The following is a 56326-nucleotide window of genomic DNA, read 5'->3' as shown; positions in this document are numbered from 1 at the left end:
ATGCCTAAGGATTGGTAATTATGAATCCATTGCCTAAAAGATTCATAGTTGATACCAATCATAGTTGCAGTATGTCTAAATAGAATCCTCGCCTTCTATACACCTGAGAACATATTTTAATTTATCCTCTGGCGAAAATTTACCTTTTCGTTCCATAAAAATATACTCCTCCTTATGGAAACAATTTTTATTTTTAAACTGTCTACCATAAGGGGAGCATATCATTAGAACGACTTGTCTTTTTAACTTTTTGTTTTTAATTGAAACTAATTAGGGCTTACTGAACAATTCATTTATTCTGTTTTCGGCTGCTTTCGCCGGATTACATCCGGTCTGAACAACCCTTTTTTTAATTTCCGGCTTGTTCAGCAGCTCCTAATTATTGCCGCAGCATTTTTTATATTTTTTCCCGCTTCCGCATGGACAAGGATCGTTTCGCCCGGGTATCTTATCCTTTACAACGGTTTTTGACTTTTTATGAGCTTTTATAATTTCCTGTCTTTGCTCTTCGGTCAGGATTTCCTCCCACTGGGGCAGGGTATATAAATAATCCGCTTTGGCTTCCAGCATATTGAAAAAGAGCTTTTCAAAATCAATTTCCATATTGATTTCTGATTCCTCATCAAAGGTTTCAAACTTCTGGCCCTCTATCAAGCTGGTATTGATGCCGTCAAGAAAACCCATAAAAATTACGGGATCGGCTTCATATTTTTCAGCCAGATCTTTAAAAGTACCGCTGACTTTCGCCTTCTTTTCCCCAAGAATGCCGCTGTAAATTCTGGTTTCCGTAGAACTGTACCTTTCCCAGAAGGCTTCAAAGGTTTCGTTTGTCTGATTGTCAATCAGGTGTTTCCATTGTTCATAAAGACTCATGTTAAAGAATTCCTCCTAATATAGTTAATTCAATGAAGATTACATAACTCTGATAATGCTCTTCACCTCACTGGCGTAGCCGCAGCTGCTGATTTTAGCCAGAGCTTCGTCCAGTCTTGACCTTGTTACTTCATGCAGAATGAATACAAGGGGAACTTCGCGTTTTGAATTGATATCCTTCGAAAGCTGCAATACGGAGTCGATGCCGATTCCATAGGCGCCGAAAGTGGTGGAGATGCTCCCTAATACGCCGGGTACATCTTTAACTGTTAAATTTACATAGTACTTGTTCTGTCCCTCTCCGACAAACTTCAGGGTTTTCACCGCTTTTGACTCGGGATAATGGTCAAAGGCAGCTCCCTTGGCAATGGCTCTGGATATTTCTATCACATCTCCCATAACGGCACTGCCTGTAGGAAGCGGGCCTGCGCCTTTGCCGTAGAACATCAGATCATCCACCGCATTTCCTTTGACAAAGATGGCATTGAATTCGTTGCTTACGGAAGCAAGAGGATGATTCAGAGGAACAAAGGCAGGCTGTACATGACACTCCAGCAGATTGTTAACCTTTTTGGCTGTCGCCAGCAATTTAATCTTATATCCAAATTGAGCGGCAAGATTGATGTCGTTCATTGATATCTTTGTAATACCTTCCGTTGGTATTTCATCCGGAGTCACGCGAACACCGAAAACAAGAGATATCAAAATAGATAGTTTATTTGCAACGTCAATACCTTCCACATCGGCAGTGGGGTCTGCCTCCGCAAATCCTTTTTCCTGGGCAGTTTTTAGTACATCGGCGTAATCCAGTCCATTTTCAGTCATTTGGGTCAGGATATAGTTTGTGGTGCCGTTCACGATGCCGAGGATTTCTTCATACTCATTGGCGAGAAGGGCAGTTGTCAAAGCATTGAGAATAGGGATGCCTCCGCCGACACTGGCTTCATAACGGAACATCACCTGATTTTCCTTCGCTGCTTCCATAAAGGCGTCATAATTAGCTGCCACCGCCGCTTTGTTTGCAGTTACCACATGTTTTTTATTCTGTAAAGCTTTCAGCATAAAGCTGCTGGCCGGTTCGATTCCGCCTAGAAGTTCGATTACTATATCAATGGAAGGATCCAGAAAAATATCGTCAGGGTTTTGAGTGAATTGTTCCGGCGATACTTTTATATCTCTTTTTCGATCCACATCTCTCTCTAATATTTTTGTAATTTCTATAGAAACACCTGTAGATGACTGGATTTGATTTTTGTTCATTTCTAAAGTTTTATAAGTTCCGGTCCCAATATTTCCGAGTCCTAAAAGACCGATCCTGATCGTTTTCATAAATAATACCTCCTTATCTTAGCCTGCACAATTTACGAAACAGATTGCCGGATACTTACGCAACGATGATTCGTTGATTTCTGCTGCTAATTTCTACGTATTTACGTATTATAATATATAATTACAAAATTGTCTTTAAAAAAATGTAAAAATTTATTATGATAGAGGTGAGGTGATTCATTTTGACCATTCATATCGTACTGGTGGAACCTGAAATTCCGCCTAACACAGGAAATATTGCAAGATCCTGTGCTGCAACGGGAGCGAAACTGCATCTGATTGAGCCCCTGGGTTTTTCTATTGATGATAAAACGGTAAAAAGAGCAGGTTTGGATTATTGGCCTTTTGTCAGTTTGGAAGTTCACAAAAGTTTGAATGAATTTATGGACAAGTATCAGGATGCTCCTATGTATTTGGCTACTACAAAAGGCGAACGGCGTTATACCGACGTTAAATACGAATCGGATGCCATGATCCTCTTCGGAAAAGAAACCGCAGGTCTTCCCAGGAGTTTTATCGAAGAGCATAAAGAAAAGACTATCCGCATACCTATGAGCAAGGATACGAGGCTGCGATCTCTGAACTTGTCTAATTCCGCCAATATCGTACTCTTTGAAGCACTAAGACAGCTTGGTTTTCCGGACTTGAAGTAATAAAATCAAGCATTCTGTAAAAAAATATAGTAAATTAAAAAAATCATTTTAAATAGCAAAAAGATTGTGATATAATAAACAAGTGAGCAAAATATAATAAACAAATGTGCAAAATTGTTTGTTCTATCTTAGACAACCTTTAGTAAAGAGGTGTTTTTTATGAGATTAGGATATGATCTAACAATTGAACAGTCCCAGAAGCTGGTGATGACACCTGAGCTGATTCAGGCGATTCAGATCCTTCAGTTCAATACACAGGAACTGGAAAGCTATGTTGAGGAACAGTTACTCACGAATCCAATTCTGGAGATGGCTCCGGCAGCGCCGCAAAGTACAGATTCAGAGCAGGAAAAACCTTCTGATGACTTTCGTTCCAAAGAAGAGCACGAAATTGACTGGGCCGAACATTTTAAAGAGAAAGAGTATGACGACATCAGTTATAAGCAATGGGAGTATAATACGGAAAAAAACGAGTATACATATGAACAATATGTATCTTCTGAAATAACGCTGACAGAACATCTGTTGTTTCAGCTTCAGTTTGCTCCATTAAAGAAAAGCTGCCGGCAGGCAGGAAGATATATCATTGAGTCATTAGACGAAAACGGATATATGACACTGACTTTAGATGAAATTTCAAGAGAGCTGAGTCTCTCCAAGGATAAGGTGGAGCTTGTTTTGTCTGCGATACAAAGCTTCGACCCTGCTGGAGTCGGCGCACGAAATTTAAAGGAATGTCTTCTGATACAGCTTGCCCATCAAGGCAATGAGGATCCTCTGATCACAGAGGTAATCAATCATTATCTGGAGGATATCGCCGGCAACAGACTGAATAATATCGCAAAAGCTTTAAACGTTACTGTCAGGGAAGTACAGGAAATCAGTGATATTATCAAAGGGCTTGAACCTAAGCCGGGCCGTCAGTTCGGTTCAAGCAGCGACACCAGGTATATCGTTCCCGATGTCATCGTTGAGAAAGTGGACGACGAATACATTGTTACAGTAAATGAGAGCAGTGCGCCAAAATTGACCATCAGCCCATATTATCAGAAGATGCTCATTGACTCCGATAAAGAATCCAACATTTCAAAATTCCTGACAGGCAGGCTGAACTCCGCTCTATGGCTGATCCGCAGCATTGAGCAGCGCAGACAGACCATCTACAATGTGGTCTGTGCCGTTGTAAAATATCAGATTGACTTCTTTGAAGAGGGGCCTAAGCATCTAAAAACACTGACTCTGAAACAGATTGCCGACGAAGTAGGCATTCATGAGTCTACTGTTAGCAGATCCATCAATGGAAAGTATATGCAGACTCCGAGAGGCGTTTTCGAAATTAAATATTTTTTCACCAGCGGTGTTTCGGGAAACAGCGGGGAGGGTATAGCTTCTGAGAGCATAAAAACGATTATTAAGGAAATAGTAGATAAGGAGGATCCTAAAGCTCCGCTCAGTGACCAGACTATGGTAGAGATGCTGGCGGAAAGAGGAATTGATATTTCCAGAAGGACTGTAGCGAAGTATAGAGATGAAATGAATCTGCCCTCATCCTCAAAACGTAAAAGATATTAATTTAATATAAAGTTAACAAAAATAAAAGTTATTATTTTAACAAACTGATTTATTTAACAAACGAATAAACGGACTAATTGCTTTGCAAATTGGGCGAGGCTAATTCGCAGTCAAAATCTACAAATTAAAAATTTGTGATTTTCTTGCATAAGTTCGCCATCAATTTGTTTCACAAATTGGGCGAGCTAATTCGCAGTCAAAATCTGCAAATTAAAAATTTGTGATTTTCTTGCATAAGTTCGCCATCAATTTGTTTCACAAATTGGGCGAGGCTAATTCGCAGTCAAAATCTACAAATTAAAAATTTGTGATTTTCTTGCATAAGTTCGCCATCAATTTGTTTCACAAATTGGGCGAGCTAATATTAAGAAGCTTTTTACAGTATCCACAATATTTAAATAAATACATTTAGGAGGAATGAAAAATGAAAACAAAAGTGGGAATCAATGGATTTGGAAGAATAGGAAGGAATGCATTTAAGGCTGCATTAGCTAAGAACGCAGATTTTGAAATAGTTGCAATCAATGATATCACCAATCCTGCTACATTAGCACACCTATTAAAGTATGACAGCTGCTTTGGAAAATTTGACGGCACAGTAGAAGCAAAATCCGATGCCATCGTAGTAAATGGAAAAGAAGTAAAAATTCTTGCCGTAAGAAATCCGGAAGAACTCCCTTGGAAGGAAATGGGTGTTGAAGTTGTTCTGGAATCAACCGGACTTTTCACAAAGAAAGCGGAAGCTGAAAAACATATTAAAGCAGGTGCTAAGAAAGTTATCATTTCTGCTCCAGCAACAGATGAAGATATTACAATCGTTATGGGTGTAAATGAAGACAAGTACGATGCAACGGCTCACCATGTTATTTCCAATGCATCCTGCACAACAAACTGCCTGGCTCCTTTTGCAAAGGTAATCGATGAAGTGTTCGGAATCGAAAGAGGACTGATGACAACTATTCACTCCTATACTAATGACCAGAAGATTCTGGATCTTCCGCACTCCGACCTCAGAAGAGCAAGAGCAGCTGCCGTATCCATTATCCCAACCACCACCGGAGCTGCAAAAGCCGTATCCCTTGTATTACCACAGTTAAAAGGAAAATTGAACGGCATGGCTATGCGTGTTCCAACACCTGCAGTATCCGTAGTTGACATCGTATTCGAATTAAAGAATAAAGCGACAAAAGAAGAAGTTAACGAAGCTTTAAAGAAGGCTGCTGAAGGCGAATTAAAAGGTATCTTAGGATACTGCGAAGAGCCGCTGGTATCCATCGACTTTAAAGAAGATGAAAGATCCTCCATCATTGATGCACTATCCACAATGGTAATCGAAGACAACATGGTTAAGGTTGTTTCCTGGTATGACAACGAATGGGGTTATTCCAACAGAGTTGTAGATCTTATGGAATATGTAATCAAGAAGGGTCTGTAAGATATGAAAAAAACAGTTAGAGACATAGATGTAAAAGGTAAAAAAGTGATTGTCCGCTGTGATTTCAACGTTCCCTTGAACGGCAGCGGAGAAATTACCGATGATATCCGAATTACAAGTGCTCTGCCGACAATCAATTATCTAATCGAACAAGGTGCCAAGGTGATACTCATGTCTCACCTTGGAAGACCTGACGGTGAAGCAAACATGAAATATACGCTGAAACCGGTGGCAGACAGATTATCGGAATTAACCGGAAAGAAGATCGTATTTATCAGCGTTCCCGAGGTTGTTAATGAAGAAGTTGCAAAAGCAGCTGACGCACTGCAGGATGGCGACGTAATGCTTCTTGAGAATGTCAGATTCCGCAAGGAAGAGACAAAGAACGGAGCCAACTTCTCAAAAGAGCTGGCTGATTTGGCGGAGATCTTTGTAAATGATGCCTTCGGAACCGCTCACAGAGCACACTCCTCCACCGCCGGAATTGCAGATCATCTGCCGGCCGTATCCGGTTTTCTGATTGAAAAGGAAGTAAAATTCCTGGGTAATGCCGTTGAAAATCCGGAAAGACCTTTTGTAGCCATTATGGGTGGTGCAAAGGTAAGTGACAAAATTCTGGTCATTGAAAGCTTGCTCTCCAAAGTGGATACTCTAATTGTAGGCGGCGGTATGATGTTTACTTTCCTGAAAGCCAAGGGCTTTGAAATCGGCAAATCCATTCTGGAAGCCGATAAAGTGGATCTTGCTGCCGATCTTTTGAAAAAGGCAGAGGAAAAGGGCGTAAAGCTTTTACTTCCTATCGATACGAAGGCTGCCAAGGAGTTCAATAATGATGCTGAAACAGCCGAATTTGACTGTGATCAGCTCCCTGCCGAATGGATGGGACTGGACATCGGCCCGAAAACCATCGCCTTGTTCCAGGATGAAATCAAAAAGGCTAAGACTGTTGTCTGGAACGGCCCAATGGGTGTATTTGAAATGTCAAACTTTGCAAAGGGAACCATCAGTATTGCCGAGGCTATGGCCGAAAGTGATGCGGTTACCGTAATCGGCGGCGGAGATTCTGCGGCTGCAGTTGAGCAGTTTGGCCTGGCTGATAAAATGACACATATTTCCACCGGCGGAGGAGCATCTCTGGAATTTCTTGAAGGAAAAGAACTGCCGGGAATCGCTGTATTAGAGAATAAATAGTTCGCCAACAACAACAATTTGTTTCACAAATTGGGCGAGCTAAGGAGGTAGTAAATGAGAAAACCGTTTATTGCAGGCAACTGGAAAATGTTTAAGACAACAAAAGAAGCCGTTGCTTTTGCAGATGAATTTAAAAAGTTATATGAGCAATCCGATGTTCTGGCTGGTATTTGCGCGCCATATACCCAGCTGGCTGCTTTGGTAGAAGCTTTTAAAGGTACCGGAATCAAGGTTGGCGCACAGAACATGCATTTTGAGGAAAACGGTGCATATACCGGAGAAGTGTCTGCGGATATGCTGAATGAAATCGGAGTAGAATACTGCGTTATCGGACATTCTGAAAGAAGGCAGTATTTTAATGAGACTGACGAAACCGTCAACAAGAAGCTGCACACAGCCTTTAAGCATAACATTCTCCCAATCGTATGCGTAGGTGAGGTTTTGGAAGAAAGAGATGCGGGTAAAGAATTTGATGTGGTAAAAACACAGATGGTCGGCGCGCTGAAAGATTTGACTGCAGATCAGGTTGCTTCGCTGGTGGTAGCCTATGAACCGGTATGGGCCATCGGTACCGGCAGAACTGCAACTCCGGAGCAGGCAAATGAAATGTGCGGCTATATCAGAAAAGTTATTGAAGACATCTATGGTGACGAAGTTTCTGAAAAAGTCATCATCCAGTACGGCGGCAGTGTAAAACCAAACAACGCGACTGAATTGATGAACATGGAAGAAATCGACGGAGCTTTGGTAGGAGGCGCTAGCCTTGTACCACAAGATTTTATTCAGATTGTAAACTTTTAATTGGAGGTGACAGTATGTCATATATTGAAGATGTAATTGCTCGTGAGGTGCTGGATTCCAGAGGAAATCCAACGGTAGAAGTAGAAATTTATCTGGAAGATGGGAGCATGGGAAGTGCCATCGTTCCTTCCGGAGCATCTACAGGAATCTTTGAAGCGGTAGAACTCAGAGATGGCGATAAGAGCAGATATCTGGGAAAAGGCGTTCAAAAAGCAGTAGATAACGTAAACGAAATCATAGCTGAGGAAATCATCGGTATGAATATCTTTGACCAGGTTGGACTTGATCGTACCCTGATTAAACTCGACGGAACCGACAATAAAGGAAAACTGGGCGCTAATGCAATTCTCGGCGTATCCCTTGCAGCTGCTCATGCTGCAGCTAACAGCCTGGGATTACCTCTTTTCCAGTATATCGGCGGTGTTAACGGCAAGACACTTCCTGTTCCTATGATGAATATTTTAAATGGGGGACAGCACGCTGACAATAATGTAGATATTCAGGAATTCATGGTAATGCCTGTTGGAGCTGAAAGCTTCAAAGAAGGTTTGAGAATGGGAGCAGAAATCTTCCACAGCCTTAAAGCAGTATTAAAGGGTAAAGGCATGAACACTGCCGTTGGAGATGAAGGCGGTTTTGCACCAAATCTTTCTTCCAATGAAGAGGCTATCGAAGTGATCGTAGAAGCCATAAAAAAAGCTGGCTATGAACCTGACAAAGATGTAAAAATTGCTTTGGATGTAGCTGCTTCCGGCATGTATGATGAAGAATCCAAAACCTATAATTTTGAAGGAGAGGGCGTAAAGAGAACCGTTGCGGAAATGGTAGATTATTACGAAATGCTCACTTCGAAATATCCTGTAATTTCTATCGAAGACGGACTTGCTGAAGACGACTGGGAAGGCTGGAAGCTTCTTACAGACAGACTTGGCAAAAAAGTTCAGCTTGTAGGAGATGACCTGTTTGTTACCAATACGGAAAGACTCTCCAAGGGTATTTCTCTGGGTGTTGCAAACTCCATCCTGATCAAGGTTAACCAGATCGGAACACTGACTGAAACACTGGATGCTATTGAGATGGCTAAAAAGGCAGGGTATACTGCAATCGTTTCCCATCGTTCCGGTGAATCAGAAGACGTAACCATTGCTGATATCGTTGTTGGAATTAATGCTGGCCAGATCAAAACCGGTGCACCCTCCCGTACCGACAGAGTGGCTAAGTACAACCAACTGTTGAGATTAGAAGAAATTTTGGATGATTCTGCTCAGTACGCAGGAATTGATGCCTTCTATAATTTGAAATAACGATGTTCCACGCCTTGTTTCCGTTTTGCCGCAGCTTCAGCTGTAATGGCAAAACGGACAGCGCAGCAAGCTTTTGCTTGCAAAGGAGTTTACGAAACGTTAAATGCACAGATTTAAAGAAAATTTTTCTGAATTTGAAAAATTTTCTACGGTTGCGTTATAAAACATTGATTTTTTATAACGGATATGATACCCTATAACCGTTAATCTTAGTAGGAGGTGCAAAATTGAAAATATTCCTGATGATATTACTTGCTATAGCGAGTCTGGTATTAATAGCCAGTATCCTGCTGCAGTCTGGTAATAGTGCTGGTCTATCCGGGTCCATCGGTGGAGGAGCAGAGCAGCTTTTCGGTAAAAAGAAAAGTAAAGGTTATGAAGCAATACTTAGTAAAGTAAGCACTGTAGGTGCAATCGTCTTCATATTATGTTCGTTAATACTAGTTGCGATTGAATAGCGAAAAATTGATTTTATTGTTAATTGAATAAACTATGTTTCATTTTAAGAGGTGTCGGACACCTCTTAATCTTGTTGTAGTGAAAGGGAGGAATTACAAGAATGAATGTATTAGCTATCTCCGCACCTGTTGCAGCCATCATTGCATTGATTTTTGCATATGGCTTATCTTCGTGGATCAATAAAGTGGACGAGGGTACGGATAGAATGAAAGAAATCGCAGGTTTTATACGGGAAGGTGCCATGGCATTTCTAAGGAGAGAGTATAAAACAATGGCAGTAGTAATACTGATCCTGTTTCTGATTCTCGGATTTGGAATTAGTTGGACAACCGCAGTACTTTATGTATTCGGTGCACTTTTCTCAGTACTTGCAGGTTATTTCGGAATGCGAGTTGCCACAAAGGGTAATGTGAGAACAGCAAATGCCGCTAAAATTGGTGGAATGAATCAGGCACTTAAGGTTGCCTTCAGAAGCGGCGCTGTTATGGGACTTTGTGTTGTAGGACTCGGTCTCCTGGGTGTGGGGGGAGTTTTTGTAATAATGGGTGTTGATTCGGCTTCTGTTATTACAGGATTTGGTCTTGGCGCTTCATCAATGGCTCTATTTGGTCGTGTAGGCGGCGGTATTTACACGAAAGCCGCAGACGTAGGTGCCGATTTGGTTGGAAAAGTTGAAGCAGGAATCCCTGAGGATGACCCTAGAAATCCGGCGGTTATCGCTGATAATGTAGGTGACAATGTAGGAGACGTTGCCGGAATGGGGTCCGATTTATTTGAATCTTATGTAGGTTCTATCATCTCTGCCATTACCTTGGCGGTGATCATACCTGTTATTAAGCCGGCTTTTGGCGGTGAATTTACTTTACCTCCATTGGAAGGCTCGGTCTTTCCTCTAGTTCTTTCCGCAATTGGAATCATCGCTTCCATAATCGGGATCATGTTTGTAAGAGGAAATGATAATACAAACCCGGCATCCGCTCTAAATGCCGGTACTTATATCAGCAGTGCTGTTGTAATCGTCTGTTCGTTTATCCTGAGCAAAAGCTTCTTCGGAAATTTCAACAGTGCCATTGCCATCGTAGCGGGGCTTCTGGTTGGTGTTTCAATAGGAAAAATAACAGAAATTTACACTTCCGGCGATTATAAATCCGTAAAGAAAATAGCCGAACAGTGTCAAACAGGCCCCGCAACTACTATTATCAGTGGTTTTGGTGTTGGAATGCTTTCCACAGTTTGGCCGATTATTATGATAGCGCTTGGAATCCTGATCGCAAATGCTTTTGCCGGTTTATACGGTATCGCTCTGGCCGCAGTTGGAATGCTTTCCACTACCGGTATGGTAGTTGCGGTAGACGCTTACGGACCGGTTTCTGATAATGCCGGAGGAATCGCAGAAATGTCTGAACTTCCTCACGAAGTGAGAACCATAACGGATAAGTTGGATTCTGTAGGAAACACAACTGCCGCTATCGGAAAAGGATTTGCCATTGGATCAGCTGCATTGACTGCATTAGCTTTATTTGCTTCTTATTCACAGGTTGCCGGACTTTCTGCAATCAGCTTGCTCAATCCGCTGGTAATCGCAGGTCTCTTTATCGGAGCGATGCTTCCGTTCCTGTTCTCTGCGCTGACTATGAATTCCGTAGGAAAAGCAGCTTATCAGATGATTGAAGAAGTAAGAAGACAATTCAGAGCTGATTCCGGTATTATGTCAGGAACATCCAGACCGGATTATGCAAGATGCGTAGATATCAGTACAAAGGCTGCCTTGAAAGAAATGATGGCACCAGGTTTGCTTGCAATCATAGCACCTCTTGCTGTAGGTTTCATTATGGGTACAGAAGCCCTTGGCGGAATGCTGGCTGGAGCGTTGGCATCCGGCGTATTGTTAGCTATTATGATGGCTAATGCCGGCGGAGCCTGGGATAATGCAAAAAAACATATCGAAGAAGGAAATTTTGGCGGCAAGGGCAGTGAGTCCCATAAAGCTGCTGTAGTAGGGGATACCGTAGGAGATCCGTTTAAGGATACTTCCGGTCCATCTATTAATATTTTAATTAAACTTATGACAATCGTAGCAGTAGTATTTGCCCCGGTGTTTCTTGCTGTGGGCGGCATAATGTAGAAAACAACAGATAACGAATTAAAAGGACAGCTTAATAACCCGCTATGCATAAACATTCAATTTGTATCAACCACACAAATTACGCCCCCGATTTTTCGGGGGCATTTGTTTTAATCACATAAAAAAATTATTTGTTTTGAGTACACAACAGAATATTATTAATCTTGTTGACAAGAACAGAAAAAGAGATTAATATTAAGAAACGTAAATAATATAAAGGGTGGTGTATTTTACAAAATGAAAAAAGTACTTATTTTATTGCTCGCACTAGTACTGGTTGTTGGTTCCTTTGCCGGCTGCGGCGGCGGAACTACCGACGAAGGAGATGCTGCGACAGAAGTAAAAATTGGTATAAACTATGAATTGTCAGGCGGGGTTGCTTCCTATGGTGAGGCTTCCGTTGACGGTATCATGATGGCCTTTGATGAAATCAATGAAGCCGGCGGTATCAACGGAATGAAGATCGTTCCTGTAAAGATCGACAATAAGTCCGATGCTGCTGAAGCAACTTCCGTAGCAACAAGACTGATGACTCAGGAAGGCGTAGTTGCTTGTCTGGGACCTGCTACTTCCGGAAACTTTATGGCTACGATTCCTGTGGCTATGGGCAATTCCATTCCTATCATCTCCGCATCTGCAACTGCTGATGAGGGCGTAACAACCGATGCAAAAGGAAATGTAAATGAATATGTTTTCCGTCTTTGCTTCAACGACTCCTTCCAGGGTGTTACCATGGCTAACTTTGCTTCTCAGAATCTGAGTGCGAAAAAAGCCGTTATCATTCAGGATAAATCCAGTGATTACGCGGAAGGCCTTGCCAAGAACTTCATCTCTACTTTCGAAGCTTCCGGCGGAACTATCGTAGCTAAAGAAGGCTATGTAACAAAGGATAAGGATTTTAACGCAATTCTGACAAAGATCAAGGGACAGGAATTCGATGTTATCTTCCTGCCTGGATATTATCAGGAAGCCGGTCTTGTTATCAAACAGGCTCGTGATCTTGGAATTACCGCTCCGATTCTTGGAGCTGACGGTTTTGACTCCCCAGTCCTGTTAGAACTGGCCGGAGCTGCCGCTCTGAACGATGTATATTTCTCCAACCATTATTCATCCCAGGATGAAGATCCAATGGTACAGGATTTTATCGCAGCTTATAAAGAAAAATATGGCTCCGAACCAAATGCCTTCCATGCACTTGGATATGACCTTGGAAAGTATATTGCAGACGCAATCCAGCGTGCCGGTTCAGCTGACCCAGCTGCTATTAAAGATGCTCTTGCCAATACTGAAAACTTTGCCGGAGTTACCGGAACCTTCAGCATGGGTAAGGACCACAATCCTGTAAAGTCCATCGTAGTAATTGGTTTAAAAGATGGCGTACAGGCAACAAGTGTTAAAGTAGACCCTAAATAGGCGCTGACAATTACGGCAGAGCGCTTGCCCTCAAAATTTGAAAGTACGTCGAGGTACCTGGTCATATTTTGGCTGATTTTGGCGGAAGGCGGTGCTTGTCATTAGCATTGACTATTTACAAAAAGAAAGATATAATAATTAAGTTAGGGCAAAACGCTCTAACTTAATTGTTTTGAACGGGAACTTTTTCACGTTTTCAATTAATATTTTATTTAATCTATTATGTGGAGGTGCAAAGCCTTGGACCAATTTATACAACAAATGGTAAATGGTATTTCTTTAGGCAGTATTTATGCTTTGATTGCACTTGGATATACCATGGTATACGGAATTATTAAACTTATCAATTTTGCCCACGGAGACGTGTATATGATAGGTGCTTACATAGGATTTGCGGCTACCACTTATGCGAATCTCGGCTTTTTTCCGGCGCTTATTATTTCCATGGTTTCCTGTGCTGTTTTAGGTGTGGTAGTTGAAAAGATTGCCTATAAACCGTTGCGTAATTCATCAAGAATTGCGGTACTGATCACTGCCATCGGTGTTTCTTTATTATTGGAATATGTTATGATGTTCTTTGTAGGAGCGGAAGTACGATCCTATCCTAAGCTGTTATCGGACAAAGTCATACTTCTGGGTGACGTAAGAATCAATATGCAGCAGGTGTATATAGTTGCAACTGCTATCGCACTGATGATCCTGCTTCAGTTTATTGTACATAAAACAAAAACCGGAAAAGCCATGCGTGCTGTTTCCATTGACAAAGATGCTGCCCAATTGATGGGTATCAAGGTTGACCAGACCATATCCTATACTTTTGCGATCGGCTCTGCCTTTGCCGGAGCGGCAGGTGTTTTAGTAGGAATATACTATAATTCCATTGACCCCCTCATGGGTATTATGCCAGGATTAAAGGCCTTTGTAGCCGCCGTATTCGGTGGTATCGGAAGCATTCCAGGAGCCATGATCGGCGGACTTTCCATCGGCATTATGGAGACTTTGGTTTCTGGTTACGGGAACTCCATGTACAGGGATGCTGCCGTATTTGCTTTCCTGATTCTCATACTGATTCTGAAGCCGGCTGGACTTCTCGGCAAGAACACAAGAGAGAAGGTGTAATAGATGAGAGCATTAACAAAAAAGAATTTATACATTCTGGGTTCAATTTTATTAACCTTTGCCGTTGTGCAGCTTTTGATCAATGCACGCATTATTAATAGTTTTTACGAAATCACCATTGCTATGATTTGCATCAACATTATCCTGGCAGTGAGTTTGAACCTGGTAACCGGATTTACCGGACAGTTTTCTCTGGGGCATGCAGGATTCATGTCTATCGGCGCCTATGTTTGCGCCATTATTACCATGGAGATGAATACAACTCTTGGTTTCCTTCTGGGAATTCTGGGTGGTGCTGTTGCAGCTACCATAGTGGGTATTCTGATCGGTATTCCAACCTTACGGCTTCGCGGAGATTATCTGGCCATCGCTACACTGGGAATGGCAGAAATCATTCGTGTTGTATTTCTAAATTTGGAAATTACCAATGGGGCAGCGGGATTGAATGGCATTCCCAGAAATACAAATTGGTTCTGGCTGTGCTTTTTCACCATCGCAACCATATTGCTGATCAATAACTTTATTAAATCCTCCCATGGGCGTGCTTGCATTTCTATCCGTGAAGATGAAATCGCAGCCGAATCCATGGGAATCAATACGACAAAATATAAAGTAATGGCTTTTGCCATCGGAGCATTTTTTGCAGGTGTTGCCGGTGCCCTCTATGCTTCTTACTTTTACTTTTTAAAACCGGATCTTTTTGGATTCTTAAAATCCATCGATATTTTAGTAATCGTTGTTCTAGGAGGAATGGGAAGCTTAACAGGATCCGTAATAGCCGCCATCGTATTGGCTGTATTGACTACATTCCTGCAATCCTTTACTGCAATTCGAATGATTCTTTATGCGGCATTACTGGTACTGATTATGATTTTCAGACCCCAGGGAATTATGGGTACGAAAGAAATAACGGATTTATTTAAATTTAGAAAAAAAGATGAGAGAATAGAGTAAAGGAGGGAACCTATCATGTCATTGCTTTCAGTTGACAAATTAACAAAGTCCTTCGGAGGACTTACAGCAGTGTCCAATGTAAGTATGCATATTGAAAAGGGAGAGCTTGTAGGACTGATTGGTCCCAACGGTGCTGGAAAAACCACTCTGTTCAATCTTTTAACAGGAGTATATGTTCCGACTTCGGGAAGTATAAAGCTTGACCGGGATGGAAAGATTAAAGAACTGGGAGGCTTGAAGCCTTATAACGTAACGAAGGAAGGCTTAGCCAGAACCTTTCAGAATATCCGGCTTTTCAAGGACCTTACCGTACTTGACAATGTAAGAATTGCCATGCATCAAAATGTCAGATATGGTTTATCGTCCGCTTTCTTGCATTTGGATAAATTTCATAATGAAGAAGATGAATTGAGAGCAGAAGCGGAAAGGCTTCTGGACATTTTTCATTTATCACATAAAAAAAATGAACTGGCAAAAAACCTGCCTTATGGAGAGCAGCGCCATTTGGAAATCGTTCGAGCCCTTGCAACAAAGCCGTCACTGCTTCTGCTTGATGAGCCTGCTGCAGGGATGAACCCCCAGGAAACAAAAGCTCTAACAGATATCATCGGATGGATCAGAAAAGAATTTGATCTCACTATCCTGCTGATTGAACATGATATGTCTCTTGTTATGAAAATTTGTGAGAGAATCTATGTATTGGATTACGGTATGCTCATTGCATCCGGCAGGCCTGAAGAAATCAGAGCAAATAAAAAGGTAATCGAGGCCTATTTGGGGGAGGATGTTAACAATGCTTGAAATAAAAAATCTTAATGTCCACTATGGAGTTATCCATGCTCTCAAAGATATATCACTGACAGTAAATGCCGGTGAAATTGTAACCTTGATCGGGGCAAACGGCGCCGGAAAAACCACGACTCTCAGAACCATCTCAGGGTTAAACAAAGCAACCAGCGGAGAAATCCTGCTGGAGGGCAAAAATATTACAGCTCTGTCGGCACCTCAGCGTGTTGAAATGGGGATCTCTCAGGTACCTGAGGGCAGACGTATTTTCCCAGCCATGAGTGTATTGGAAAATCTTGAACTGGGCGCCTTTTTAAGAAAAGACAAGTCAGAGATCAAGAAGGATATGGAAATGGTTTATGAACGGTTTCCTATCTTGGGAAATCGTAAAAAGCAGCTGGCCGGAACGCTGTCCGGCGGTGAACAGCAGATGCTGGCTATGGGCCGGGCCTTAATGTCAAGACCCAGAATTCTGCTGATGGATGAACCATCCATGGGACTTGCACCATTACTGGTAAGAGAAATATTTAAAATCATAAAAGATATTAATCAAACAGGTACAACAATTCTATTGGTGGAACAGAACGCCAGTATGGCCCTTTCCATCGCCCATAGAGCTTACGTTATCGAAACAGGTTCCATTGTAATCAGTGGAACCGGAGAAGAACTTGCAAGGAGTAATGAGATTCAGAAAGCTTATTTAGGAGGAGAATAGTATGTATGTGAAAAACAAAATGACTGCGAATCCCTACACCATAGCTTTTGACGCGCCGATCAACGAAGTAATTGAATTAATGCGGGAAAAAAACCTGAAAAGAGTTCCTGTTGTAGACGGTGAAAAGATTGTTGGAATTCTCACTCATGGAGATTTGGAAAAGGTTTCTCCAACCAAAGCAACTACGTTAAGCATTTATGAGTTAAATTATCTATTGTCGAAAATGAGAGTCAGTGATGCCATGACCAAAGATGTCATTGCCATCTCTCCTGACGCTTTACTGGAAGAAGCTGCCGTCATGATGCGCGAAAACAAGATCAGCACTCTGGCAGTTGTAAAAAACAATAAGCTGGTAGGCATTATTACGGAAAGTGATATCTTTGACGCCTTCATTGATCTTCTTGGTTTTCGGGACGCCGGAAGCCGCATAACGGTTCAGGCCGCGGATGTCCCGGGAGCCTTGGCGGATATCGCAGAAATTTTCCGCTCTTTTGATGCCAACATATCACATATTGCAGTCTATCGCGGAAGCGGCGGAAGCAGCGATGTGGTAATCAGAACCAATGCCATCAATACGGAAAGTATTGAGGAAAATCTGGAAGAACATGGTTATAAAATCGAAAATGTAATTAAAAATCTTGGATAATTTCTACATTAAAAATTATTCATAATAAAATTAAAAATTTTTTTAGGTATAAAAAAGGAAGGTTATAAAAGGACTTTCCTTTTTTTATATTGTGTAAAATTTTTAATTTGGCAAATAATAATCGTGGAAAGAGAGGAGATGAAAAAGTGAAAAATAAAAAAATTATTATTGCGCTTTTATTGATTTTAACGCTATTTATGTTTGCTGCTTGCGCTAACGATGATGACATCATAGATCCGGATACTCCGAATAATAACATTACGGATAATGATGATAACGGGTTAACTGACAATGGTGCAAATAACAATGGCCCAAATGAACGTGACGGCGACATCGACAACAATGGTATCGATGACGATGGTCTGGATAATAACAATAATGTAAATGATATTACAGACTTGACTGGTCCTGGCATCGACAACAACACAAATCAATAAAAGCCATGAGCACAGAGGACGGCCTTTGTGCTCTTTACATAAAAAGGGTGTAAAAAGGATTATTTTCGTATTACTTGTTCCTCATACCCTCTATATGGTAAAATTTAGTTGTGTGTTATCGCAATCAATGAATGAGTGGTGGTAGTATGGATCATGTAAATAAAAGAAAAAAAGGCAAAGAAGCGAAAGTTGAAATTATCATCGGAACACTTTCAAAACATAAGAAAGGTTTTGGATTTGTGATTCCGGAAACGGATACAAACGGTGATATTTTTATTCCGCACTCCGGTATGAAGAATGCTATGAACGGTGATTTAGTTTCTGTGAAATTATTGCCTTCCTGGGAAACAGAGCGAACAAGAGAGGGCGTTATTCAGGAAATCATGAAACGATCTGTAACAGAAGTCGTAGGAACCTTTGAAAAAAGCAAAAGATTTGGTTTTGTTGTGCCGGATGATAAAAGAATCAATGATGATATTTTTGTTATGAAAAAAGATTTTCATGGTGCGGAAAAAGGAGATAAAGTAGTTGTAAAAATTGAAAGATATCCGGATAAAAACTACAGTGCTGAAGGAAAGATTGAAGAAATCATCAGCAGGAATGGTGAGCCTGGAGGAGATATCAAAGGTCTGATACGTCAATACAATTTGAAAAAAGAATTCCCAGCCAAAGTGAATTCCGAGGCTAAAAAAATCCCTCAGGAAATTTTGGAAGATGAAATCATTCGAAGAAGAGATCTGAGAGACCAAACGATCATTACCATGGATGGAGCGGATGCCAAGGATTTGGATGATGCTGTTTCCGTTAAAAAGCTTGATAACGGAAATTTTCTTTTAGGTGTTCATATAGCTGATGTAAGTCATTACGTAAAGGAAGGCAGTCAACTTGATAAAGAAGCTCTGAAAAGGGGAAACAGCGTCTATTTGATCGATCAGGTAATCCCAATGCTTCCGGAAGCATTGTCCAATGGGATCTGCAGCTTAAATCCAAAAGTAGACCGACTGACCCTTTCTGTAGATATGGAAATCGACAGTAAAGGTAAAGTTGTAAATCACGATATTTATGAAAGCATTATACATTCCAAAGCCCGGATGGTTTACGGCGATGTATCCGATATGTTGGAAAACGATGCAGCGGATCTTAAATCCAAATATGAAGATATCTATGAGGATATCTTATCAATGGATAAACTTGCTAAGATATTGAGAAAGGCAAGAGAAGCACGCGGTAGCCTGGATTTTGATTTTGATGAAGCTTATATAAAATTAAACGAAGAGGGAATCCCAATAAGCGTGGAGACCGCCGAAAGAAGAGTCGCGAATCGAATCATTGAAGAATTTATGCTGATTGCTAATGAAACGATAGCAGAACATTTCTTTTGGATGGAAATTCCTTTTGTCTATCGTATTCATGAATCTCCTTCGCTGGAAAAAATCGAAGTATTTAAAAAGTTTATACAAAGCTTTGGCCTGATATTGAAAGGAAATCCTGAAAATATCCATCCGAAGGCTTTAAATGAAATTTTGAGCAGTGTAGAGGGGAAACCTGAGGAACACGTCGTCAATACGGTAATGCTCCGCTCCATGAAAAAAGCATTTTATGGTACGGAATGTGAAGGACATTTTGGGTTGGGTGTTAAATATTATTGTCACTTTACTTCTCCTATCAGGCGTTATCCTGATTTGATCATTCACAGAATCATCAAAGAGGTTCTTACAAGTGGTTTAGATGTTAAAAGAGTTAAAAATTATAAGAAAAAAACAGAAAATGCAGCTTTAACCTCCTCTGCAACGGAACGGCTGGCTCAGGAGCTGGAACGGGAAGTAGAGAAGATGAAAAAAGCCGAATATATGTCTTACCACGTAGGAGAGGTTCATGAGGGAATTATCAGCGGTGTTGCAAATTTCGGATTTTTTGTTGAAATAGGCAATACCATAGAAGGTATGGTAAGAGTGGAATATTTGAACGATGACTTTTATGACTATGAGGCATCAAAATATCGTCTGATCGGTCGCAGAACCAATCATATTTATGCATTGGGAGATCATGTATTGATCAAAGTACATTCTGTTGATTTACAGGATAAAGAAATCAATTTTACCGTTGCTGATCCTAAAGAAATAGAAAATCCCGGTGTTTGAAACCGGGATTTTTTCTTAACTGATGGTGCTTGGCTTCGAGATGGCCGACAATGCATCTCCTGCTTCATCCACATAAATTGGTTTGCGAGCGATGTCAGCCATGGCCAACATTCCTACAATTTTATTGTTTTCCACAACGGGTAGCCGTCGTACTTGATATTTTGCCAACAACAGAGCCGCCTCGTGCGTATCCATATTCGGATTTGCATAAATAAGATTTGTCGTCATAATATCTTTTGCTGTTTTAGGATTATTTTCATCCGATACAGATCGGATGACGATATCTCTGTCAGTAATAATACCAAGGGCCTCACCACGATCGTTACAAACCGGAACAGATCCGATATTTTCCTGTTTCATTTGTTTTGCGACCTGCATAACTGAGGTATCCGGACGTACACAAGTGACAGAAGTTGCCATTAAATCTTTTACACGCATAATGATTTGCCTCCTAACATAAAAAAGAATTATCCAATCCTAGTTCGCCTAATTTTGTGAAATAAATTGATGGCGAATTGATACAAGAAATCACAAAACTTGTATTTGTAGATTTCCACTACTAAATTTAGATTACCCTTTTTTATAATAAATATTTCTCATGGAAGTCTATCTTTTTTTAGCTTGATTTCCAAAAAGATGGTGTCAGCATCATGATTATGGTAAATAATTCCAAACGACCGGCAATCATAATAAAAGATAAATATAGTCTCGTTGGCTCAGAAAATATACTGAAAGTCCCAGCAGGGCCTACTAGACCCAACCCCATACCTGTGTTTGATAAAGAGCTTGCTGCAGCGCTTATGGTAGTGATCAGGTCATAATTCTCAAGGGAAACCACCAAGGAGCTAATGACAAAGAGTGTAAAAAATAAAATGGTAAAGGAACTTACTCTGGAAACGGTTTCGGAAGAAATGATTTTTCCTCCCAGCTTGACAGGGACTACGGCATTTGGATGAAGCCTTTTATATAATCCTCTGATAAAAAGCTTAAATAAAATCATAATACGGATTACTTTTATGGAACCGCAGGTTGATGCGGAGCAGCCGCCGATGAACATGAGGCAAAACAAAACTATTTGGGTGAAGCTTGGCCATAAGGTATAATCCGTTGTAGCAAATCCCGAAGTGGTTATAAAGGATGTCGCCTGAAAAAAGGAATAACGCAGAGAATTTCCAATATTAGGATACGTATTTGTTAATCTAAGGTTCAGTGCAATCAGTAAAATAGAAACTCCAAGTATAATTAAAAATGTTCTTAGCTCAGGATCTCTCCAGAAATCACGCCATCTTCCCTGGAGGATATGGTGATACAGAACAAAATTAATAGAGGCAAAAACACTGAATACGATAATGATAAACTCAACATAAATACTGTCAAAATGCGCCACGCCATTGCTGTAGTTGGAGAGCCCTCCTGTTCCCATACTTCCGAAGGTATGGATCATCGCATCGAATAAATTTAATCCGCCCAGACACAATAATAGAATCTCAATCAGAGTAAAGGATATATACATGATATATAAGATTTTAGCAGAATCTGTTATTTTTGCAGACATCTTTTCGATGGTGGGGCCCGGCGCTTCGGCACTGACAATTTTCAACCCTCCGATGCCCAGGGCAGGAAGCAGTGATATGGCTAAAATCAGAATACCCATGCCGCCAAGCCAATGACAGAAGGAACGCCAAAATTGCAGGGATTTTGGAATTTCCGACAAGTCTACGATGATGGTGGATCCGGTGGTGGTAAATCCTGATACTGATTCAAAGAACGCATCGATAAAATTGGTCATAACGCCTGAAAGCAAATAGGGAAACGCACCGATAGCTGACGCCACAACCCAGCAGAGCCCTGCTATCAGATAGCCGTCTCTTATTTTAAGTGAGGTGGAACCGGGCTTCACACAGAAAATAATTATAAGCCCTGTCAGTACCGACGGTATGATGGTTTTTAAATAGGAAATCACCAGTAAATTCTCATGATAAATCATTGCAACGAAAAGCGGAGGGATCATGGTTAATCCGATGATCGTTGTAATGGCTCCGAGTACTTTAATGATAACTTTATAATTAAAAGCGGACATAAATCAAACCTCACTTATCCGGATTCCAGAATTGTCTTGTAAACAGCAAAATTATAGTAAATAATTCCAAACGGCCTACAAGCATTAGTATCGTTAAGAGCAGCTTAGCAAAGTCGGAAAAAATGCTATAATTTAAAATAGGCCCTACCAGATGAAAGCCCGGACCGATATTCCCAAGACAGGCAGCCACTGCGCTGACCGTCGTCAGCAAATCAAAATTGTCCAGGGATAACAGAATCATTCCAAGGAAAAAAAGCCCGAAATAGGCAATGGAAAAACTGGTAACGGCAGAAACCGTGTTTGCAGATATGACTTTTCCTCCCAGTTTTACCGGTACAACGGCTCTGGGATGCAAGCGTAAAGCGAACCCTCTTTTCACCATTTTCAGCAATATTAAAATTCGGATAACCTTCATTCCTCCGCTGGTGGAGGAGGAACATCCTCCGATAAACATGAGGATAAAGAGGATCATTTTACTGAAACTAGGCCATAAATCAAAATCAGCCGTCATAAAACCTGTTGTGGTCAGGATGGATATACTTTGAAAGAGAGAATACCTGATGGAACCGCCGAAAGTATAAATCTCTCTGATCCATAAATCAAAAGTTATGAACAAGATGGCCGAAACGACAATCAAAAAATAGAATCGTAGTTCGCTATCCTTGAAAAAGTCCCGCCAGTGCCCTCGGAGTACCAAATAGAACAGTGTAAAATTGGTTCCGGCCAACAGCATAAAGACGGAGAGAACAACGTCGATATAGACACTGTCAAAATGGGCTATACTGTCATTATAGTTGGAAAAACCGCCTGTTCCAATAGATCCGAAGGTATGAATCAAGGCGTCATAGAGGCTCATTTCACCCAGCATGAGCAACATAACCTCAATAACGCTGAGACCTATATATATTAGATAAAGGATCTTGGAACTATCCGATATTCTGGAAGTTACTTTTCCGAAAATAGGGCCTGTGGTTTCTGCTTTGATAATCTTCTGACCGCCGATTCCCAACGCAGGAAGAAGTGCAATTGCAAATACAAGAATACCCATTCCGCCAAGCCAGTGGGTAAAGGAACGCCAAAAAAGAAGACCTTTCGGCAATTTTTCGATATCCGTAAGAATGGTGCTTCCGGTAGTTGTAAAGCCGGAAGCAGTTTCAAAAAAAGCATCAAAAAAATTGGGAATATAGCCGGAAATGATGAATGGAAGAGAACCAAAAAAAGAGGCAAGCATCCAGCATAAAAATACGATGGCAAAACCGTCCCGAACCTTTAAATGATCGGAATCCACTTTTATCTTGAAGGATATAAACGATCCTAACAGAATCAAGGGAATGATCACAGCCGTAAAGGCATTGACAGCATCAAATTCCTTATAAATTAAAGAGACAATCCATGAAGGAAGCATTAAAATACCCAGCATGGTGATAATGATTCCAGCAAGTTTTGCAATAGCTCTATGATTCAGAATCATGATTTCGTATTCTCCTTCTATTTAAAGAAGCCGGTTCTGCCTGACCGAAGAAGTTTTTCCAATACGGGAATATCGGAAAGAAGACAAATTATAATCACACGGTCATTATTTTCAATCTCGGTGCTTTCGTTTGGCATGACCACATCCGTGCCGCGGTGAATCGCAGCGATAATGGCACCGTCAGGCAAGTCTAAATGACTGATAGGCTTTCCTGTCAGTTTCATATGTTCATCTGCGATAATTTCTATGACTTCTGCCTGCCCTTGTATAAGCTGAGAGGAAATAACGCGCTTAGATCCCTGTATAAACCTGAGGATGTGGCTTGCAGTCATATCCAATGGGTTCAAGGCCATATCAATGCCCATGCTTTCTATCAGACTGGCATAGCTTTCTCTGCTCACCTTAGCAATGACGTCTTCAATGCCATGCTTCTTTGCCATCAATGCCAAGAGCAGGTTTTCTTCGTCAAAGCCGGTGGCTGTTACCACCGCATCCATTTCATCAATGTTTTCTTCTTCAAGAAGATTTAAATCCGTAGCATCCCCATACAAAACAAGAACATCATCAAGATGGGCCGACAGATATTGGCAGCGTGCTTTTTCTTTTTCAATGATTTTGACGGAAACGCCAAATTCAGAAAGCTTCTGTGCCAGGTAAAGGCCCGTTTTACCGCCGCCAATAATCATTACCTTTTGCAGATTTGTATATTTACCTTTCTCATGAACCTTGGCATTGAGTTTCATGATGGGATTCTTTGCACCCACTACATATAAAATATCTTCTTTTATAATAACAGTATCCTTTTTAGGAATGATAACCTTGCCGTTCCTGGAGATGGCAACCACCAGCATATTTATCAGGATACCTGTTATCTCACTAATCTTTTTGTCAATTAATTCAGGCATTTTGTCTGAAAGAAATTCAATAAGAGATATTTTACCGCTGGAAAAAATACCATTGCTCAAAGTGTACTTTTCCACCAAGAATTTATAGATTTCAATGGTGATGGACAGATCCGGGTTGACAATATAATCGATGTCCATGGTATCTTTAATAAAGTCAAGCTGATTCATATGCTCAGGGTCACGAACTCGCGCGATAACCTTTTTGCAGCCCAGTTTTTTTGCAAAGGAACAAATGACAATATTTTTTTCATCTGAATTGGTAGCCGAAATCAAAAAGTCATAGGAATCGATACCAATATTCTCCAGCAGGCTGATTTGTTTTGCATTGCCTGCCACGGTCATAAGATCCATTTGCGATCCTAATTTCTGCAATAATGCTTCATTTTTATCTATAATTAAAACAGAATGGTCTCCGCCAAGGAGTGCTTCCGTAATTTTAATGCCTAACTTACCTGCACCAACGATTGCGACTTTCATTTTGCTTCCCTTCTTTTGGATATGTATAATGATAATAAACAATATTGTACCACTATTTTAATTGAAAGCAATATGTATTTGTTATTATTGATAAAATAGGCTAAAATAATAGGGCAGAATTACAAATCAATATCAAAAACAGAGATGAAGGGGAGCAAAGTAATGATGAAAATAAAGCGATTGATCGGCGGAAATCTTGAAAGCAATGGATACATCATCTTTCATGAAAAGGGAGGAGCCTGTTATATCATAGACCCTGGTTATCAAGGCGAAAAATTTTTGGAGACAGTAAAGGACCTGGACCTGTCTATAAAGGGGATTCTTTTGACGCATCATCATTATGATCATGTGGGCGGTGTGGAAAAGATCAAGGCAGAAACGGGCTGTCCGCTGTATCTTCACAGAGCGGATTGTGACGAATATAAAAGGCCGGTGGAGGTTATGCTGGAGCATGGAGATACAATTATGCTGGATCAGGAGGAAATCAAGGTTATTCATACGCCGGGCCATACAATGGGCAGCGTATGTTACTATTCAGAGGAAAGCAAGCTCGCTTTTACAGGTGACACCATATTTAACGTCGATTTGGGCAGAACGGATTTAAGCGACGGGTCACCTGCCGAAATGGAAAATACCATCCGGAATATCATCGACAAATGGAGCAATGATATTCACATTTACCCGGGACACGGGGATTCCTGCAATATGAAGTATGTTCGAAAATATAACCAGGAATTTTTGGATATTGTAGAGTAACAGGATATCGTACAATAAATCCCAGAATAAAAAGATATGAGCCAGCTGATACGGAGGATGCCGTTAGCTGGCTTTTACTTTACCGCTGCGCTAATGTATAAGCCGCGGTGTAACTCCGTGTAAGCCGCTCAGGAAATGATTGACAAATTAATATAAAAATGTAATAATATGTAATATATTAAATAAAAGGGGTTTTGCAGATGTTGTTTGGATATTGGGGAGAAGAGGTAGCGGTAAAGTATTTAAAGAATAGAGGTTATGAGATTCTGGGAAGGAATTTCAGATGCAGGGCAGGTGAAATTGATATTATTGCCAGGGATGGATCCGTTCAGGTATTTATCGAAGTAAAATCCAGAAAGAGAGTAGATTACGGATTGCCCTGCGAAGCTATCAATTATACGAAAAAACAGCACATCCTAAAAACAGCTGCCTACTATAATATGCTTCATCATAGCTTTAATCAGGAAATCAGAATTGATTCTATCGAGATCCTTGTAAAAGGCGGACAAGCTTATATCCGTCATCTGAAGAATATCCTTTAGAGTCTCTTGGAAAATGAGGTAGAAAATTATGTATTCACAAGTAAAAACCGGCGTATTGCAAGGACTTTCTTCGGAAGTTGTCACTGTGGAAACCGATCTTTCACCGGGTCTGCCTGCCTTTACCGTAGTGGGACTTCCCGATCTTTCCGTCAGGGAAGCAAAGGAAAGGATCAGAACTGCCATCCTGAATTCCGGCTATCATTTTCCTGCCAAAAGGATTACCATCAATCTGGCGCCTGCAGCAACCAAAAAAGAAGGCACCCATTTTGATCTGCCCATTGCCATGGGCGTCATGATATCAATGGGATATATTAAAGAAGAAAAAATGAAAGAGTACGCTTTTCTCGGAGAATTATCACTGGACGGCAGTGTCAATCGAATTAACGGAGCACTGCCTCTGGTAATGGGCCTGCGTAAACATGGAATCAAAAAAGTAATCCTTCCGGCTTCCAATGCAAAAGAAGCTTCTGTCATTGGCGACATTTGCCTGTATCCGGTAACACATTTAAAAGAAATCTTGGAACATATGATGACCAGAAACAGGATTTTTCCCTATGAGAATCATCAAAGCGCAATAGAAATCCAACAAAATCCGGAGACTGATTTTGCGGATGTGGCAGGTCAGGAAACGGTTAAAAGGGCACTGCAAATTGCAGCGGCGGCCTCTCATAATGTATTGTTGATCGGTCCTCCGGGAGCAGGAAAAACCATGATGGCGCGAAGAGTCCCCGGAATTCTTCCAAGCCTCACTTATGAAGAAAAGCTGGAAGTTACGAAAATCTATAGTATCGCAGGAGAGCTTTCAGAAAAGAAACCGTTGATTACGGAAAGACCATTCCGTTCTCCGCACCACACCATTTCTGCTGCCGCATTAGTGGGAGGAGGCAGCCATCCGAAGCCGGGAGAGGTTTCCCTGGCCCATTTTGGTGTCCTGTTTTTAGATGAACTGCCGGAGTTCAATAGATCTGTACTGGAAATGCTGAGACAGCCCTTAGAGGATGAACAAGTCACTATTTCTCGTGTAAAAGGAACCGTTACCTACCCTTCTAAAATTATGCTGCTTGCCAGTATGAATCCCTGCCCCTGCGGATTTTATGGAGATCCGACACACGAATGCACCTGCAGCATACAGCAGATTAGACAATATCTTTCTAAACTGTCAGGGCCGCTGCTGGACAGAATGGATATGCATATCGAAATTATGCCGGTACCGTATCAGGATTTGTCAGACTGCTCGGATGGATCTTATGCAGGCTGCTCGGATGGAGATTATCGCGGAGGTTCAGGAGGCGATCATACCTGTTTTTCAGGTGCCTCCGTAAAAGATTCCGGACGTATGAGACTAGAAGTCGAGACAGCCAGAAAGATACAGCTGGAAAGATATAAAAACGAAGAAATCTCCTATAATTCGCAGCTTACTGCCAGGCTTATGAAGAAATATTGCGCCATGGATAAGGAATCAAAAGCGCTGCTGGAGATTGCATATAAGAAACTGTCTTTAAGTGCCAGGGCATACCATAAAATTATCAGACTGGCAAGAACCATAGCCGACATGGAAGAAAAACAGAATATCGGGCAAAACCATATTGCAGAAGCCATTCAGTACCGCAGTCTGGATAAAATGTTCAGGGGGTTGTAAATTGCGTGATGCTTGACATAAAAAAGATTATTGTAACAGACAAGGAATATCCTGAAATTTTGAAACATATCGAGAATCCTCCGCCTGCCTTATATTGCAGAGGAGATGTCTCTTTGCTGAATCAAAGGGCTATCGCTGTGGTGGGGTCCAGAAAAGCCACGCCCTATGGAAAATGGGCAGCCTACGGACTGGCAAAGAAATTGTCGGAATACCAGATTGCAGTGGTCAGCGGCATGGCAGCAGGCATAGATTCGTGCGCCCATAGAGGAGCTTTGGAAACCAATGGGAAAACCATTGCTGTTTTAGGCTGCGGCGTGGACATCTGTTATCCTGCATCCAATAAAAGGCTAATGGATCAAATTGCAGAGAACGGTCTTCTTTTATCTGAATATGAGCCGGGCACCAATCCGCTGCCATATCGGTTTCCCATGAGGAATCGGATCATTAGCGGTATTTCCATTGGAACGGTTGTTGTAGAAGCCGGATTAAGCAGCGGTTCGTTAATTACTGCGGAATATGCAGCGGAACAAGGCAGGAATATTTATGCCTTACCAGGGAATATAAATAGTATGTACAGTTTCGGAGCCAACAAACTGATAAAAGACGGTGCGACTCCACTCATCATTTTTGATGACATTATAGAGGATCTTGGAATCCCAAAGAGGTTTCATACAGAAAAACTTAAAGAAAAGCTTGGCATGGACGAGAAAAGGATCTATGAAGCCGTGTTCTGTCAAGGGGAAATCACGACGGATGAGCTCTGTAGAAAAACAGGTAGAGCACCCTCGGAAATCAATGCTTTGGTAACAATTTTGGAAATGAAAGGTGTGATTCAAACCGCCTTAGGAAAAATTTTTATTGCAAAATAAATATTTTGGAAATATAATCTGTTCTTGTAATAACAAAACAAAAGGAGGCTACAAAATGGCCGATAAAAATCTAGTGATTGTAGAATCCCCGTCAAAAGCAAAAACCATTGGTAAATTTCTTGGGAGCAAGTATAAGGTCGTTGCTTCTGTGGGTCACATTAGAGATCTGCCTAAAAGTAAACTTGGGATTAACATTGAGAATAATTTTGAGCCTGAATATATTTCTATCAGAGGGAAGGGCGATATTATCAAAGCAATGAAGAAGGAGGCAAAAGATGCGGGCAAAGTATATCTCGCAACGGACCCTGACCGAGAAGGGGAGGCCATATCCTGGCACATTGCTTATTTATTGGGTATCGATGAAAAAGAACCTTGCAGGATTGTTTTTAATGAAATAACCAAAGGGGCTATTCAGAATGCTGTAAAAAAGCCAAGGGCCATCGACAAAAAACTTGTGGATGCGCAGCAGGCCCGAAGGGTATTGGATAGATTGGTAGGGTATAAGATCAGTCCTTTGCTGTGGAGAAAAATCCGCAGAGGCTTGAGCGCAGGAAGAGTGCAATCCGCAGCATTAAAAATAATCTGCGACAGAGAAAAGATCATTTTAGAATTTGAACCTAAGGAATACTGGAATATTTCAGCTGTTCTGACAGATGATAATAAAACTAAGGAAAAGAAAAAGCACTTTACTGCAAAATTGATTGAACATAAGGGAAAGAAAATAACTATATCGAACAAGGAAGAAGCAGATAAGATTTTAGCTGCACTGGACCAAAATGGTTTTATGGTAAAGAGGGTAGAGGAAAAAGAACGAACGAAAAAACCCAACGCGCCCTTTACTACCAGCAGTCTGCAGCAGGAAGCATCCAATAAGCTTAATTTCTATACAAAGAAAACGATGCTGGTTGCTCAGCAGCTTTATGAAGGAATTGAAATCAAGGGCCATGGAATTGTGGGTCTTGTTACCTATATCAGAACGGATTCCGTCAGAGTCTCTGATGAAGCGCAAACAGCTGTAACAGAATACATCAAAGAAAACTTTTCAGATGCCTATTTAGGCAACAACAGCTTTTCAAATAAAAAGAAGGATGTGCAGGATGCTCATGAAGCTATACGACCCAGTATTGTAACTTTACATCCGGATGAGATCAAGGATTCCCTGACGAAGGATCAATATATGCTGTATCGGCTTATCTGGTCGAGATTTGTGGCCAGCCGTATGTCGCCGGCCGTCTATGACAGTGTCAGTGCCGATATTGTCAATTCGGATTACCTGTTTCGGGCAACAGGCTCCAAACTGAAGTTTGACGGCTATCTGAAAATCTATAACAACACCAGTGAGGAAGACGAAGAGAAAATGCTGCCTCAGCTGACAGAAAATGATCGGCTGAAATTGGTGGATATACTCAGTGAACAAAACTTCACACAGCCTCCTTCCAGATTTAGTGAAGCCGCGCTGGTAAAGGATCTTGAGGACAAGAATATTGGCAGACCGAGTACCTATGCACCGATTATTGCAACTTTGATTGAAAGAAAATATATAACCAGAGAGAAAAAAATGCTGAAACCCACGGAGCTTGGCTTTATCGTTACCGATCTAATGGAGACCTACTTCCATGAAATTGTAGACGCAGGCTTTACGGCAGCGCTGGAAGATAAATTGGACGATGTGGAAGTTAAAAATATCGATTGGAAAGACATTATCCATGATTTTTACGGCGTGCTTGAAAAGGAACTGGAAGTAGCTGATTCGGCTATCGAAAAGGTGACCATTGAGGATGAACTCACGGATGAAATCTGTGAAGTGTGCGGTAAGCAGATGGCGATCAAACATGGCAGATTTGGCGAATTTCTTGCCTGTTCCGGTTATCCTGACTGTAAGAACACAAAGCCCATTATCAGTAAAATTGATGTCAAATGTCCCAATTGCGGCAAGGATATCGTGGCGAGGAAAAGTAAAAAAGGAAGGGTCTTTTATGGCTGCAGCGGATTCCCGGAATGCAATCAGTTATACTGGAATAAGCCGGTTGATAAAAAATGCCCGAATTGTAATTCATTACTAATGGAAAAAAAGACAAAAACCACAAGTTACCTGTGTTCCAATGCAGAATGTGGGTATAAAGAATAAATTAGCAGTTTTTTTAAGGGAGGTAATTTAAATGGGACAATTCCATGCTACTACAATTGTAGCTGTTAGACGGAGTGAGAATGACATCTGCATAGGGGGAGATGGCCAGGTCACCATGGGTGAAAAAACCATCATGAAGCAGAAAGCGAAGAAAGTAAGAAAAATCTATAAAAATAGTGTAATTACAGGATTTGCCGGCTCCGTTTCGGATGCTTTTACGTTAACTGAAAAATTTGAAAAAAAATTGGAAGAGCATGCCGGAAATTTGAAAAGAGCAGCGGTTGCACTGGCCCAAACCTGGAGATCAGATAGAGCTATGAGAAATCTGGAAGCCCTGATGGTTGCAGCAGATAAAGAAAGTCTTCTGCTCATTTCAGGCAATGGGGAAGTCATCGAACCGGACGAGGATTTTATTGCCATCGGCTCCGGCGGAAATTATGCTTACGCAGCTGCCAACGCGCTGTTTAAACATACGGACATGAGTGCGGAAGAAATTGTCAGAGAGGCATTGAATATTGCTTCTTCTATTTGTGTTTATACAAATGACAATATTTCCGTTGAAAAGCTGTAGGGGGGAATGGAAAATGAGTACATTGTACAGTATGACTCCAAAAGAGATCGTAAAGGAGCTTGACAAATATATTATTGGACAAGACAGTGCAAAAAAATCGGTAGCAGTCGCACTGCGAAACAGATACCGAAGAAGTCTGCTTCCTGAGGAAATGAGAGAGGAAGTAACGCCTAAGAATATTTTGATGATGGGTCCTACCGGTGTAGGAAAAACCGAAATAGCGAGGCGTCTGGCCAAACTGATGGACGCGCCTTTTGTTAAGGTTGAAGCCACAAAGTTCACCGAAGTGGGTTATGTCGGAAGAGATGTGGATTCCATGGTCCGGGATCTTGTGGAAGCTTCCATCCGCATTACAAAGCAGAAAAGGTTGCAGGAGAAGTATTTCATTGCAGAGGAGATTGCAGAGGAAAAAATTATCGAAGCCATCATCCCCGGCAAGAAAAAAGCGCCTCAAAACTCCGGCGGCGTCAGAGGCCCCTTTGATTTTATATTGGGCGGAGGCTTTCAGGTAAATCAAAATCAGCAGCCGAAGCTGGATCAAAAGGATGAAGGCATCAATGAAAAGGCAGATGTTGAGCTGGCAAGAGAGCAGGTGAGACAGCAGCTGAAAGACGGTCTTTTGGAAGAACAATTTATTGAGATTGAAGTTAACGAAAGTCCAAAGGGAAATAACCTGGATTTAGGCAATGAAGCCATGAGCATCAGCATCGGAAATATATTCGGTGATATGATGCCGCAAAAAAAGAAAAAGAAGAAAGTCAGAGTAAAAGATGCCAGAAAGATCCTGAGAGAACAAGAGGCGCAAAACCTCATCGATATGGATCAGGTAACAGTGGAAGCTTTGGAAAATGCCGAACAAAACGGCATCATCTTTATTGATGAAATAGATAAAATTGCTTCCGGATCAGGATACCGTTCCGGGGCGGATGTGTCCAGAGAAGGAGTTCAAAGAGACATTCTACCTATCGTAGAAGGCAGTGTCATCAATACAAAATACGGTCCTGTGAAAACAGACCATGTATTGTTTATCGGTGCCGGAGCATTCCATATTTCAAAGCCGACGGATCTAATTCCGGAGCTTCAGGGTAGATTCCCCATCCGTGTGGAGCTGGAAAATCTAACGAAGGAAGCTTTTATTCAAATTCTTACCGTGCCGGAGAACGCACTGATCAAGCAGCATAAAATGTTGCTTGAGACGGAAGGGATTAAGGTTACCTTTACCGATGATGCAGTGGAGGAAATCGCTACCATGGCCTTCCTCACCAATGAGCAGCAGGAAAATATCGGTGCCAGACGACTCCATACGGTAATGGAAAAACTGTTGGAGGATATCTCCTTCAATATCCCGGAAATGGACCAGGATGAAATCATCATAGATGAAGAATATGTGAAAGATAAATTTATAGATCGAATTCATGCTGATGACATCGATAAATATATATTGTAATTTCATTATCAAGGCACAGGAAATCGATTCCTGTGCCTGAATATTTCATGATCAAAAGGAAAAATTTGATTTGAATTGTGCCAAAATAAGAAAATTTTTTGAAATATCAAAAAAATATGTTTTACAAGACAAATAATTAATATATAATATTGACGTTCGGATAAATAAATTAAGAATTACAAAGATAAATGCAGGATGGAGGATAGATATGGGGAAGGACATACTTTCAAAGGTAAGGAAATTAAACTGGGTTTTGCAGGAAAGTGCATCCGGTGTATTTTCATTTAATGACTTATGTGGAATTTTAAGTGATTTGATGGATGCAAACGTGTATATTGCAAACAGAAGAGGAAAGGTAATCGGCGTTCATTATAAAATAAAATCTGACAGCTCAACCATTACGGATCCTGAAACAGGAAGTGAAAAATTTCCCAATGAATACAATGAAGCACTGCTGAAAGTAGTGGAAACGGAAGCGAATTTGAAAGCAGAAGAAGCTTTGGAAATTTTTAAATATGATTACGATACTTATGATAAATTGCATACCATTATTCCGATTCTCGGAGGCGGACAAAGGCTGGGAACTTTGATCCTGACCAGGTATAAGCCGGAATTTTGTGATGAAGATTTAGTTTTGGGTGAATATGGTGCTACCGTAGTAGGACTAGAAATACAGAGAAGAAAAACTTTGGAAATAGAAGAGGATGCAAGAAAAAGAGCTGTTGTTCAAATGGCAATCGGTACTTTGTCCTATTCGGAAATCGAGGCCGTACAGCAAATCTTCACGGAACTCAAAGGAAACGAAGGACTTTTGGTGGCAAGCAAGATTGCGGATCGTTCAGGAATCACCCGCTCCGTCATAGTGAATGCTTTGAGAAAACTGGAAAGTGCCGGTGTTATAGAATCCAGATCCTTAGGTATGAAAGGTACTCATATTAAGATCCTGAACGGAAAGTTCATGGAAGAACTTAGCAAGCTAGAAATGTAAGAAAGTATGAAATAGGAAAATCAACTAAAGAAAATTTCTTGTATGATAAAAATTTCATAGCGGATGGAACAAATAGCTCCCAAGTGTCATATCCTGATATTACTTGGGGGTTTTTTCATGAGGCGCAGAAAATACAAAGACAAGCAGAAAAATGGCAAGTGGTTCGTATGTCTCATACTGCTTATTGTCATGTCCATTTACAGTATGGTTTTTACTGAAAAAATTGTAAAACCCAATATGGCAGCAATCGCAGAAGTAAAAGTGAAAGCAATGATTACCCAGATTGTGAATGAAGCGGTACATGATCAATTTGTATCAGATGCCGGTGTTCTCGATTTATTGACGATAAAAACGGATAATGAGGGTAATATATCTTTTGTACAGTCCAATACCCTTGCAATGAATCAGCTGGCTACCGGTCTCACCCAGAAGGTGCAGGGCAAATATAAAGTGACGGATCCGATGACGGTAAGTGTACCTATGGGAAGCATCCTGGGAAGCCAAATTTTGTCCCAAATCGGGCCTTACATAGAATTAAAGGTTCTGCCCATCGGCATGTCCAAAGTCAACTTTAAAACGGAATTTGAGAGCACAGGGATCAATCAGACCAAATATAAAGTGTTTCTTGAAATGGACAGTCAGGCCAGGGTGCTGGCACCTTTTTCCATCAATAATATCAATGTTCAGAGTACCATCCTGGTAGCGGAAGCTGTAATTGTCGGAGAAGTTCCGAACAGTTACATCAACGTTCCGAAAGAAAGTATCATGGATGCTACGAATAATGTTGAGTAAGAATCATAAAGCATAATAATGAGTAAAATATAATTATTTAAAAAGAATGCTATAATTTATTGCTAAAATTTATTATAATATTACTTGATAATATATAAAGAGGTGTTTGTTTGAGATTTAATGATGAAAACGAAATTATACAGGAAGAGTCTTATCGAGGTATTTTGGTAGGATTACAGATATCAGAGGATATTTCCTATTCCATGGCCGAACTGTGGGGACTCGCTGAAGCTGCCAGAATCGAAGTAGCCGGTGAGATGATACAGAATAAGGAACGTCCCAATACCGCTACCTATTTAGGAAAAGGGAAAGTGGAAGAGTTGGCGGAAATGGTTGTGAATATGGAAGCGGATACCGTTATTTTCAATGACGAACTTACCGGAATGCAGCTCAGAAACCTGGAGGACAAGCTTCAGGTGCGGGTTATCGACAGAACCATTCTGATTCTGGATATCTTTGCATCCAGAGCCGTATCCAGAGAGGGTAAGCTCCAGGTGGAACTGGCGCAGCTACAGTATCGTCTGCCCAGGCTTACCGGTTTCGGAAAAAGTCTGTCCAGGCTGGGAGGCGGTATCGGTACGAGGGGCCCCGGAGAGAAAAAGCTGGAAACGGATAGAAGACATATTTCCAGACGAATGGATGACATAAAACAAGAAATTCAGGAAGTAAAAAATAACCGTAATGTTCAGCGGGCCAAAAGGCAGAAATCCGGCATTCCTGTGGTGGCTTTAGTAGGCTATACCAATTCCGGAAAATCCGCCTTAATGAACCGTTTTCTGCAGCTGGCAGAAAAAGATGAAAAAATTGTCCTGGAGAAGGATATGCTCTTTGCTACGCTGGATACGGCACAGAGAAACATTAAGCTGGACACGAATCAGGAGTTTATCCTGATCGATACGGTAGGATTTGTCAGCAAGCTCCCTCATTCCCTGATCAAAGCATTTAAAGCCACACTGGAGGAAGTCGCTTATGCGGATTTGCTTCTTCATGTCGTTGACGCTTCCTATGCAGATCACGATTTTCATATTGCCGTGACAAATCAGGTATTGAAGGATATAGGAGCAGGCGATAAGGACAAGCTGATGGTTTACAATAAAATCGATATTGCTCAGGAAACTCTGAGCCTGCCCAGCAATGGAGAACAAAGCTTATATATTTCGGCAAAACGCGGAGATAATATTGATGAACTAATTGAAAAAATCAAAGAAAAACTTTTTTCGGACCGTGTTATCGTGGAATTGCTGGTTCCTTATCAACGAGGAGATATTTCTTCCTACCTGTGTGAAAAATGTAAAGTATTGAAAATGGAATATCGTGGAGAAGGAACCTTCTTTCAGGCAGAACTGTCCAGGGCAGATTATGGCAGATTATCGGAATTTGTGGTGGAGCAGGAGACGATAAATGATTCGATATAAGACGATAATGAAGGATGGAACCGCTGAGCAGATCATTGATAAATCAAGATTTATTGGATATGTGAAACCGGTGGAAACTCGAGAAGAAGCAGAAGCATTTGTAGCACAAATAAAAAATAAACATAAAGACGCCACTCATAACGTTCCGGCCTTCATTATAGGAGATCAGTTTCAATTGCAATGGGCAAGTGATGACGGAGAACCTCAGGGTACCTCCGGAGCTCCTATTGTTCAGATGCTGGTCAAAGAAGGTATTACGAATCTGGCATTGGTCATTACAAGGTATTTTGGAGGAATAAAACTGGGGACCGGCGGTCTGGTAAGGGCCTATACGAGCACGGCAAAGCTTGCAGTCCGGGATGCCGGAATTTGTGCCGTAAAAGAAATGTATGTCATGGCAGTAAAGCTTGACTATACCTTCCATGGGAAACTGCAGAATCTGTCTTTGAAACATAAGGCATTTCAGATCAGAAATACCGTATATGAAGACGCTGTTACAGTGGAATTGTCGATGGATCCCGATCAGACAGCGGAAGTAAATGCATTATTATCTGATTTGACCGGAGGAAATGCCGAAATCTGTTGGGAATCAAGGGAATTGGCGAAGGTTTTGGAAGAATGATGTAAATATTTTAAATTATTAAGAATTTATCGTTGACATGTAAATATTCCTGTGCTAAGATAAAACACGGCTCACAAAAAAGGAGCTTGAATAAAACAGCGTTCCAAGGTAGCTCAATGGTGGAGCACTCGGCTGTTAACCGATAGGTTGTGGGTTCGAGCCCCACCCTTGGAGCCAATTTAAAAAACTGAAGCAAAAATAAAAACTTAAAAAAATAAAAAAATGGTATTGACACAGAACGACAAATCATGTATAGTTAATAAATGTGTCAAGTAAATAAAAAACTTGCCGGGGCGCATAGCTCAGCTGGGAGAGCACCTGCCTTACAAGCAGGGGGTCATAGGTTCGAGCCCTATTGCGCCCACCAAATTGGCCTGGTAGTTCAGTTGGTTAGAATGCCAGCCTGTCACGCTGGAGGTCGTCGGTTCGAGCCCGATCCAGGTCGCCATTTTAAAAAAGTAAAGTTTATATGCTGGAGTGGCTCAACGGTAGAGCAGCTGATTTGTAATCAGCAGGTTGGGGGTTCGATTCCCTTCTCCAGCTCCATTGATAAACTTAATTCTTTGAAAACTTAATATTTGGAGGGATTCCCGAGTGGCTAAAGGGGGCGGACTGTAAATCCGTTAGCGGAGCTTTCGGTGGTTCGAATCCACCTCCCTCCACCAATTAATATGCGGAAGTGGCTCAGGGGTAGAGCATCGCCTTGCCAAGGCGAGGGTCGCGAGTTCGAATCTCGTCTTCCGCTCCAATTTTGCGGATGTAGTTCAATGGTAGAACTTCAGCCTTCCAAGCTGATAGCGTGAGTTCGATTCTCATCATCCGCTCCATTTTACGGGCTCATAGCTCAGCTGGATAGAGCAACGGCCTTCTAAGCCGTGTGTCCGGGGTTCGAATCCCTGTGGGCTCGCCAATTTTTTCGAGAATGGGGTATAGCCAAGCCGGTAAGGCAACGGACTTTGACTCCGTCATTCGTAGGTTCGAGTCCTGCTACCCCAGCCATAAGACCCATTAGCTCAGTCGGTAGAGCACTTGACTTTTAATCAAGGTGTCCCGCGTTCGAATCGCGGATGGGTCACCAATTATATAAAAAATGATGGATGTAGTAGAACTCATATGGAGAGGTGTCCGAGTGGTTTAAGGAGCTGGTCTTGAAAACCAGTGACTCCGCAAGGGGCCGTGGGTTCGAATCCCACCCTCTCCGCCAAAATAACCTCACATATACTAAAATGGATTTGGATCGAACTTTTCATGGAGAAGTACTCAAGCAGGCTCAAGAGGACGGTTTGCTAAACCGTTAGACCGGGTAACTGGTGCATGGGTTCGAATCCCATCTTCTCCGCCATATAGGGGCATAGCTCAGTTGGTAGAGCAGTGGTCTCCAAAACCACGTGCCGTGGGTTCAAGTCCTACTGCCCCTGCCAATTTATGAATCAGGTTCTTGGGTCTAAACTAATAGTGAGAGTACACTTATCGGGGTGTAGCGCAGCTTGGTAGCGCAACTGGTTTGGGACCAGTGGGCCGCGGGTTCAAATCCTGCCACCCCGACCATTATAGAATCCTTAGGGGCCATTAGCTCAGTTGGTCAGAGCGTCCGGCTCATAACCGGCAGGTCCGGGGTTCAAGTCCCTGATGGCCCACCATTTATATCATGCCCAGATAGCTCAGTAGGTAGAGCAGAGGACTGAAAATCCTCGTGTCCTTGGTTCAATTCCGAGTCTGGGCACCACTTGAAACCTTCGAGGACGATTGAATTAGCAACGTTTTCGGAGGATTTTCTTTTTTTGTATTCTTTTGATTTTTCTCAAAGCCTTCCCGAATGGTATTTACCTGCAAATGAAGCAGTTCATATATCCTGTTGATTTATTTGTATGATTAACGTAAACTTAAATCAGTTTAAGCTTTTATGAATATTACGACCAATAAATTACAATCCAAAAGCGCCTGCATTGCTGCAGACGCGGAAAATCAAGGTGATTAATATTTAATTATTTGTTTTGAAAAGAACTAATTATGGTTAAAGGTGTTTGTGGTTCACAACCATGGTATATATTATGACTGTTGCTTTGGAAATGTTACATAGAGGAATCAGTTTCTAAAGCCAATCTTCAGTTATTCATACTCATTGAAAAAAAACGATCCAGCCGATAATCATCAGGATGGTGATGGATGCTGTAATCGCAAAAACAAGTTCTGATGTTAATCTTTGTCTCATAGAAACACCCCCTTCTATCCTTCAATATAGCCCGATCTTTAGCATGTAACTATCACAGTCAGGTTAAAAGCAGGTAAAATTTAAGTAAAAAGGTAATCTTGAGTTTGATGAAAGGAAAATAACCATGATTAACAGGAAAAAACTGCAGGAACAATTATTACTTGAACGGGAAGTCTACCTGACCTCTCACCAGAATTCATACCAAAATAAATCGAAAAGAAGTGAGGTATTGCTTTACAATGCCCCTATGAACTGGATGCAGCAATGGCCTTTGGCATACCCGATTACAATAGAATCAGGATGTCAGCATAAAGTGACTGATATTGACAGCAACGAGTATATTGATTTCTGCCTGGGTTACAGTGCGGCGTTTCCCGGACACGGCAGCAAAGATGTTTCAAAGCTGCTGCATGAGCAAATGAACAAAGGAATGGTATATACCATGCCAAGTTCCCTGGATGCTAAGGTTGCCGGTCTTCTGAAAGAGCGTTTCGGACAGGATTTCTGGGGTTTTGCGCTAAGTGCCACAGATGCCAATCGATTTATGATCAAACTTTGCAGAGCTATAACAAATCGAAAGAAAATACTTGTATTTAATGGCTGTTACCATGGAACTGTTGAAGAAGCTTTTGCTATGGGAGAAAATGGAGAAACGAAAACAAGAGAAGGAAATATCGGAATTGGCGTTGAAACATCCAGGACAACCGCTGCCATTGAATTTAATAACCGAGCTGCTTTGGAACAGGAATTAGAGAAGGGAATTTATGCCTGCCTTTTACTTGAGCCTGTCATGACAAACTGCGGAATTATCCATCCAATGGAAGGTTATCTGGAACAGGCAAAGGAACTATGCAAAAAAAATGGAACCGTATTTATTATCGACGAAGCCCATACCATTACCACAGACTATGCCGGTTATGCGAAAAAACACAATCTTGAGCCTGATGCTCTAATTTTGGGAAAGTGTATCGGAGGAGGCTTCCCGGCAGGAGCTTATGGTGTCAGTGAAAGCATAAAAAATAAAATTGATGAAATCATAAGAGTAGAATACTCGGATACCAGCGGGATCGGCGGCACCATGACCGGAAGCATAATGGCTATGTCCGGAATCAAAGCTGCTTTGACTTATGAATTAACAAAGGAGAATTTTATCCGGGCGAATGCGAATACCGATATCATCGTTAAGGGAATGGGAGAAATCATAGAGAAGAACCGTTTGGAATGGTCTATCGCCAGACTTGGTGCCAGATTTGACATCTGGTTTGCCAAAACTCCTGGAAAAGATGCTTCCGAAGCCTTCTCCCAGCATGACGAAGTCCTGTATGAATATCTTTTTACAGCACTGGTGAACAAGGGCTATATCATGTCGCCTTACTGGAATCTGTTAGGCAGCGTATCTCCCTATCTTTCCGAGGTGGAGTGTCATCAATACCTGCTTGATTTTGAGGAAGCAGTAATGAAAATAATCGATTAATAGCTGAAGTGCGGAGACTCGGTCCCATCGGAATCGAGTCTTTTTTTAATATCCGTTGTTTCATTGTGTTGTAATCTGTTCCTTTCTGAAATGTTTCCCTGCAAAAACAGGAAATTTGTATCTTTTATTCTGTTGAATCCATGTACGATTCAGGTGGATAATAGTTATGATAGGGTGCTTGCCGCCCGAAAGGGGAAAAATCAGGGGGAAAAAGGGATGTTTAAAATACCGGATAAAAAAGGTGTATTCGTTATTGTTTTTTTGTTGGCTGCAATGATGACCTTCAATAACTATACATTCGTCGAAAATACTTTTGCTGATAATACCGCTGACGCTGAAGAGTTGTATAAAACCGGGCCGATTTTGAGTAAAGGGGCTTCTGTAAAAAACGGCAGTCAATGGGAGGTAATGCTTACCATCGATGGAAATTCCCAATATGAAAAATCGGATGTGGTGCTGATTATAGACAGATCAAAAAGCATGGCTGAAAACGGAAAAATAAAAGAGGCCAGAAAAGCAGCAACAGCCTTTGTGGATCATTTGCTGCAGGAAGATAACGACAATCGTATCGCATTGATCTCGTTCTCAGATAAAGCTGAAATACTGGAAAATTTCACAGGCTATGAGGATTCACGGGAACTGAAAAAGGCCATTAGCAGCATTAAGGCGTCGGGCAGTACCCATATCCAAGCAGCTATTTATGAAGCTGAAAAGCTTCTTTCTTATTCCGATGCTGATTTAAAATCTATCGTTCTTTTAGGCGACGGTGAACCGAATTACAGCTTTCGTATTACCGGAGTAAAGGGGATTTCTGCCAACAGCTGCAAGACGGTAAATGGGCTGCATACATTCGATATAGCAGAGAACAATCCCGTCATTACCTCCGTAGACGTTTCACAAACGGTGGGCAGTGGTTCAAATTACTTGCTTTCATACATAGAAAAATACAAAATAAGCTGCCCCCACGGTTATATTAAATATTCCAATTTTCCATTAAACCATGGTACTGCTACTATTTTTGAGGCAGAAAAAGCCAAGGCGGCAGGTATTCATATCTATTCTATTGCATTGGGGCAGGAATCGGATCTTTATGGGGTATTAGAGAAATGCCAAAATGCAGGATATTATAAGCTTGAAGACAATGAGCTCAGCCAACTGGAATCTGCTTATCTCTCCATTGCCGGAAATATCCTGTCTCAAAAGGTAGAGGGCGTTGTGGAAGATGTTATCGGAAAGTATTTTGAATTGGTACCGGGTACCATCAAGTATTCACAAGGGTCTGCCCGCTATGATGAAGCAGCAGGAAAAATTATATGGAATACAGGCTCAATCTCTGGAGAAGAAAGTGCGGAGTTATCCTATTTGATACGATACAAGGGAACAATTTCTCCTGGAGATGATCAATGGTATGAAACCAATGAATGGGCTAAGTACTTTTACACCTGTGAAAACGGCCAACAGAGAGTCGGTATTTTCCCGGTTCCGATGGTAAGGCTGACCGAGAATCTGGATACCATGAAAGAATTGCCCAAGTTGTCAAAGGAAGACCATTTTGCTTATGTAAACGGATACCCTGACGGCACGGTAAAACCTCTTGATCCGATCACCCGTGAAGAATTAGCCGTTATTTTCTATCGGCTGATGACCGATGAATGCAGAGAGACCTATAAAAATACGAAAAATTTCTACGTTGATGTTGAACCAGAACGCTGGTCTTTTGAAGCAATCAGTACGTTGACCCAAGCAAATGTATTGAACGGCTACGGTGACGGCACCTTTCTTCCGGACCTTCCCGTAACCAGAGCAGAGTTCGCTTCCGTGGCTTCCAAGTTTGATCATTTGGAAAACTCTGATACCAATCTGTTTTCCGATATCAGCGATCATTGGGCCAGGAAGGTCATCAATTCAGCATCTCTGAAAGGCTGGATCAATGGCTACGGTGACGGCAGCTTTCAGCCGGATCAGCCTATCATCAGATGTGAAGCTATGAAATTGATCAATGAAGTACTGGATCGGAGAGTGGATGCGAAGGGGATATCCGAAAATGCGGTGAAATGGATTGATAACCCCGAAGAAGAATGGTATTACGAAATTGTTATGGAAGCCACCAACAGTCATGATTATGAAAGAGCTGACAAACCGAAATCTACGGAATCATGGACAAGGGTCAAAGGACCCAAGGGAAATCAGTAAGTTTTGTAAGGATATAAAGTGAGCTTTGGAAATAAATGGACTAAATATGTTTATTTGTTTCCAAGGCTCACTTTACTTCTGCCCATGGATTCCTATTGCTTTCCTGTCCATATTTCGATAGAATAAAGGAAGTAATAATACAGGAGGAATGATTGTGGCACAATTATATTACAGATACAGTACCATGAATGCAGGGAAGTCCATAGAACTGATCAAGGTTGCATACAACTATGAAGAAAGAGGGAAAAAAGTACTTGTTTTGACACCCAGTGTCGATGACAGATACGGGGTCGGTGTCATTGCTTCCAGAATCGGTGTGACCAGAGAAGCCGTCAGCATCAATGAGGATACCAATATTCTGGAATTGTTCATGAGAGAAAGTAAAAAAGAGCCAATAGACTGTGTGCTGGTAGATGAGTGCCAATTTCTGAAAAAGCACCATGTCCAGGAATTGGTCGAAATTGTTGACAGTTGTGATGTCCCGGTACTCGCATATGGGTTGAAAAATGATTTTAAAAATGAACTTTTTGAAGGTTCCTATTATATGTTGGTTTACGCAGACAAAATAGAAGAAATTAAAACCATCTGCTGGTGTGGAAGAAAAGCTACCATGGTTGCCAGAATCGTTGACGGCAAATTTGTCAAAACTGGGGAACAGATTCTGGTAGGAGGAAATGACATGTATATCTCCCTCTGCAGAAAGCATTATAACGACGGCAGATTGGGAGAATGACAGTAGATTCCCTGATAGCTGCCGCGCAGTTTAAATTCTTTATAGATTCCGTTCAAGACAGACCGCTTTTCATATCCCCAGTGGGGTGCCAGCAGCAGATGCCTTGGCGCATCTGCGGTAACGCGGTGGATGGTAATCCGCTGCGGGATTCTTTCCAGTACATCAACCACCAGGCTGATGTATTCTTCTTTTTTGGGAATATGAATTCGATCCGGATAATATTCGGCAAGTTTTGTACCTTTCAATATATTCATAAGGTGCAGTTTAATCCCGAAAATATCTTTTTCACAGACATAATTTACAGACTGGTGCATATCTTGTTGTGTTTCGCCGGGCAGTCCCAAAATCAAATGAACCACAGTCTTGATGTCTCGTTTTTTCAGATCTGAAACAGCCTGATCAAAAACAGACAGCGAATAACATCGGTTGATAAGTTTTGCCGTGTTTTCATGTATGGTCTGAAGCCCTAATTCAACCCATAGGAAGGTTTTTTCATTCAGCTCCGAGAGAAGCTCCAGGACCTCTTCCGACAGGCAATCCGGCCTGGTAGCTATGGCTAAGCCAATGACATCGGGATATTCCAAAGCCTGATAAAACTTTTCCCGCAGTACCTGAACAGGGGCATAGGTATTGGTATGACTTTGAAAGTAGGCGATATACTTTCCGGTAGGCCATTTCTTTGACAATAAAGCGATTTGATCCGGGATATTGCTTGCAAAGTCTCCGGACCCTTCGGCGGAACAGAAAATGCAGCCTCCAGTACCCTTTGTTCCGTCTCTGTTCGGGCAGGTGAAGCCGGCATCCAGGGACAGCTTTATGATTTTGCAACCGAAGATTTTTTTCAGATAACTGCCTATGGAGTTATAATATTGATCGCCAAAGGGATTCGTCAAGAGATTCACCTCAGATTTCCTGAAAATTAGGCGCGTATATGCATTTGGACATTTGCACCGATTCAAATATATGATATAATGAACGCTAGCCATTGAGATGCAGCGTTTCTGAAAGGAAGCGTTCATTGAATCATAAATTGCTTACCAATTTATGATATAATAGATTGTTATAAATGTGAATCAAAAACTTTTGAGGAATGAACAAAACCTATGAAAAAAGAGAAAACACAGGATTGTATTACCGAGAGAATCGAAGGCAAAAGTTCTCATAATGAGCACTTTATAAGCTTAAACGATATCAATGAATTGCATCAGGCCAAGCCGGCAATTTTGCTACATAGCTGCTGCGGCCCTTGCAGTACTGCGGTTGTGGAAAGGCTTAGCGGTACTTATGATATTACCATTTTTTTCTATAACCCGAATATAACCGATGAAGAAGAGTACCAGAGAAGAAAATCGGCACAAATCGAATTTATTGAAAAGTATAACAGCCGAAAAGATTCGAAGGACAGACTTGCTTTTTTGGAAGGACCTTATGAGCCCAGCGTGTTTTATCAGTCCGTATGCGGCCTGGAAGCAGAACCTGAGGGAGGAAGGCGCTGCACCGTATGTTTTCAGCAACGGCTTGAAAAAACTGCGGAAATCGCCTGTATTTCAGGCTTTGACACCTTTACCACAACCCTGACGGTAAGTCCCCATAAAAATTTTGACTTGATCTATAAGCTGGGAATGAATCTGGGGATGCGTTACGGTCTTACTTTTTTAGGAGAAGATTTTAAGAAAAGGGCCGGATACCAAAGGTCTATAGAACTTTCAAGAGAATATCAACTGTATCGACAAAACTATTGTGGCTGCGAATTTTCTAAAAACAATTCAAAATAAATGGAGGAGAAACAAGATGGCAAAAGGATTATTGTTACCGGGAGGTTATACGCCTGTTCTTGACCCAATGGAGAGTCAAAGGGCGATCAAAAAAATTAAGGATTTTTTTCAGCAGGAACTTGCTTACGGACTGAATCTCAGAAGAGTTACAGCTCCTTTATTCGTGATACCGGAAAGCGGCCTGAATGACAATCTGAATGGAGTAGAAAGAACAGTATCCTTTACCTTGAAGGATATGGATGAGAGAAAGGTTGAAATCGTCCAGTCCCTTGCCAAGTGGAAGAGAATGGCTCTCGGTAAATATGGAATTGAACCCGGAAAAGGGATTTACACCGATATGAATGCCATCAGAAGAGACGAAGAACTGGATAATTTGCATTCCGTATATGTTGATCAGTGGGACTGGGAAAAATCCATCCGTAAGGAAGACAGAACGGAAGAATATTTAAGAGAAACGGTCATTACCATCTATAATGCGGTAAAAAATCTGGGTGACTATGTGAATAGGATCTATCGGGATTTGCAGACGGAGCTTCCCAACGAAATATTTTTCATAACAACTCAGGAGCTGGAAGACCTGTACCCCGAATTATCACCGAAAGAGAGAGAAAATAAAATAGCGGAAGAGAAAAGAGCTGTCTTCATTATGAAGATAGGCGGTCTACTGGAGTCCGGAATCAAGCATGACGGCAGAGCTCCGGATTATGATGACTGGGAATTGAACGGAGATATCGTGCTCTGGAACGAAGTATTGGGGATTGCCTATGAAATCTCCTCCATGGGGATTCGTGTGGATGAAGAGGCTATGAGCCGGCAGCTGAAGTTTGCTCAGTCAGAAGATCGTATGGAACTGCCTTTCCATAAAGCAATCCTGAACCGTGAACTCCCTTACAGCATCGGCGGAGGAATCGGACAATCCAGACTCTGCATGTTTTTCCTGAGAAAGGCACATATCGGAGAAGTGCAGGTTTCTGTCTGGCCCGAAGATATGATCAAGGAATGCCAAGAGAATAAGATCTTTTTATTATAAGCAAGGAATCTTATGAAATATGTAAATGTAGTAATTGATAATAATAACGACAATACCGACAATCTTTACACATACCGCTGTGAGGACGATACGGTTCAAGTAGGGACTAAGGTTTTGGTCCCTTTTGCAAAAGGAAACCGTATCAAGGATGCCTATGTATTTCAAATCTTGGACCGAATCGATGAAGGATTGAAAGGAATCAAAACCATCGTCGGCATCGATCCTGAGATTTCTTTAAGCGAAGAGGCTGTGGCTGCCTGTGTCTGGATGAAAAATCGATACTTGTGCAGATATATCGATGCCGTAAATTGTTTTACACCCTCAGGCACTTCGTCAAAACGCGGAAAGATCAGAACTCCCTATAAAGATTTTACAGGGGAACCCAATGATAGAAAACCGCTTACCGAAGAGCAGAAAAATGTCATGGAGGCAATTATCCCTTCGCTGGAACAGAATGAACACAAGGTATTTCTGATTCATGGTGTAACCAGCAGCGGAAAGACGGAAATTTATATGAGAGCCATCGAAGAGTGTATCAAGAAAGATAAAACGGCAGTTATGCTGGTTCCTGAAATCTCATTGACCACTCAAACCATCGAACGGCTGATGGGCCGATTTGGTCACGGTGAAATTGCAGTACTGCATAGTAAACTGTCTTTGGGAGAACGATATGACGAGTGGATGAGAATCAAGAGAGGGGAAGTGAAAATCGTAATCGGAGCCCGGTCCGGTGTCTTTGCTCCCCTTACCAATATAGGCGTAATCATCTTGGATGAAGAGCATGAGACCACCTATAAATCTGATATGACTCCTAAGTATGATACCATTGAGGTGGCCGTAAAGCGGGCGGAACTGAATCAGTCGGTGGTCCTGCTTGGAAGTGCCACACCTTCGCTGACTTCTTCTTATAGAGCAGACCGAGGAGTATATCAAAGGCTGTATTTACGGGAACGATACAATAAAGCGCCTCTTCCTGCGGTGGAGATCGTGGATATGAGAGAGGAACTGAAAAGGGGCAACAAAACGATGTTCAGCGTGGCCCTTTATCAAGAGATGAAACAGTGCCTGGAGAAAAGACGGCAGATCATCCTTTTCTTAAACCGACGGGGATACTCTACTTTTGTTTCCTGCAGGAGCTGCGGATATGTAATGAATTGCAAAGAGTGCGGCATATCACTTACGTTTCACAAATCCCTAGGAGAAGCAGTCTGCCATTTCTGTGGGTATCATGAAAAAATACCCAGCCTTTGTCCGGAATGCCATGGGAAGTATATCAAGCATTTTGGCACCGGTACGGAGAAGGTGGAGGAAGCGGCAAAGGAACTTTTCCCCGATGCCGTTGTGGATCGTTTGGATTTGGATACAACCACAAAAAAAGGCAGTATCGATAAGATTTTAAATAATTTTAAAAAGGGCAAAACTAATATATTAGTAGGGACTCAATTGGTTGCGAAAGGGCTTGATTTTGCCAATGTAAGCCTTGTTGGGGTCGTTTCTGCAGATATCTCCCTGAATGTTCCGGATTTTCGTTCGCCTGAACGTACCTTTCAGCTGATTACCCAGGCTGCCGGCAGAGCGGGAAGGGGAGAAAACCCTGGTAAGGTCATTATTCAGTCTTATACACCGGAGCATTATTCTATTGCTGCGGCGGCAAAGCACGATTACCAGGCTTTTTATCAGAGAGAAACATTAATCAGAGAGCAAATAGGGTATCCTCCATTCAGCGATTTGATTCAGATCATCCTGTCCTCGGAAACAGAAGAAGAAGCTCAAAAAGGCAGTGAAAAGACAGCGTTAGAGTTCATAGCCAAGGCAGGCCAGGAGGAAGAAAAATACCTGCTGGGACCAAATCCTGCTCCCATGAATAAAGTAAAAGGTCTGTACCGGTATCAGCTGCTGATAAAATGTATGCCGGAAAAAAGAGAATTTTATTTTCAGATTTTGAATGAAATCAAATTGGGTATCAGTACCAATAAGAATGTGAAATATCTTATTTCAATCGATATCAACCCATATAGTTTTTTATAGATAGAAAAATGATGCTAAGTATAAAAGGAGAGAGATGAATGGCTTTACGAAATATCGTAACAGAAGGAGACGACATTCTAAGAAAACGAGCGAGAGAAGTATCGGAAATTGATGAACGCATAACCATGATCCTGGATGACATGCTGGAAACGATGAGAGCTCAAAATGGTGTAGGAATTGCAGCACCCCAGGTAGGCATTCTGAAAAGGATGTTTATCGTTGAGGTCGATGACCAGGTAATGGAGCTTATCAATCCTGAAATTGTTGAATCAGATGGTATTCAGCTGGAAGAGGAAGGCTGTCTGAGTATTCCCGGAAAGGTAGGCACGGTGGAAAGACCCTCTTATATCAAAATGAAGGGGCTGAACAGGGAAGGCAAAGAGGTTGTCTATGAAGGCAATGGTCTTCTTTCTATTGCACTGAGTCATGAATATGATCATCTCAACGGTGTCTTATATATTGACAAAGCTATTGATTCCAGGGATCTAATTGAAGAATAGGTGATGCTATGAAAATTATTTATATGGGAACCCCTGAGTTTGCGGTTCCGCCATTAAGGATACTTTGTGAAAAGGGCTATCAGGTGGAACTTGTGGTAACTCAGCCCGATAAGGCCAGAGACCGCGGAAAAAAAGTTCAGTTTCCTCCTGTTAAGGAAGAAGCGCTGAAATATCAGCTTCCGGTAATCCAGCCTGAAAAAGTGAAGGATAATCCTGAGTTTATCAGTGAAATTAAGGCCTTGGAACCTGATTTGATTGTGGTTGCGGCCTACGGAAAAATATTGCCGAAAGAACTTCTTGAGATTCCGAAATATGGCTGTGTGAATATTCACGCTTCCCTGCTGCCTAAATATCGGGGAGCAGCTCCGATTCAGAGAAGTATCATCGATGGAGAGGAAAAGACAGGTATCACCCTGATGTATATGGAAGAAGGACTGGATACCGGAGATATGATTGCTTCAAAAAGCACAGCCATCGACAGAAAAACGGCGGCACAGCTCCATGAAGAGCTGGCGGATCTTGGGGCTGAACTTCTGGCCGAAACGCTTCCGGAATTTGAGAGCGGAAAGATCGTCAGAGTCAGACAGGATGACGGTAAAGCCTCCTACGCTCCGATGATCTTCAAAAAAGATGGACATATTGATTTTACCAAAAGCCCGAAAGAAATTGAACGTCTCATCAGAGGTTTATGCCCATGGCCTGGCGCTTATGCCCTTTACAAAGGGGAACAAATGAAGTTCTGGCAGGCAGAAGTCCTGGATGAAAAAAACGGTAGTCTTCCCGGCACCGTAACCAAGGTATCCGAGAAAGGAATTGAGATCGCAGCTGGGGGGAAAACGCTGCAGATCACGCAGATCCAGATACCCGGGAAAAAGGCAATGTCTGTAGCAGATTTTTTAAAGGGGAATAAATTTGAACCTGGTATTATTTTAGAGTAATCACAGGGTACGGGTAAGAATGGTAAGGAGAAAGGATAGAGAATAATGTATTACGGTTTATTTGGGATATTTGACCCGACAATTTTGATATTGATACCGGCGATGATCTTTGCTTTTTATGCACAGAGCAAGGTTAATTCAGCCTATAACCGATATGCGAGAGTAAGAAACAGGAGCGGTATGACCGGAGCGGCAGCTGCCAGAAGAATTCTTGACAGCAATGGACTTCAAAACGTCCCTGTGGAAATCTCCAACAGAAGACTTTCGGATCATTATGACCCCAGGAAGAAGGTTTTGAGGCTTTCACCTCAGGTTTATAATGAGCCGTCCATTGCATCTGTAAGTATTGCTGCCCATGAAGCCGGGCATGCGATACAGCATGCAAAAAGCTACCAGCCCCTTCGTATTAGAAATGCCATAGCACCGGTTGTATCTATCGCATCCAACCTTGCCTGGCCGATTCTGATCGTAGGCCTGTTTATCATTTATGGCGGTGATCTGGTTCAGGGAAACCTGATTTTTAATATAGGTATATTGCTTTATGCTTCTGCCGTTGTTTTTCAAGCGATTACTCTGCCTGTTGAATACAATGCAAGCAACCGTGCTATTGAACAGCTGAATCGCTTGGGCATTATTTATTTAGAGGAAACTGAGAGTGCAAAAAAAGTTCTGTCAGCGGCTGCTTTAACTTATGTTGCTGCTCTGGCGGCTACCATTGCAAGTCTTCTCAGAATTTTAGCGCTAAGGGGGCGTAATTAAAATGGATGCGAATAGAAGAACTGCTTATTATACACTACTGGATGTAGAATCAAAAAAATCATACTCCAATATCGCTTTAAACCATCATATTATTACTGGAAAACCGGACTCACCCGCTTTTGTCAGAGAACTTGTCTATGGTGTTCTGGAGAATAAAATTTATCTTGATTATATGATTGGTCATTTTGTGAAAACACCGGTTGCAAAAATGAAAACAAGCGATATCACCGTACTGCGAATGGGATTTTATCAATTGAAGTACATGAATTCCGTACCGGAATATGCGGCGGTCAATGAGAGTGTCTCTTTGGCCAAAAGATTCTGCAAAGGAAGAGAAGGCTTTGTAAATGGTGTTCTGCGAAGCTTTATCCGGGAAGGAAAGGAAGTCGCTCTTCCCGATCGGGAAAAGGATCTCGTTAACTTTTTTTCCATAAAATATTCTTATGAGCCTTGGATTGTAGAATTATGGCTGGATCAATATGCCGTGGATTTTGTAGAGGAGCTGCTTGCTGCGGGAAATCTGACTCCGGATCTGGTAATTCGAGTGAATACGCTAAAAACCTCAAGGCAGGATCTGAGACGAAGAGTCGCCTCAAAGGGCTTTGAAGTGAAAGATGGATATCTATGCAAGGAGGCCCTTCATGTAACCGGTGGAAATCTTCTCAGTGGTCCTCTTTATAAAAACGGATTCTTTTCCGTTCAGGACGAAAGTTCTATGCTTGCAGTGAATATTTTGGATCCGAAGCCGGGCGAATTGATTATGGATGTCTGTGCAGCTCCCGGTGGCAAATCCTTAGCAATTGCAGAAAAAATGGAAAATATGGGTGAAATTACATCCTGGGATATCTATAAAAGGAAAGTTGCTGTTATCGATAAAGAAGCCGAACGGTTGGGGATTAAGATCATTACAACGAAAACCTGGGATGCTACCAGAGTAGACTCCTCCATGATAGAAAAGGCTGACAGGGTCATCGTGGATGCGCCATGTTCCGGGCTGGGAGTGGTGAGACGCAAGCCGGAGATAAAATATAAAAAGCAATCCAGGGAAATCAGTGAATTGCCAAAAAAACAGCTGGCAATCCTGTCCGCATCTTCAAAATATGTGAAGCCAGGCGGCGTATTGCTGTATTGTACCTGTACCATTTCTACGCTTGAAAACCAAAAGGTAGTGGGAGAATTTTTAAAGAAAAATCCTTCATTCCAGAAGGAAAGTGCCTTACAACTTTTGCCGAATATTAACAATACAGATGGATTCTTTATCTGCAAGATGAGAAAAGAAGATAAATTAATCAATGATTAATCTTCCAGTTTTGACATGCGGTAAAATATTTTATATAATATAATGATTCTATTGATAAAAACGGACAGCAGGGAGCGAAGCGAGTCGGAGGCGAAGCCGATGCCTTTTTTCCGCAGCGAAAGCTGCAATGGAAAAACGGACAGCAGGGAGCGAAGCGAGTCGGAGGCGAAGCCGATGCCCAAGGAAAGAATCATTGAATCCTCTTGGCAGCTTAGTTTATGATGTAACGCATCTGATTGGCGAGGGTAATATATGGCACAGATAGGATTTAAAACAGATAGAGGACGAAGGAGAGACAACAATGAGGACTCTCTCTTTGTCATGCCTGAACAAAATATTTATATCGTAGCTGATGGCGTAGGGGGTCATAACTCTGGCGAACTGGCAAGTATGACTGCTGTAAAAAATATAGCAGAGTACATAGTTGAGCATCCGGTAGAGAAAAGTAATGACGCTGAAAGCATTAGGGAATATTTTCAGCTATGTTTAAAGGCAGTCAATCAAACAATTTATCAAATGGCTAAAAATTCAAAAGAAAATGCAGGAATGGCAACAACCGTAGTTCTCCTGTATCTTTGTGATGACCAGGCTTATTGTATGAATGTGGGAGATAGCAGAGCGTATTTGGTCAGAGATGGCCGGCTTCGACAGATCACAGAGGACCATACCTATGTGAATGAGTTACTTAAGGAGGGCTCTATTACCCGCGCTCAAGCGGAGAACCATCCCCAAAAAAATATGATAACGAGGGCTTTGGGAGGAGAAGAAAAAATCCTTCCGGATTTCTATGTCATTCATTCTGAGAAAAATGATATCTTTATTTTGTGCTCCGATGGGCTTTACGGAGAAGTGGCCTCAGAGGAAATTTGCCGTTTGGCATCTAAGGCTGATTCCATGAGTGCTTTGAGCGCAGATTTGGTAAACCTGGCAAACAGCAATGGTGGAAATGATAATATCACAGTTGTTTGTTTAAAAATATAAACAGGAGGAGTCGTAATGAGTAGCAGAATACTTGCTGGAAGGTATGAATTACTTGAAAAAATAGGCGAAGGCGGAATGGCCGTCGTTTATAAAGCAAGATGCAGGTTGTTAAATCGCTATGTTGCAATAAAAATTCTGAAACCGGAATTTACTAAGGATTTGAAATTTATAGAGAGTTTTAGAAGGGAATCTCAGTCTGCAGCAAGTCTTTCTCATCCGAATATTGTAAATATTTATGATGTGGGCAAGGAAGGCAACATCTATTACATCGTAATGGAATTAATAGAGGGGCAGGTCCTCAGCGATCTGATCAAGAAGGAAGGCCCCATGGAATATCATAAAGCGGTTGAGGTTACGAAACAGATCGCTCTGGCATTGAGCTTTGCTCATAAGAATCACATCATACATAGAGATGTTAAGCCCGATAATATTCTCATAACCAGAGAAGGAACTGCTAAAATAACAGATTTTGGAATCGCTAAGGCGGTGAATACCGGTACCATAGTAGGAAATACGGGAACTGTCATGGGATCCGTTCACTATTTCTCTCCGGAACAGGCAAGAGGAGGCTATGTGGACGAAAAATCGGACATCTACTCTCTGGGAATCGTCCTTTATGAGCTTCTGACAGGAAGAGTTCCCTTTGATGCAGAGAATCCCGTAGCAGTGGCTTTAATGCATATGAACGACGATATGGTGCCGCCATCTCAATATGTTGCACAGCTTCCGGCGGATCTGGAAAACATTATTATGAAGGCCACAAACAAATATCAGATTAATCGGTTTAAGACCGCAGACGAAATGTATCACGCACTCAGCAATATGAATTATCACCTGACAGCCGGACCGGGAAATGGTACAAAGCAAACCTTCGATGCTACAAGAGTCATGGCTGCGGTAAACGGAACAACAGGAACAGTACAAAAGGAAAATACAGAGGAGCTTATTGGGGATATGAGAAAAAAGAACAAAAAAGAAAATAAACCGAAGAAAAGGGTTAAAATAAATAAAGTAAAAGTAGCTGCGATTATTTTGGCTTTGCTCTTTGCCATCCCTGCCAGCCATTTTATATTAACGGCTGTGGAGGGAATTGGTGCGGCAAAAGAAGTGACCGTTCCGGATGTAACCGGAATGACAGTTGAAGAAGCAACGGATGAACTGGCTAAGTTAAATCTGAAATGTGAAGTTCGGGATGAAGTATCCAGCAAGGAATTTGATGCGGGAGAGATCGTTTCTCAGGATCCGGTAGCTGAAATGACAGTGAAAGAGGGCTTTACCATTTATGTGAATGTCAGCAAGGGAGTGGCTGCCCGGGGAACGATTCCAAATGTAGTAAACAGAACTTCCAGCGATGCGAAATTTATGATCGAAAGCTACGGCTTTACAGTAGGGGATATAAAGACAGAAAACAGTGATCTTCCTAAGGATATTGTTATCAGACAGACCCCTGCCGGAGAGACTGAAGCGGCTCCCGGAACCGTTGTAGATCTGGTGGTTAGCCTGGGCAAAGCCATTGAACAGGTTCCCATGCCGAATCTTATGGGCATGGATGTAGATGCTGCCAGAACGGAGCTGGAGAAGAAAGGTTTATCTTTAGGAGCTGTAGGATACGAGATGAGTACTGCTTACGCTCAAAATACGGTGATGTGGCAGCAGAATGAGCCTGGCACGCTAATTGAGGTTGGTACCAAAGTAAACATCAAGGTCAGCACAGGGGATCAGCCTGCAGGTTCAAAAGCAATACCTTTAACTTTGGATTTCGGACGTGCGAATAATGAAGTATTTTATTTAACCGTTGTCATTTCCGATGAATCAGGTGTCAGAACTATCATTAACCGTGAACAGAAATTCAAGAGTGATGGCTCAGAGGTTCTGTCCCTTTCCGGAGACGGCGCCGGAACTGTAAAAGTCATTTTTGATAATGATGTTGTTATGGAAAAATCAGTAGATTTTAATACCGGGGTGCTAAATTAATGAAAGGCATTATCGTAAAAGGAATTGCAGGCTTTTATTATGTGAAAACTGAGAACCGAGTGGTTCAATGCAAAGCCAGAGGCATCTTTAAAAAAGATGGCACGATTCCTTATGTAGGTGATGAAGTTCATATAGAAATGATAGACGATGAAGAAGCGGTAATCAATGAAATCTGTTCAAGGAAAAATGTGTTTATCAGGCCTCCCATAGCCAACGTAGACTGTTTTATCATCGTGATTGCCGCAGCCAATCCGGATCCCAACCCGGACATTATTGACCGGTTTCTCGTAATGGCAGAGAAAAACCATACGGAAATCGTTCTGTGTATCAATAAAATTGATTTGGTCAGTGAAGAAAAACGAAGAGACATTGAAGCAATCTATCATGATATTTATCCTGTGGTTTCTGTCAGCGGAAATACCGGAGAAGGCATAGAGGAACTGAAAAAATATCTGAAAGATAAAAAAAGTGCTCTGGCGGGCCCCTCCGGTGCAGGGAAGTCCACGCTTTTAAACAAGCTTCAAACCGGCTTGTCGGTGGAAACAGGAGCCATTAGTAATAAAACCAAGCGAGGTAAACATACAACGAGACATGTTGAGATTTTTCAGCTGGATTTTGGAGGTATGATCTTCGATACTCCGGGATTTACTTCTTTTGATATTCTGGAAGCAGACGAAGAGGAGCTTCAATATTTGTATCCTGAAATCTCTGCCCTTGTTGGGGACTGCAAATACGATAACTGCCGCCACATCAAGGAACCGGACTGCCGTATCAGAGATGCGGTAAAAACCGGTAAGATCCACAGCTCACGATATGATTCCTATGTCAATCATTTTAAAGAAATACAGGAAAGAAGAAAGTACTATTAAGAGATACTATTCATTGAAGTTATTTACGAAAGAAAGGAATAAAAAATGATTCGATTGGCGCCATCTATTTTATCCGCAGATTTTTCAAGACTTGGCGAACAGGTTCAAACCATTGAAAGAGCCGGAGCTCATGTGATCCACGTTGATGTGATGGACGGACACTTTGTCCCGAATATCACTTTTGGTGCCGGCGTTATGAAGAGCCTTCTGGGGAAAACAAAGCTTCCTTTTGATGTACATCTGATGATAGAAAATCCGGACCAATACCTTGAAGATTTCGCAACGGATGATACAGAATTTATTACGGTGCATGCAGAGGCCTGTACCCATCTGCACAGAACCATACAGCATATCAAATCTATGGGAATCAAAGCTGGTGTTTCTTTAAATCCCGCAACGCCTTTAGATGTCCTTGAATATATTCTGGAAGACCTTGATCTTGTTCTGATCATGTCTGTAAATCCCGGTTTTGGCGGTCAGAAATTTATTCCCTCCGCACTTCATAAAATCAGAGAACTGAAAAAAATGAAGAATGAAAGAAATCCGAATCTGATCATCGAGATTGACGGAGGTATCACGCTCGATAATATCAAGGAAGTCACTGATGCAGGAGTAGAGCTGGTAGTAGCCGGTTCTTCCGTATTCGGAGCAGACGACATTGAAAAGCGAGTCGGAGAATTTTTAAATATTTTTAAATAAATACAACGGGAAACATAAAAACAGAATTCAAAATGCAGCCGCTGAATGGTGAGGAATCATGAAGCGGCTTTTCTTCTACCAAAATATTTATTAGTTTGTGAAACTAAGTTTGAATTTTTGTCTGATCAGCAAAAGGTCTAATTTTATGTGATAACGCAAAGCTGGTTCGCAGTTTTGATATTTTCATAACCTCATCTCATGATTTT

At 41.6% G+C, this 56326-nt stretch carries 49 protein-coding genes and 16 tRNA genes; 57 read left to right on the top strand and 8 right to left on the bottom strand.

The annotated features are described in order from the left end of the window. Positions 1-375: 375 nt before the first annotated feature. Positions 376-873 carry an SEC-C metal-binding domain-containing protein gene (locus KCX82_RS20745; RefSeq protein WP_227020379.1) on the bottom strand — a complete coding sequence of 166 codons (498 nt, stop codon included), beginning with the start codon at positions 871-873 and terminating at the stop codon, positions 376-378. A gap of 39 nt (positions 874-912) precedes the next feature. Beyond that, the gene (locus KCX82_RS20740; protein ID WP_227020378.1) at positions 913-2202 is read right to left on the bottom strand and encodes a homoserine dehydrogenase; all 1290 of its coding nucleotides are present in this window, start codon (positions 2200-2202) and stop codon (positions 913-915) included. A 182-nt stretch (positions 2203-2384) separates the two neighbouring features. Here KCX82_RS20740 and trmL point away from each other — a divergent pair, with 182 nt between their 5' ends. The 16 genes from trmL to rnr all read left to right on the top strand — a co-directional run bounded on the left by trmL (position 2385) and on the right by rnr (position 19953). After that, positions 2385-2855: a tRNA (uridine(34)/cytosine(34)/5-carboxymethylaminomethyluridine(34)-2'-O)-methyltransferase TrmL gene (gene trmL, locus KCX82_RS20735; RefSeq protein WP_227020377.1), complete on the top strand. Its 471-nt coding sequence runs from the start codon at positions 2385-2387 to the stop codon at positions 2853-2855. A 159-nt stretch (positions 2856-3014) separates the two neighbouring features. Beyond that, the gene (gene rpoN / locus KCX82_RS20730; RefSeq protein ID WP_227020376.1) at positions 3015-4427 is read left to right on the top strand and encodes an RNA polymerase factor sigma-54; all 1413 of its coding nucleotides are present in this window, start codon (positions 3015-3017) and stop codon (positions 4425-4427) included. 424 nt (positions 4428-4851) lie between these two features. Next, positions 4852-5862: a type I glyceraldehyde-3-phosphate dehydrogenase gene (gap, locus tag KCX82_RS20725; RefSeq protein ID WP_227020375.1), complete on the top strand. Its 1011-nt coding sequence runs from the start codon at positions 4852-4854 to the stop codon at positions 5860-5862. 3 nt (positions 5863-5865) lie between these two features. Next, a complete protein-coding gene (locus KCX82_RS20720; protein ID WP_227020374.1) occupies positions 5866-7053 on the top strand; it encodes a phosphoglycerate kinase in 1188 nt (395 codons plus the stop codon). A gap of 54 nt (positions 7054-7107) precedes the next feature. After that, complete coding sequence (gene tpiA, locus KCX82_RS20715; protein WP_227020373.1) at positions 7108-7854, top strand: triose-phosphate isomerase; 747 nt, start codon at positions 7108-7110, stop codon at positions 7852-7854. A gap of 14 nt (positions 7855-7868) precedes the next feature. After that, positions 7869-9158, top strand: coding sequence for a phosphopyruvate hydratase (gene eno / locus KCX82_RS20710; protein WP_227020372.1), 1290 nt, complete (start codon positions 7869-7871; stop codon positions 9156-9158). Positions 9159-9385: 227 nt separating this feature from the next. Further along, positions 9386-9616, top strand: a complete 231-nt coding sequence (gene secG / locus KCX82_RS20705) for a preprotein translocase subunit SecG (protein ID WP_227020371.1) — start codon at positions 9386-9388, stop codon at positions 9614-9616. Between the two features lie 101 nt (positions 9617-9717). Next, positions 9718-11742 carry a sodium-translocating pyrophosphatase gene (locus KCX82_RS20700; protein WP_227020370.1) on the top strand — a complete coding sequence of 675 codons (2025 nt, stop codon included), beginning with the start codon at positions 9718-9720 and terminating at the stop codon, positions 11740-11742. Between the two features lie 237 nt (positions 11743-11979). Beyond that, entirely contained in the window at positions 11980-13155 is a 1176-nt protein-coding gene (locus KCX82_RS20695; protein ID WP_227020369.1) for an ABC transporter substrate-binding protein, read from the top strand. 240 nt (positions 13156-13395) lie between these two features. Further along, positions 13396-14274 carry a branched-chain amino acid ABC transporter permease gene (locus KCX82_RS20690; protein WP_227020368.1) on the top strand — a complete coding sequence of 293 codons (879 nt, stop codon included), beginning with the start codon at positions 13396-13398 and terminating at the stop codon, positions 14272-14274. Positions 14275-14277: 3 nt separating this feature from the next. Then, on the top strand, positions 14278-15228 hold the full coding sequence (locus tag KCX82_RS20685; protein ID WP_227020367.1) for a branched-chain amino acid ABC transporter permease: 951 nt from the start codon (positions 14278-14280) through the stop codon (positions 15226-15228). 15 nt (positions 15229-15243) lie between these two features. Continuing rightward, positions 15244-16029, top strand: a complete 786-nt coding sequence (locus tag KCX82_RS20680) for an ABC transporter ATP-binding protein (protein ID WP_227020366.1) — start codon at positions 15244-15246, stop codon at positions 16027-16029. Next, positions 16022-16729, top strand: coding sequence for an ABC transporter ATP-binding protein (locus KCX82_RS20675; protein ID WP_227020365.1), 708 nt, complete (start codon positions 16022-16024; stop codon positions 16727-16729). Before KCX82_RS20680 ends, KCX82_RS20675 begins: the two co-directional genes overlap by 8 nt. 1 nt (position 16730) lies before the next feature. After that, positions 16731-17375 (top strand): CBS and ACT domain-containing protein, encoded by a 645-nt coding sequence (locus KCX82_RS20670; RefSeq protein ID WP_227020364.1) that lies wholly within the window; start codon positions 16731-16733, stop codon positions 17373-17375. A 146-nt stretch (positions 17376-17521) separates the two neighbouring features. Further along, positions 17522-17812, top strand: a complete 291-nt coding sequence (locus KCX82_RS20665) for a hypothetical protein (RefSeq protein WP_227020363.1) — start codon at positions 17522-17524, stop codon at positions 17810-17812. Between the two features lie 131 nt (positions 17813-17943). Further along, positions 17944-19953 (top strand): ribonuclease R, encoded by a 2010-nt coding sequence (gene rnr / locus KCX82_RS20660; protein WP_227020362.1) that lies wholly within the window; start codon positions 17944-17946, stop codon positions 19951-19953. A gap of 15 nt (positions 19954-19968) precedes the next feature. Here the strand turns inward: rnr and KCX82_RS20655 are convergent, their stop codons facing one another. The 4 genes from KCX82_RS20655 to trkA all read right to left on the bottom strand — a co-directional run bounded on the left by KCX82_RS20655 (position 19969) and on the right by trkA (position 24886). Continuing rightward, the gene (locus KCX82_RS20655; RefSeq protein WP_227020361.1) at positions 19969-20391 is read right to left on the bottom strand and encodes a CBS domain-containing protein; all 423 of its coding nucleotides are present in this window, start codon (positions 20389-20391) and stop codon (positions 19969-19971) included. Positions 20392-20569: 178 nt separating this feature from the next. Then, the gene (locus KCX82_RS20650; RefSeq protein WP_227020360.1) at positions 20570-22033 is read right to left on the bottom strand and encodes a TrkH family potassium uptake protein; all 1464 of its coding nucleotides are present in this window, start codon (positions 22031-22033) and stop codon (positions 20570-20572) included. A 10-nt stretch (positions 22034-22043) separates the two neighbouring features. Further along, positions 22044-23504 carry a TrkH family potassium uptake protein gene (locus KCX82_RS20645; RefSeq protein ID WP_227020359.1) on the bottom strand — a complete coding sequence of 487 codons (1461 nt, stop codon included), beginning with the start codon at positions 23502-23504 and terminating at the stop codon, positions 22044-22046. A gap of 17 nt (positions 23505-23521) precedes the next feature. Continuing rightward, positions 23522-24886 (bottom strand): Trk system potassium transporter TrkA, encoded by a 1365-nt coding sequence (trkA, locus tag KCX82_RS20640; protein ID WP_227020358.1) that lies wholly within the window; start codon positions 24884-24886, stop codon positions 23522-23524. Positions 24887-25048: 162 nt separating this feature from the next. Between trkA and KCX82_RS20635 the strand changes: the two genes are divergently transcribed. From KCX82_RS20635 to KCX82_RS20490, 30 genes are all read left to right on the top strand, one after another. Then, complete coding sequence (locus tag KCX82_RS20635) at positions 25049-25642, top strand: MBL fold metallo-hydrolase (protein ID WP_227020357.1); 594 nt, start codon at positions 25049-25051, stop codon at positions 25640-25642. Positions 25643-25842: 200 nt separating this feature from the next. Further along, entirely contained in the window at positions 25843-26184 is a 342-nt protein-coding gene (locus KCX82_RS20630) for a YraN family protein (RefSeq protein ID WP_227020356.1), read from the top strand. 28 nt (positions 26185-26212) lie between these two features. Continuing rightward, positions 26213-27823 carry a YifB family Mg chelatase-like AAA ATPase gene (locus KCX82_RS20625; protein WP_227020355.1) on the top strand — a complete coding sequence of 537 codons (1611 nt, stop codon included), beginning with the start codon at positions 26213-26215 and terminating at the stop codon, positions 27821-27823. An 8-nt stretch (positions 27824-27831) separates the two neighbouring features. Continuing rightward, complete coding sequence (gene dprA / locus KCX82_RS20620) at positions 27832-28692, top strand: DNA-processing protein DprA (protein ID WP_227020354.1); 861 nt, start codon at positions 27832-27834, stop codon at positions 28690-28692. Between the two features lie 55 nt (positions 28693-28747). Beyond that, complete coding sequence (gene topA / locus KCX82_RS20615) at positions 28748-30820, top strand: type I DNA topoisomerase (RefSeq protein ID WP_227020353.1); 2073 nt, start codon at positions 28748-28750, stop codon at positions 30818-30820. Positions 30821-30851: 31 nt separating this feature from the next. Further along, positions 30852-31391, top strand: coding sequence for an ATP-dependent protease subunit HslV (gene hslV / locus KCX82_RS20610; protein WP_227020352.1), 540 nt, complete (start codon positions 30852-30854; stop codon positions 31389-31391). A gap of 13 nt (positions 31392-31404) precedes the next feature. Next, positions 31405-32838, top strand: coding sequence for an ATP-dependent protease ATPase subunit HslU (gene hslU, locus KCX82_RS20605; protein WP_227020351.1), 1434 nt, complete (start codon positions 31405-31407; stop codon positions 32836-32838). 208 nt (positions 32839-33046) lie between these two features. Next, entirely contained in the window at positions 33047-33826 is a 780-nt protein-coding gene (gene codY, locus KCX82_RS20600) for a GTP-sensing pleiotropic transcriptional regulator CodY (RefSeq protein WP_227020350.1), read from the top strand. Between the two features lie 117 nt (positions 33827-33943). Beyond that, the gene (gene yunB, locus KCX82_RS20595; protein WP_227020349.1) at positions 33944-34618 is read left to right on the top strand and encodes a sporulation protein YunB; all 675 of its coding nucleotides are present in this window, start codon (positions 33944-33946) and stop codon (positions 34616-34618) included. 110 nt (positions 34619-34728) lie between these two features. Further along, positions 34729-36033 carry a GTPase HflX gene (hflX, locus tag KCX82_RS20590; protein ID WP_227020348.1) on the top strand — a complete coding sequence of 435 codons (1305 nt, stop codon included), beginning with the start codon at positions 34729-34731 and terminating at the stop codon, positions 36031-36033. Then, entirely contained in the window at positions 36020-36655 is a 636-nt protein-coding gene (locus KCX82_RS20585) for a YigZ family protein (RefSeq protein WP_227020347.1), read from the top strand. The genes hflX and KCX82_RS20585 overlap by 14 nt, the downstream gene beginning before the upstream one ends. Before the next feature lie 102 nt (positions 36656-36757). Further along, positions 36758-36832: transfer RNA gene (locus KCX82_RS20580), tRNA-Asn, on the top strand. 114 nt (positions 36833-36946) lie between these two features. After that, positions 36947-37022, top strand: a tRNA-Val gene (locus KCX82_RS20575). Positions 37023-37026: 4 nt separating this feature from the next. Next, a tRNA-Asp gene (locus tag KCX82_RS20570) sits at positions 37027-37103 on the top strand. Positions 37104-37126: 23 nt separating this feature from the next. Further along, a tRNA-Thr gene (locus tag KCX82_RS20565) sits at positions 37127-37201 on the top strand. Positions 37202-37235: 34 nt separating this feature from the next. Next, positions 37236-37320: transfer RNA gene (locus KCX82_RS20560), tRNA-Tyr, on the top strand. An 8-nt stretch (positions 37321-37328) separates the two neighbouring features. Further along, positions 37329-37403 (top strand) — tRNA-Gly (locus tag KCX82_RS20555). Positions 37404-37408: 5 nt separating this feature from the next. After that, positions 37409-37482 (top strand) — tRNA-Gly (locus tag KCX82_RS20550). A 6-nt stretch (positions 37483-37488) separates the two neighbouring features. Continuing rightward, positions 37489-37565 (top strand) — tRNA-Arg (locus tag KCX82_RS20545). Between the two features lie 13 nt (positions 37566-37578). Then, a tRNA-Gln gene (locus tag KCX82_RS20540) sits at positions 37579-37654 on the top strand. Positions 37655-37657: 3 nt separating this feature from the next. Further along, positions 37658-37733 (top strand) — tRNA-Lys (locus KCX82_RS20535). Between the two features lie 37 nt (positions 37734-37770). Continuing rightward, positions 37771-37859 (top strand) — tRNA-Ser (locus KCX82_RS20530). 46 nt (positions 37860-37905) lie between these two features. Continuing rightward, positions 37906-37997, top strand: a tRNA-Ser gene (locus tag KCX82_RS20525). 3 nt (positions 37998-38000) lie between these two features. Then, positions 38001-38076 (top strand) — tRNA-Trp (locus KCX82_RS20520). A 50-nt stretch (positions 38077-38126) separates the two neighbouring features. After that, positions 38127-38203: transfer RNA gene (locus KCX82_RS20515), tRNA-Pro, on the top strand. A gap of 15 nt (positions 38204-38218) precedes the next feature. Beyond that, a tRNA-Ile gene (locus tag KCX82_RS20510) sits at positions 38219-38295 on the top strand. A gap of 10 nt (positions 38296-38305) precedes the next feature. Next, positions 38306-38381, top strand: a tRNA-Phe gene (locus KCX82_RS20505). Positions 38382-38991: 610 nt separating this feature from the next. Beyond that, a complete protein-coding gene (locus KCX82_RS20500) occupies positions 38992-40341 on the top strand; it encodes a transaminase (protein WP_227020346.1) in 1350 nt (449 codons plus the stop codon). Between the two features lie 216 nt (positions 40342-40557). Then, positions 40558-42534, top strand: coding sequence for an S-layer homology domain-containing protein (locus KCX82_RS20495; RefSeq protein ID WP_227020345.1), 1977 nt, complete (start codon positions 40558-40560; stop codon positions 42532-42534). Between the two features lie 148 nt (positions 42535-42682). After that, positions 42683-43267, top strand: a complete 585-nt coding sequence (locus tag KCX82_RS20490; protein ID WP_264373347.1) for a thymidine kinase — start codon at positions 42683-42685, stop codon at positions 43265-43267. Here KCX82_RS20490 and mnmL read toward each other — a convergent pair. Further along, entirely contained in the window at positions 43240-44169 is a 930-nt protein-coding gene (gene mnmL, locus KCX82_RS20485; RefSeq protein ID WP_227020343.1) for a tRNA modification radical SAM protein MnmL/YtqA, read from the bottom strand. The two genes, KCX82_RS20490 and mnmL, sit on opposite strands and share 28 nt — an antisense overlap. A 201-nt stretch (positions 44170-44370) precedes the next feature. Between mnmL and KCX82_RS20480 the strand changes: the two genes are divergently transcribed. From KCX82_RS20480 to rsmB, 7 genes are read left to right on the top strand one after another with little or no spacing between them, the layout of a single operon-like run. Further along, positions 44371-45042 carry an epoxyqueuosine reductase QueH gene (locus tag KCX82_RS20480; protein ID WP_227020342.1) on the top strand — a complete coding sequence of 224 codons (672 nt, stop codon included), beginning with the start codon at positions 44371-44373 and terminating at the stop codon, positions 45040-45042. A gap of 16 nt (positions 45043-45058) precedes the next feature. Then, positions 45059-46072, top strand: a complete 1014-nt coding sequence (gene asnA, locus KCX82_RS20475; RefSeq protein ID WP_227020341.1) for an aspartate--ammonia ligase — start codon at positions 45059-45061, stop codon at positions 46070-46072. A 12-nt stretch (positions 46073-46084) separates the two neighbouring features. Further along, the gene (gene priA, locus KCX82_RS20470) at positions 46085-48100 is read left to right on the top strand and encodes a replication restart helicase PriA (protein ID WP_227020340.1); all 2016 of its coding nucleotides are present in this window, start codon (positions 46085-46087) and stop codon (positions 48098-48100) included. A 38-nt stretch (positions 48101-48138) separates the two neighbouring features. Continuing rightward, complete coding sequence (gene def, locus KCX82_RS20465; RefSeq protein WP_227020339.1) at positions 48139-48600, top strand: peptide deformylase; 462 nt, start codon at positions 48139-48141, stop codon at positions 48598-48600. 8 nt (positions 48601-48608) lie between these two features. Further along, positions 48609-49538, top strand: a complete 930-nt coding sequence (gene fmt, locus KCX82_RS20460; RefSeq protein ID WP_227020338.1) for a methionyl-tRNA formyltransferase — start codon at positions 48609-48611, stop codon at positions 49536-49538. A gap of 45 nt (positions 49539-49583) precedes the next feature. After that, entirely contained in the window at positions 49584-50297 is a 714-nt protein-coding gene (locus KCX82_RS20455) for a zinc metallopeptidase (RefSeq protein WP_227020337.1), read from the top strand. Between the two features lies 1 nt (position 50298). Next, positions 50299-51597 (top strand): 16S rRNA (cytosine(967)-C(5))-methyltransferase RsmB, encoded by a 1299-nt coding sequence (gene rsmB, locus KCX82_RS20450; protein WP_227020336.1) that lies wholly within the window; start codon positions 50299-50301, stop codon positions 51595-51597. On the opposite strand, the gene KCX82_RS20445 is transcribed toward rsmB, so the two are convergent. Next, positions 51594-51791 carry a hypothetical protein gene (locus tag KCX82_RS20445; RefSeq protein ID WP_227020335.1) on the bottom strand — a complete coding sequence of 66 codons (198 nt, stop codon included), beginning with the start codon at positions 51789-51791 and terminating at the stop codon, positions 51594-51596. The genes rsmB and KCX82_RS20445 overlap by 4 nt on opposite strands. A gap of 58 nt (positions 51792-51849) precedes the next feature. Here KCX82_RS20445 and KCX82_RS20440 point away from each other — a divergent pair, with 58 nt between their 5' ends. Genes KCX82_RS20440 through rpe form a run of 4 tightly spaced genes read left to right on the top strand, consistent with a single transcriptional unit; the run spans position 51850 to position 56120 of the window. Continuing rightward, complete coding sequence (locus tag KCX82_RS20440; RefSeq protein ID WP_227020334.1) at positions 51850-52578, top strand: Stp1/IreP family PP2C-type Ser/Thr phosphatase; 729 nt, start codon at positions 51850-51852, stop codon at positions 52576-52578. Between the two features lie 15 nt (positions 52579-52593). After that, positions 52594-54552, top strand: a complete 1959-nt coding sequence (pknB, locus tag KCX82_RS20435) for a Stk1 family PASTA domain-containing Ser/Thr kinase (RefSeq protein WP_227020333.1) — start codon at positions 52594-52596, stop codon at positions 54550-54552. Continuing rightward, entirely contained in the window at positions 54552-55421 is an 870-nt protein-coding gene (gene rsgA, locus KCX82_RS20430; protein ID WP_227020332.1) for a ribosome small subunit-dependent GTPase A, read from the top strand. Before pknB ends, rsgA begins: the two co-directional genes overlap by 1 nt. Positions 55422-55466: 45 nt before the next feature. Continuing rightward, entirely contained in the window at positions 55467-56120 is a 654-nt protein-coding gene (rpe, locus tag KCX82_RS20425; RefSeq protein WP_227020331.1) for a ribulose-phosphate 3-epimerase, read from the top strand. The last annotated feature ends 206 nt before the right edge of the window (positions 56121-56326 follow it).

The sequence above is a fragment of the Sinanaerobacter chloroacetimidivorans genome (assembly GCF_018128545.1).
Lineage (GTDB): Bacteria > Bacillota > Clostridia > Peptostreptococcales > Anaerovoracaceae > Sinanaerobacter > Sinanaerobacter chloroacetimidivorans.
Note: the sequence above shows the minus strand (reverse complement) of the source record. Positions and strands in the feature narration are given on the sequence as shown.

Coding starts and splice junctions, on each gene's coding strand:
- gap (WP_227020375.1), top strand. CDS start 4,852: ATGAAAACAAAAGTGGGAATCAATGGATTTGGAAGAATAGGAAGGAAT.
- KCX82_RS20655 (WP_227020361.1), bottom strand. CDS start 20,391: ATGCGTGTAAAAGATTTAATGGCAACTTCTGTCACTTGTGTACGTCCG.
- KCX82_RS20680 (WP_227020366.1), top strand. CDS start 15,244: ATGTCATTGCTTTCAGTTGACAAATTAACAAAGTCCTTCGGAGGACTT.
- KCX82_RS20700 (WP_227020370.1), top strand. CDS start 9,718: ATGAATGTATTAGCTATCTCCGCACCTGTTGCAGCCATCATTGCATTG.
- KCX82_RS20685 (WP_227020367.1), top strand. CDS start 14,278: ATGAGAGCATTAACAAAAAAGAATTTATACATTCTGGGTTCAATTTTA.
- asnA (WP_227020341.1), top strand. CDS start 45,059: ATGGCAAAAGGATTATTGTTACCGGGAGGTTATACGCCTGTTCTTGAC.
- KCX82_RS20745 (WP_227020379.1), bottom strand. CDS start 873: ATGAGTCTTTATGAACAATGGAAACACCTGATTGACAATCAGACAAAC.
- hslV (WP_227020352.1), top strand. CDS start 30,852: ATGGGACAATTCCATGCTACTACAATTGTAGCTGTTAGACGGAGTGAG.
- KCX82_RS20740 (WP_227020378.1), bottom strand. CDS start 2,202: ATGAAAACGATCAGGATCGGTCTTTTAGGACTCGGAAATATTGGGACC.
- KCX82_RS20645 (WP_227020359.1), bottom strand. CDS start 23,504: ATGATTCTGAATCATAGAGCTATTGCAAAACTTGCTGGAATCATTATC.
- def (WP_227020339.1), top strand. CDS start 48,139: ATGGCTTTACGAAATATCGTAACAGAAGGAGACGACATTCTAAGAAAA.
- KCX82_RS20635 (WP_227020357.1), top strand. CDS start 25,049: ATGATGAAAATAAAGCGATTGATCGGCGGAAATCTTGAAAGCAATGGA.
- yunB (WP_227020349.1), top strand. CDS start 33,944: ATGAGGCGCAGAAAATACAAAGACAAGCAGAAAAATGGCAAGTGGTTC.
- KCX82_RS20695 (WP_227020369.1), top strand. CDS start 11,980: ATGAAAAAAGTACTTATTTTATTGCTCGCACTAGTACTGGTTGTTGGT.
- KCX82_RS20500 (WP_227020346.1), top strand. CDS start 38,992: ATGATTAACAGGAAAAAACTGCAGGAACAATTATTACTTGAACGGGAA.
- rpe (WP_227020331.1), top strand. CDS start 55,467: ATGATTCGATTGGCGCCATCTATTTTATCCGCAGATTTTTCAAGACTT.
- rpoN (WP_227020376.1), top strand. CDS start 3,015: ATGAGATTAGGATATGATCTAACAATTGAACAGTCCCAGAAGCTGGTG.
- dprA (WP_227020354.1), top strand. CDS start 27,832: ATGCTTGACATAAAAAAGATTATTGTAACAGACAAGGAATATCCTGAA.
- KCX82_RS20720 (WP_227020374.1), top strand. CDS start 5,866: ATGAAAAAAACAGTTAGAGACATAGATGTAAAAGGTAAAAAAGTGATT.
- pknB (WP_227020333.1), top strand. CDS start 52,594: ATGAGTAGCAGAATACTTGCTGGAAGGTATGAATTACTTGAAAAAATA.
- KCX82_RS20625 (WP_227020355.1), top strand. CDS start 26,213: ATGTATTCACAAGTAAAAACCGGCGTATTGCAAGGACTTTCTTCGGAA.
- fmt (WP_227020338.1), top strand. CDS start 48,609: ATGAAAATTATTTATATGGGAACCCCTGAGTTTGCGGTTCCGCCATTA.
- trkA (WP_227020358.1), bottom strand. CDS start 24,886: ATGAAAGTCGCAATCGTTGGTGCAGGTAAGTTAGGCATTAAAATTACG.
- KCX82_RS20455 (WP_227020337.1), top strand. CDS start 49,584: ATGTATTACGGTTTATTTGGGATATTTGACCCGACAATTTTGATATTG.
- eno (WP_227020372.1), top strand. CDS start 7,869: ATGTCATATATTGAAGATGTAATTGCTCGTGAGGTGCTGGATTCCAGA.
- KCX82_RS20490 (WP_264373347.1), top strand. CDS start 42,683: ATGATTGTGGCACAATTATATTACAGATACAGTACCATGAATGCAGGG.
- KCX82_RS20630 (WP_227020356.1), top strand. CDS start 25,843: ATGTTGTTTGGATATTGGGGAGAAGAGGTAGCGGTAAAGTATTTAAAG.
- KCX82_RS20440 (WP_227020334.1), top strand. CDS start 51,850: ATGGCACAGATAGGATTTAAAACAGATAGAGGACGAAGGAGAGACAAC.
- codY (WP_227020350.1), top strand. CDS start 33,047: ATGGGGAAGGACATACTTTCAAAGGTAAGGAAATTAAACTGGGTTTTG.
- rsmB (WP_227020336.1), top strand. CDS start 50,299: ATGGATGCGAATAGAAGAACTGCTTATTATACACTACTGGATGTAGAA.
- KCX82_RS20670 (WP_227020364.1), top strand. CDS start 16,731: ATGTATGTGAAAAACAAAATGACTGCGAATCCCTACACCATAGCTTTT.
- rnr (WP_227020362.1), top strand. CDS start 17,944: ATGAGTGGTGGTAGTATGGATCATGTAAATAAAAGAAAAAAAGGCAAA.
- priA (WP_227020340.1), top strand. CDS start 46,085: ATGAAATATGTAAATGTAGTAATTGATAATAATAACGACAATACCGAC.
- rsgA (WP_227020332.1), top strand. CDS start 54,552: ATGAAAGGCATTATCGTAAAAGGAATTGCAGGCTTTTATTATGTGAAA.
- KCX82_RS20480 (WP_227020342.1), top strand. CDS start 44,371: ATGAAAAAAGAGAAAACACAGGATTGTATTACCGAGAGAATCGAAGGC.
- KCX82_RS20445 (WP_227020335.1), bottom strand. CDS start 51,791: ATGATTCTTTCCTTGGGCATCGGCTTCGCCTCCGACTCGCTTCGCTCC.
- topA (WP_227020353.1), top strand. CDS start 28,748: ATGGCCGATAAAAATCTAGTGATTGTAGAATCCCCGTCAAAAGCAAAA.
- KCX82_RS20675 (WP_227020365.1), top strand. CDS start 16,022: ATGCTTGAAATAAAAAATCTTAATGTCCACTATGGAGTTATCCATGCT.
- hslU (WP_227020351.1), top strand. CDS start 31,405: ATGAGTACATTGTACAGTATGACTCCAAAAGAGATCGTAAAGGAGCTT.
- KCX82_RS20585 (WP_227020347.1), top strand. CDS start 36,020: ATGATTCGATATAAGACGATAATGAAGGATGGAACCGCTGAGCAGATC.
- KCX82_RS20650 (WP_227020360.1), bottom strand. CDS start 22,033: ATGTCCGCTTTTAATTATAAAGTTATCATTAAAGTACTCGGAGCCATT.
- KCX82_RS20495 (WP_227020345.1), top strand. CDS start 40,558: ATGTTTAAAATACCGGATAAAAAAGGTGTATTCGTTATTGTTTTTTTG.
- tpiA (WP_227020373.1), top strand. CDS start 7,108: ATGAGAAAACCGTTTATTGCAGGCAACTGGAAAATGTTTAAGACAACA.